General features: G+C 49.7%; 47 protein-coding genes (2 of these 47 running past the window's edge). 11 read left to right on the top strand and 36 right to left on the bottom strand.

Annotated features, from left to right (window positions below; genetic code table 11):
- The 4 genes in view from AAC022_RS05895 to AAC022_RS05880 are tightly spaced (at most 45 nt apart) and all read right to left on the bottom strand, a layout consistent with a single transcriptional unit that may run on beyond the window.
- Positions 1 to 1,758, bottom strand: partial view of a penicillin-binding transpeptidase domain-containing protein gene (locus AAC022_RS05895; protein ID WP_339728922.1) — the 5' portion only. It extends 495 nt beyond the left edge of the window; 1,758 of the gene's 2,253 nt are visible here — the first part of the coding sequence; the start codon lies at positions 1,756 to 1,758; its stop codon lies off the left edge, out of view.
- Between the two features lie 45 nt (positions 1,759 to 1,803).
- Positions 1,804 to 2,343, bottom strand: coding sequence for a hypothetical protein (locus AAC022_RS05890; protein ID WP_339728919.1), 540 nt, complete (start codon positions 2,341 to 2,343; stop codon positions 1,804 to 1,806).
- Between the two features lie 15 nt (positions 2,344 to 2,358).
- Positions 2,359 to 3,324: a rod shape-determining protein MreC gene (gene mreC / locus AAC022_RS05885; protein ID WP_339728917.1), complete on the bottom strand. Its 966-nt coding sequence runs from the start codon at positions 3,322 to 3,324 to the stop codon at positions 2,359 to 2,361.
- A 17-nt stretch (positions 3,325 to 3,341) separates the two neighbouring features.
- Positions 3,342 to 4,391 (bottom strand): rod shape-determining protein, encoded by a 1,050-nt coding sequence (locus tag AAC022_RS05880; protein WP_339728916.1) that lies wholly within the window; start codon positions 4,389 to 4,391, stop codon positions 3,342 to 3,344.
- Between the two features lie 285 nt (positions 4,392 to 4,676).
- Here AAC022_RS05880 and AAC022_RS05875 point away from each other — a divergent pair, with 285 nt between their 5' ends.
- Positions 4,677 to 5,321: a CPBP family intramembrane glutamic endopeptidase gene (locus AAC022_RS05875; protein WP_339728914.1), complete on the top strand. Its 645-nt coding sequence runs from the start codon at positions 4,677 to 4,679 to the stop codon at positions 5,319 to 5,321.
- A 9-nt stretch (positions 5,322 to 5,330) separates the two neighbouring features.
- Here the strand turns inward: AAC022_RS05875 and AAC022_RS05870 are convergent, their stop codons facing one another.
- The 3 genes from AAC022_RS05870 to tyrS all read right to left on the bottom strand — a co-directional run bounded on the left by AAC022_RS05870 (position 5,331) and on the right by tyrS (position 9,259).
- Positions 5,331 to 6,506 (bottom strand): TlpA disulfide reductase family protein, encoded by a 1,176-nt coding sequence (locus AAC022_RS05870; protein WP_339728912.1) that lies wholly within the window; start codon positions 6,504 to 6,506, stop codon positions 5,331 to 5,333.
- A gap of 232 nt (positions 6,507 to 6,738) precedes the next feature.
- Positions 6,739 to 7,824: a Gfo/Idh/MocA family oxidoreductase gene (locus tag AAC022_RS05865; RefSeq protein WP_339728909.1), complete on the bottom strand. Its 1,086-nt coding sequence runs from the start codon at positions 7,822 to 7,824 to the stop codon at positions 6,739 to 6,741.
- A 211-nt stretch (positions 7,825 to 8,035) separates the two neighbouring features.
- Positions 8,036 to 9,259 (bottom strand): tyrosine--tRNA ligase, encoded by a 1,224-nt coding sequence (gene tyrS / locus AAC022_RS05860; RefSeq protein ID WP_339728906.1) that lies wholly within the window; start codon positions 9,257 to 9,259, stop codon positions 8,036 to 8,038.
- Between the two features lie 389 nt (positions 9,260 to 9,648).
- Between tyrS and AAC022_RS05855 the strand changes: the two genes are divergently transcribed.
- On the top strand, positions 9,649 to 10,494 hold the full coding sequence (locus AAC022_RS05855) for a transglutaminase-like domain-containing protein (protein ID WP_339728904.1): 846 nt from the start codon (positions 9,649 to 9,651) through the stop codon (positions 10,492 to 10,494).
- Positions 10,495 to 10,531: 37 nt separating this feature from the next.
- Here AAC022_RS05855 and AAC022_RS05850 read toward each other — a convergent pair whose 3' ends face one another.
- Positions 10,532 to 11,035, bottom strand: a complete 504-nt coding sequence (locus tag AAC022_RS05850) for a hypothetical protein (RefSeq protein ID WP_339728902.1) — start codon at positions 11,033 to 11,035, stop codon at positions 10,532 to 10,534.
- 392 nt (positions 11,036 to 11,427) lie between these two features.
- Positions 11,428 to 13,188: a tetratricopeptide repeat protein gene (locus AAC022_RS05845; RefSeq protein ID WP_339728899.1), complete on the bottom strand. Its 1,761-nt coding sequence runs from the start codon at positions 13,186 to 13,188 to the stop codon at positions 11,428 to 11,430.
- A 149-nt stretch (positions 13,189 to 13,337) separates the two neighbouring features.
- Here AAC022_RS05845 and AAC022_RS05840 point away from each other — a divergent pair, with 149 nt between their 5' ends.
- Positions 13,338 to 14,174, top strand: a complete 837-nt coding sequence (locus AAC022_RS05840; protein ID WP_339728896.1) for a sugar phosphate isomerase/epimerase family protein — start codon at positions 13,338 to 13,340, stop codon at positions 14,172 to 14,174.
- 164 nt (positions 14,175 to 14,338) lie between these two features.
- Here the strand turns inward: AAC022_RS05840 and AAC022_RS05835 are convergent, their stop codons facing one another.
- Complete coding sequence (locus tag AAC022_RS05835; RefSeq protein WP_339728895.1) at positions 14,339 to 19,564, bottom strand: PVC-type heme-binding CxxCH protein; 5,226 nt, start codon at positions 19,562 to 19,564, stop codon at positions 14,339 to 14,341.
- Positions 19,565 to 19,640: 76 nt separating this feature from the next.
- On the bottom strand, positions 19,641 to 20,756 hold the full coding sequence (locus AAC022_RS05830; RefSeq protein ID WP_339728893.1) for a Gfo/Idh/MocA family oxidoreductase: 1,116 nt from the start codon (positions 20,754 to 20,756) through the stop codon (positions 19,641 to 19,643).
- Positions 20,757 to 21,128: 372 nt separating this feature from the next.
- Between AAC022_RS05830 and AAC022_RS05825 the strand changes: the two genes are divergently transcribed.
- From AAC022_RS05825 to AAC022_RS05815, 3 genes are all read left to right on the top strand, one after another.
- Positions 21,129 to 22,289 carry a XylR family transcriptional regulator gene (locus AAC022_RS05825; protein WP_339728890.1) on the top strand — a complete coding sequence of 387 codons (1,161 nt, stop codon included), beginning with the start codon at positions 21,129 to 21,131 and terminating at the stop codon, positions 22,287 to 22,289.
- A 129-nt stretch (positions 22,290 to 22,418) separates the two neighbouring features.
- Positions 22,419 to 22,769, top strand: coding sequence for a hypothetical protein (locus AAC022_RS05820; protein WP_339728888.1), 351 nt, complete (start codon positions 22,419 to 22,421; stop codon positions 22,767 to 22,769).
- 117 nt (positions 22,770 to 22,886) lie between these two features.
- Positions 22,887 to 24,116: a hypothetical protein gene (locus AAC022_RS05815; RefSeq protein ID WP_339728884.1), complete on the top strand. Its 1,230-nt coding sequence runs from the start codon at positions 22,887 to 22,889 to the stop codon at positions 24,114 to 24,116.
- 8 nt (positions 24,117 to 24,124) lie between these two features.
- On the opposite strand, the gene AAC022_RS05810 is transcribed toward AAC022_RS05815, so the two are convergent.
- The 3 genes from AAC022_RS05810 to purM form a co-directional block, all read right to left on the bottom strand.
- Positions 24,125 to 25,369, bottom strand: a complete 1,245-nt coding sequence (locus AAC022_RS05810; protein WP_339728882.1) for a methyl-accepting chemotaxis protein — start codon at positions 25,367 to 25,369, stop codon at positions 24,125 to 24,127.
- A 66-nt stretch (positions 25,370 to 25,435) separates the two neighbouring features.
- A complete protein-coding gene (locus tag AAC022_RS05805) occupies positions 25,436 to 25,954 on the bottom strand; it encodes a PAS domain-containing protein (RefSeq protein WP_339728881.1) in 519 nt (172 codons plus the stop codon).
- 460 nt (positions 25,955 to 26,414) lie between these two features.
- Entirely contained in the window at positions 26,415 to 27,491 is a 1,077-nt protein-coding gene (gene purM / locus AAC022_RS05800) for a phosphoribosylformylglycinamidine cyclo-ligase (protein WP_339728878.1), read from the bottom strand.
- 295 nt (positions 27,492 to 27,786) lie between these two features.
- On the opposite strand from purM, the gene AAC022_RS05795 reads away from it, so the two are divergent.
- The gene (locus tag AAC022_RS05795) at positions 27,787 to 28,659 is read left to right on the top strand and encodes a fumarylacetoacetate hydrolase family protein (RefSeq protein WP_339728876.1); all 873 of its coding nucleotides are present in this window, start codon (positions 27,787 to 27,789) and stop codon (positions 28,657 to 28,659) included.
- 10 nt (positions 28,660 to 28,669) lie between these two features.
- Here AAC022_RS05795 and AAC022_RS05790 read toward each other — a convergent pair whose 3' ends face one another.
- On the bottom strand, positions 28,670 to 28,867 hold the full coding sequence (locus tag AAC022_RS05790) for a cold shock domain-containing protein (protein WP_339728873.1): 198 nt from the start codon (positions 28,865 to 28,867) through the stop codon (positions 28,670 to 28,672).
- 657 nt (positions 28,868 to 29,524) lie between these two features.
- On the opposite strand from AAC022_RS05790, the gene AAC022_RS05785 reads away from it, so the two are divergent.
- From AAC022_RS05785 to bfr, 3 genes are all read left to right on the top strand, one after another.
- Positions 29,525 to 29,743 carry a hypothetical protein gene (locus tag AAC022_RS05785; protein WP_339728870.1) on the top strand — a complete coding sequence of 73 codons (219 nt, stop codon included), beginning with the start codon at positions 29,525 to 29,527 and terminating at the stop codon, positions 29,741 to 29,743.
- A gap of 319 nt (positions 29,744 to 30,062) precedes the next feature.
- Positions 30,063 to 30,863: a DUF1080 domain-containing protein gene (locus AAC022_RS05780; RefSeq protein WP_339728869.1), complete on the top strand. Its 801-nt coding sequence runs from the start codon at positions 30,063 to 30,065 to the stop codon at positions 30,861 to 30,863.
- Between the two features lie 231 nt (positions 30,864 to 31,094).
- Positions 31,095 to 31,565, top strand: a complete 471-nt coding sequence (bfr, locus tag AAC022_RS05775; RefSeq protein WP_339728866.1) for a bacterioferritin — start codon at positions 31,095 to 31,097, stop codon at positions 31,563 to 31,565.
- Positions 31,566 to 31,572: 7 nt separating this feature from the next.
- On the opposite strand, the gene AAC022_RS05770 is transcribed toward bfr, so the two are convergent.
- The 17 genes from AAC022_RS05770 to AAC022_RS05690 form a co-directional block, all read right to left on the bottom strand.
- Entirely contained in the window at positions 31,573 to 31,866 is a 294-nt protein-coding gene (locus AAC022_RS05770; protein ID WP_339728863.1) for a (2Fe-2S)-binding protein, read from the bottom strand.
- Between the two features lie 407 nt (positions 31,867 to 32,273).
- A complete protein-coding gene (locus tag AAC022_RS05765; RefSeq protein ID WP_339728861.1) occupies positions 32,274 to 32,987 on the bottom strand; it encodes a response regulator transcription factor in 714 nt (237 codons plus the stop codon).
- 32 nt (positions 32,988 to 33,019) lie between these two features.
- Positions 33,020 to 33,691, bottom strand: coding sequence for a phosphate signaling complex protein PhoU (gene phoU / locus AAC022_RS05760; protein ID WP_339728859.1), 672 nt, complete (start codon positions 33,689 to 33,691; stop codon positions 33,020 to 33,022).
- Positions 33,692 to 33,695: 4 nt separating this feature from the next.
- Entirely contained in the window at positions 33,696 to 34,586 is an 891-nt protein-coding gene (gene pstB / locus AAC022_RS05755) for a phosphate ABC transporter ATP-binding protein PstB (RefSeq protein WP_339728857.1), read from the bottom strand.
- 93 nt (positions 34,587 to 34,679) lie between these two features.
- Positions 34,680 to 35,561, bottom strand: coding sequence for a phosphate ABC transporter permease PstA (gene pstA / locus AAC022_RS05750; RefSeq protein WP_339728855.1), 882 nt, complete (start codon positions 35,559 to 35,561; stop codon positions 34,680 to 34,682).
- On the bottom strand, positions 35,558 to 36,553 hold the full coding sequence (gene pstC, locus AAC022_RS05745; RefSeq protein WP_339728853.1) for a phosphate ABC transporter permease subunit PstC: 996 nt from the start codon (positions 36,551 to 36,553) through the stop codon (positions 35,558 to 35,560). The genes pstA and pstC overlap by 4 nt, the downstream gene beginning before the upstream one ends.
- The gene (locus tag AAC022_RS05740; protein WP_339728851.1) at positions 36,550 to 37,506 is read right to left on the bottom strand and encodes a PstS family phosphate ABC transporter substrate-binding protein; all 957 of its coding nucleotides are present in this window, start codon (positions 37,504 to 37,506) and stop codon (positions 36,550 to 36,552) included. Before AAC022_RS05740 ends, pstC begins: the two co-directional genes overlap by 4 nt.
- A 254-nt stretch (positions 37,507 to 37,760) precedes the next feature.
- On the bottom strand, positions 37,761 to 39,539 hold the full coding sequence (locus tag AAC022_RS05735) for an ATP-binding protein (protein WP_339728849.1): 1,779 nt from the start codon (positions 39,537 to 39,539) through the stop codon (positions 37,761 to 37,763).
- 645 nt (positions 39,540 to 40,184) lie between these two features.
- Entirely contained in the window at positions 40,185 to 40,376 is a 192-nt protein-coding gene (locus AAC022_RS05730; RefSeq protein ID WP_339728847.1) for a hypothetical protein, read from the bottom strand.
- Positions 40,377 to 40,502: 126 nt separating this feature from the next.
- A complete protein-coding gene (locus AAC022_RS05725; RefSeq protein WP_339728846.1) occupies positions 40,503 to 41,330 on the bottom strand; it encodes an AAA family ATPase in 828 nt (275 codons plus the stop codon).
- Between the two features lie 58 nt (positions 41,331 to 41,388).
- Positions 41,389 to 41,967 (bottom strand): hypothetical protein, encoded by a 579-nt coding sequence (locus tag AAC022_RS05720; RefSeq protein ID WP_339728844.1) that lies wholly within the window; start codon positions 41,965 to 41,967, stop codon positions 41,389 to 41,391.
- A 211-nt stretch (positions 41,968 to 42,178) separates the two neighbouring features.
- A complete protein-coding gene (dapB, locus tag AAC022_RS05715; protein WP_339728843.1) occupies positions 42,179 to 42,982 on the bottom strand; it encodes a 4-hydroxy-tetrahydrodipicolinate reductase in 804 nt (267 codons plus the stop codon).
- A 134-nt stretch (positions 42,983 to 43,116) separates the two neighbouring features.
- Complete coding sequence (gene queG / locus AAC022_RS05710; RefSeq protein ID WP_339728841.1) at positions 43,117 to 44,286, bottom strand: tRNA epoxyqueuosine(34) reductase QueG; 1,170 nt, start codon at positions 44,284 to 44,286, stop codon at positions 43,117 to 43,119.
- A 27-nt stretch (positions 44,287 to 44,313) separates the two neighbouring features.
- Positions 44,314 to 45,111 (bottom strand): phytanoyl-CoA dioxygenase family protein, encoded by a 798-nt coding sequence (locus AAC022_RS05705; RefSeq protein WP_339728839.1) that lies wholly within the window; start codon positions 45,109 to 45,111, stop codon positions 44,314 to 44,316.
- Between the two features lie 558 nt (positions 45,112 to 45,669).
- A complete protein-coding gene (locus AAC022_RS05700; protein ID WP_339728837.1) occupies positions 45,670 to 46,857 on the bottom strand; it encodes a phosphoglycerate kinase in 1,188 nt (395 codons plus the stop codon).
- 152 nt (positions 46,858 to 47,009) lie between these two features.
- Positions 47,010 to 47,570, bottom strand: coding sequence for a ribosome recycling factor (gene frr / locus AAC022_RS05695; RefSeq protein ID WP_339728835.1), 561 nt, complete (start codon positions 47,568 to 47,570; stop codon positions 47,010 to 47,012).
- 288 nt (positions 47,571 to 47,858) lie between these two features.
- Complete coding sequence (locus AAC022_RS05690) at positions 47,859 to 48,338, bottom strand: CBS domain-containing protein (RefSeq protein ID WP_339728833.1); 480 nt, start codon at positions 48,336 to 48,338, stop codon at positions 47,859 to 47,861.
- 456 nt (positions 48,339 to 48,794) lie between these two features.
- Between AAC022_RS05690 and AAC022_RS05685 the strand changes: the two genes are divergently transcribed.
- Positions 48,795 to 49,784, top strand: coding sequence for an AAA family ATPase (locus AAC022_RS05685; RefSeq protein WP_339728831.1), 990 nt, complete (start codon positions 48,795 to 48,797; stop codon positions 49,782 to 49,784).
- A gap of 40 nt (positions 49,785 to 49,824) precedes the next feature.
- On the opposite strand, the gene AAC022_RS05680 is transcribed toward AAC022_RS05685, so the two are convergent.
- The 4 genes from AAC022_RS05680 to AAC022_RS05665 form a co-directional block, all read right to left on the bottom strand.
- On the bottom strand, positions 49,825 to 54,333 hold the full coding sequence (locus tag AAC022_RS05680; protein ID WP_339728829.1) for a PQQ-binding-like beta-propeller repeat protein: 4,509 nt from the start codon (positions 54,331 to 54,333) through the stop codon (positions 49,825 to 49,827).
- Positions 54,334 to 54,523: 190 nt separating this feature from the next.
- On the bottom strand, positions 54,524 to 55,198 hold the full coding sequence (locus AAC022_RS05675; protein ID WP_339728827.1) for a hypothetical protein: 675 nt from the start codon (positions 55,196 to 55,198) through the stop codon (positions 54,524 to 54,526).
- Positions 55,199 to 55,335: 137 nt separating this feature from the next.
- Positions 55,336 to 55,938 carry a peroxiredoxin gene (locus tag AAC022_RS05670; protein ID WP_339728825.1) on the bottom strand — a complete coding sequence of 201 codons (603 nt, stop codon included), beginning with the start codon at positions 55,936 to 55,938 and terminating at the stop codon, positions 55,336 to 55,338.
- A gap of 57 nt (positions 55,939 to 55,995) precedes the next feature.
- Positions 55,996 to 57,671: the 3' portion of a PQQ-binding-like beta-propeller repeat protein gene (locus AAC022_RS05665; protein WP_339728823.1), read on the bottom strand. It continues 493 nt past the right edge of the window; only the last 1,676 of its 2,169 coding nucleotides appear in the window; the start codon falls outside the window, past its right edge; it ends in the stop codon at positions 55,996 to 55,998.

Below are 57,671 nucleotides of genomic sequence, written 5' to 3'. Positions count from 1 at the left end.
ACCAATGGCAATGCCCAGTGTATCGCCAGGATACCAGGGAGAACTCCCTTTTTTCTTTTTGGTTGAAGGATCAGGCAGGTGCCCCCCTCGTTCGCCGGGAATGTCGATGCCCGTTGGTTTGCCAAAGCCCAATTGGCTGGCCCAATGGCAGATCATTTCCGGCCCCATCGTGCGCGCTGCCTGAAAGAAATACACGTTGCAAGACTGGCATAACGCCTGCGACAAATTAATATCGTTGTGCCCAACACCATAATGCCGAAAAATATAATCGCGGTGTCGATCGGGGCGATCCAGATAGCCGCGACAAGCATAATATTCATCTGGATCGATCTTGCCGCTCTCTAACAACGCAATCGAAGTCAGCGTCTTGAACGTTGAACCAGGAGGCAGCATCATCTGAGTCGCCCGCGGAAACAGAGGACGTTTCGGATTATTCAACACTGCCTGCCACTCTTCATGCGAGGGACTCAACAACAAATTCAGGTCGTAACGCGGTGCGGAGGCGGTTGCGACGATCGCACCAGTTCGAACATCCAACACCACCACACAGCCGCCGGATGAAATATCGAGCGAATTCTCCGGTTTCTCATCCGCACTCTGTTCTAAATCCGTCAAAGACTGATCCAGCAGATCCTGCGTCTGCCCTTGCAATTGAGTATTCAAAGTCAAAACGACATCATCGCCCGACTTGGGCTCGCGGATTACTTCCGTGCGAATGATCTCTCCCTGCCGATTTTTGACCACCCGCTTCAACCCACGCAGCCCGCGCAAATAACGGTCGTATGTTCGCTCGACCCCCATCTTGCCGATTCGATCTCCCTCTTGATAATCCAGGGGATCTCCTTCCGGGAATCGCTGTTTGCGAGTGGCCAGATTTTTTTCATCGATGCGGTGACGAATCCCAATTTCATGCGGGGCGATTGTCTTCTGTGGATATTCACGCAAGGTCGCGATTTGGATGTTGATGCCCGGGAACCGCTCCGGATGAGCTGAAATCGCCAATGCAATTTCCCGCGGGATTTCTGATGTAATCGTGTGATAATCGAGTTCCTCGCGAACCACAATTCGATCTCGTTTCGGACGGCGGGGTGGCCGGGTCAGTGTCTCTTTTAGAAGCGCCCAGAACGCAGTCAGGCGATCCGGTTCGTCGGCTGCTTTCGATTCAGCAGCCACATCCACAGACGGAGATTGAGCCTGTTTTTGTAACGCTCTCTGATTCACGCTTTCAATGATCGTCTCTACCCGTTTTTGAATCCCGCGTCGTGACTCTATTAATTCCTCTGGGGTCAAATGCATCACCAGCGCCAACTCATCCCACAGTTGCTGACGGCGGGCCAATACCTTTTCTTTGGCGGCTTCGACCTTGTCCTGTTTACGACGATCCACCGGCTCTAAAAGCATCAATGCCTGCTGCTTTAACCAGCGTTGATTCGGCGGTTCTTCGAGCCAGCGATAATGAGCCTGCAGATCAAAGCGTTCTACATCCAACGCCAACACGCGGCCATCAATTGACACAATCCGCCCGTCACGACTGGGAATCGTTTCAAACGATTCCGTCGTCCGGCCAAACTGAGAATAAAAATGCTCCGCATTCATTAATTGAATGAATAGCAGACGCCCGCTCACTGCCAAGAGCGGCGCAATCAGCAACAATCCCAACAAAAACACCCGCACGCCGGGCAGACGATCCACCTGAAACGACTGCCCCGCAGCATCGCTGTCTGAACTCAGATGATCATTGCCAGGCCGGTTTCGCATACGGATAAAAAATCATTCTTGATAAGATCGTGATCGGAAATTCAATCAGTGGGAATAGCGGCTTTCATACCCGGTTCCCTGATGCAGATGCGGCTCAAAATCAATGGGAACCAGCCGCTGGATAATTTTGACTGAGACCAGAAAAGCAAGTCCCGCAACCGCGGTATAGAGCGCATTCCCGGCTGCCTGCTGCGTCAATAAAAACAGATCGGGGAACGCCTTCACTTCCAGTCGATTCAGAACCTGAAACAGACTGTCAAAGACAAACGTCAGTGACGCCATCAGCACAAATCGACTGAACAGCGAACGGATCTGAAAATGCAACTGGATGCGGTACGCCAGCCAGACCAGACACGTCAGCAATAAAATACCCGTACCCGGAATCGCCGCATCGAAGGTCTCATAAATGAGCCCCGTCATGATCACCCAGAAAAAGACCCGCGCATCTCGGTACCAGAACAAAGCAAAGCACAATACCAGCAGCATCAGGTTAGGACGACTCCCTTCAACGGCACCACTGGGCACAAGGCTGATCTGAATGATCAGCATAAGATAGCCAAAGATCAATAAACTGAAAAATTTCACACTCTGGTTCCTTCCTCAGTTCGCTAACATTCGTCGCGGGTTTATAATCTGCCGGAGTACACTCACCTGTTTTACATCAGAAAGCGTGACCGCCGGCTCAACGAGAACCTTCCAGTAAGGGGCTCCTCGGGGAAGTTCCGCTTCAATCACGCGACCGTAATACATTGGCTGCCCCAACGTCGATTGCATACTCAGCGGAAGTTCACGATCGACTTCTCCCGTATAAACTTCCTGTCCCACCTGAATCGATTCGGTCGGAGGAATCTGCAACAACTGACATTTCCCTTCCCCCATTCCGACGAGAATCCCATCGGTGCCCCATTGCAAACCCTGATCGGTCTTGCGGGCAATCCGCGCTGATCCACGATACTTCACCGATGTGATCGGAATCAGACTGCTCGTCCAACGTCCGACCTTGCTGATTTTTCCAATGACTGCCTTCCCCGCATAGAGTGAATAACCGGCTTTGATCCCCTGCTCGGCTCCCTGATCAATCAACGGCTGATCTGACTGTAACACGAAGGCAGACTCAAGGACCCCCTGCGCATTTCCCTGATTCAGTAATTGCCCTTCTCTTAGCAAGGCGATTGATGACTCACCCAGAACGTTTGCTGCGATTAAATCAGGCACCAGCAAACGCTCGCTAGCCTGCGTTTGATAATCGGGAACCCCTGTTTGTTTCAACCGCTGCACTTCTTCGGACAACTGCAATGCGTGCAACTCAAGCCGCCGGTTTTCCTGCTCTGCGTCTGATAATTTTGATTCGAGTTGTTGAACGAATGACGTTTCCGGTGTTTCTTTATCAGCAGGAAACTCCCAGTCTTTGATCTGCTGAACCAGAACCAGTCCCGGCCTGGCAGCATCACGAACCAGATTGTAGACGCGGCTCGAATAGGCAGACGGCACCGCATACAGACCGATGCCTGTCAGCATCGCCAGCAATACCAGCTTCATCTCCGATGAGCGCGTCTCGCGTTTCATTTACTGCGGCCCGTCCCTTAAAAATCACCTTCGCCATTATCGAAGGCGTGTCGCCATTGACTCAGGTGTTCCAGGCAAATCGCAGTTCCCCGCGCCACAGTCCGCAGCGGGTCTTCATCCACGCGCACCGGAATTCCCAATTGCTCGGTCATGTAATATTCAAGCCCCCGCAGTAAAGCACCGCCCCCCGTGAGCACCATTCCGTTGTCAGCCAGATCTGCCACAAGTTCCGGCTTACATTGTTCGATTGTCAGCTTACAGCAATTCAAAATCGATTCCAAAGGACCATGTAACGCATCGCGGAGCTCTTCACTGGTCACGATGGCTTTCCGTGGAATGCTGCTGATAATATCCAGGCCTTTCACTTCGCCCGTCAATTCCTGCTCTAACGGGTAAGCACTGCCCAGTTCCAGTTTGAGTTCTTCCGCCGTTTGCACACCCACCCGCAATGAAAAATGCTGCTTCATATATTCCACGATGGCTTCATCGAATTTATCGCCGCCAATTCGAACCGAATTGCTGACCACGGTATCGCCCAGACTCATGATGGCGACTTCACTGGTGCCTCCGCCAATGTCACAGACCATGCTCGCCATCGGTTCGGAAATCGGTAAGCCGGCGCCAATTCCGGCTGCCTTCGATTCTTCAATCAGATACACACGCCCCGCGCCAGCCCGTTCCGCACTATTAAACACCGCGCGTTTTTCAACCGGCGTAATACTGCCCGGTACTGCGATCACCACACGAGGTCTCAACCCGCGCGAATGATGGCGGGCCTTGTGAATGAAGTAACGCAGCATCGCTTCGCAGAGCTCAAAATCCGTGATCACGCCATCTTTCAGCGGACGGACGGCGATAATGCTGTCTGGTGTGCGGCCCAGCATCTGCTTGGCCAGTTTTCCAACCGCAGTTCCTTTACCCAGAATCTTGCGGCTTCCCTTATGCAACGCCACCACCGAGGGTTCGTCCAGCGCAATCCCCTCGCCTTGGATGGCTACAATTGTATTAGCCGTTCCCAGATCGATCGCCAAGTCAGGACAGAGCCATTGACGTAAACGGTGCAGCATCCTTGCACTACCGCTTCTTAAGAAAAAGAGAAACTGCGGAAACAGAAACAAGCGGCAATCTCAAACGCCGACCGCTGAGAAGCCTGCTATTCACAAAACATCCTGTTAAGATTGGGAAAATGTATTCGAGATGGTGAGTTTCTGCAAGATGCAGTTTCGAATCAGTCCCCCCGCCGATAAAACAGGAAGACTCGGTAACCTTGGTTAGGCTTGCCCGATTTGGATTCCGCCAATTCGATGCTATAATCAAGAAAAATCCATTGATAGAGAGTGAACCGCCCCCTTATGTTTGATTCGGATGACGAAGAAGAAATTGAAGACACCATCATACAGGAACAACAATTCTTCATCCTGGGCGGCTCTCTGTTCTCAATTGCCTTTATCTTCATTGCCTTTGGTGTGGGCTGGGTGCTGGGCGTCAGTCCGCTGCAAAACCTGAACTGGAGTTGGCCCGACCTCTTCATCGGGGCCGCAGCAGCACTGCCCATGTTTCTGTTTTTTCTGTTCGCCGTCCGCACGCGCATCCAGGCATTTCAAAAGATCAAGCAGTTCTTGATGGATGAACTCGGTCCCCGCATTGAACATGGCTCGATTCTGGAGCTGTTCATTCTCTCAATTTTTATCGGCCTCGGAGAAGAGATGCTGTTTCGCGGCGTCCTGCAATCATGGGCGACTCAATACGGCGTCGTTTTCGCCATCATCTTCACAAACCTGCTATTTGGCATTGTCCACTCCATCACCCGCCTGTACGTCATCGTCGCCACGCTGATGGGCGTTTACTTGAGTCTGCTGCTCGTCTTCTTCTCGCCTCAGAACCTGCTGATTCCGATCACCACGCATACTATCTACGACTTCCTCTGCTTTATCACCATTATGCGACTATACCGGCAGCAGGTCATTGCCGATCATCCTGAAAGCGAGGTCTTTTAAGCCTGTCTGTTATTTTGCTTCCAAAAGTGCTCTCAGTTTATCGCGACCTGCTTTTTCCCTCAGGTCCCATTTCCCAACGACGTTGCCGTTGCGATCGATCACGATCGAACTCGGAAAGCCATCGATGCCATAGTCGACGCTCATTTTCGAATTCGCAACCGGCTCTCCCCCAGGGGAGTAGGGCAATTTTCGAAGGCGAGTGAGGGCAACCGGGAACGCAATCTCTCTCCCCTTCCAGATATTCTTTTGAATATTGATCAATTTCTCATCCATCGCTTTGACCGAAGTCACTTCGTCATCCTCGCCATACGGTGTATGGATGCCGATGATCACCAAGTCCTCACTTGAAAATTCATCTTGGAGCTGGAAGATTGAAGGAATGCCTGTAAGAATACAAGGACCACACCACCAGCCCCAGAATTCTAGAATGACGACTTTACCCCGCAGCTGCGACAGTTTGACAGGCGGTCCATTTTTCCATTCACGAACATCGGTAATTTTTGGTGCGGACTTGCCTTCAAGTAGAATCCATTGCTTGGCGTCGGCGTTGGTCACCCCTGTATCAAATTCTTTTTGCCCCTCTTTGATGATAATCTTTTTTTCTACCGGATTAATATTTTCTCCAGAACTTACCAATGTGAATTCGCCCGGTGGTAGAAAAAAATGAAGTGTTGAGCCAGTATCGTTGCACCATTGGCAGGATATATTCTCGGAAGCACTGAGTCCCCGAATCAGACCGATTTTTTTCCCTATCTGATTAAGCTGCTTGCTCTTGATCTGCCAAGTGACATGACATTCGTGATACATCGTCAGGACCAGTGGCGACTTTTTGTCCTGAATGAGATCCGTGCGTTTGATGGCAACGAGTCCCCGCCCGGCATGGCGCGCAAATACTATACCACGATATTTGTCAGGATCACGAAAATGAATGAGGCCATTGGAATCTGATTTGAGTCCGAAATGCCCAAAACTCCAGTTAGCACCGTTCTCTTCATCGTATCCGTTGATAAGAGCAATCATCCCCGTCTGTGCGCCCACAACAGGTTTGCCCTGTTCGTCGACCAACTGCACCGTCAGAAATGGTTTGGATTCGGATTTCGCCTCTTTGTTCTCATTGTCTGCATACACAACGCCTGCAAAAAGGAACGTGGTTACCAACATGAAATATTTGAATCCGAGTCGCATGTCATTCTCCGAAAAATGTCCCGTAGATATTGAAACTCTCTCTTCAGACAGGCACTCAATCGACTTTTGTCTATCGAACATATTATTTTTACATAACTCGTCTCAACTAAGACATCATCGAATTACGAATTCAAGTGAGAACACGCTCTGATGCCAGATAAAAGGCCCCATAAAAAAACAGGACGAGCATACAATGCCCGTCCTGTTTTTGAATTTGACATCCGTTCCGGTTTTACTTTTTCTTTGATGTCTTGGGGATCCTGGGATCTCGTTTCAAAGGCAGTGAAACCTGCTTGCCGGTCCAGGAAGATTGATAGATCGCCAGAATGATTTCGACACTCTTACGACCATCGTTGCCATCCACAAACGGTTTCTTCCCCGTCTTGATCGACTTGATAAAGTCTTTCAACTGTTCCATATGACCTGCGTAAGAAATCGCAGAGGGGTCGCTGGCGCCGCCGGTATTGCCGCTCTTCTTTGCCAGGTCCGTTCGAATTTTTTCATCGCGGGCATTCTCTTTGGCAAACTCCCAATGCAAGACATCGTCCTGTTCAATAATGACGGTTCCGTGCGTACCGGAGATTTCCGTTTTCTTGAGCAGTCCAGGAAAAACACTCGTACTGGCTTCAATCACGCCGAGAGCGCCATTTTTGAAGCGAATGGTCGCCACGCCCGTGTCTTCGACTTCGATCCGCTTGTGAGCCAAAGTGCCTGTCATGCCGTTGACGTCGGCTACATCGCCCATGAGCCAGAACAAGAGGTCGACATTATGAATCGCCTGATTCATATAGGCCCCGCCCCCATCCATTTGCCAGGTGCCACGCCATCCGCCGCTGTCGTAATATTCCTGTGTCCGCCACCATTTGACATAGGTATCCCCCATTGTCAGTTTACCAAAGCGACCTTTGTCGATCGCTTTTTTTAATTCCTGATTGGCGGTACCAAACCGTGATGGCATGATGGTCGTCAGCTGAACTTTATTTTTCTTGCAGGCGTCGATAATCGCATCACACCGTTTGAGTGTTATTTCCAGCGGTTTCTCAACGACCACATGCTTGCCAGCGTTCGCCGCAGCAACTGCCGGATCCATATGCGCACCGCTGGGCGTGCAGATGGTGACGACATCCACTTCGGGATCTGCCAGCATTTCATCTAAATCATGATAGGCCGTGCAACCATTCGCTTCTGCAAATTTGTCAGCCGATCCTGCAAATCGATCAAAGCAGGCGACCAGCTTGGCGCCCCGAATCTCTTCGAGTGCCTTTGCATGAAAATTCGAAATCATGCCACAGCCGACAATTCCAAAACCTGTTGCCATAACTGTTGCTTCCTGTAGTACGTCAAAAAAAGTAACTGTCTCCGCCAGAGTCAAACACGGGCAGTGTCAAACACCGAAATGGGAGAACAAAAAGTATCTTAACTAAGCGGCTTAACCATCGTTTTACGAAGTATTGTCGGCGATTGCAATCCGCGCGGATTCAATTCCCCTCTTTGCCCACAAAACCAGGCAGACGCAGCTCAAAACGAACTTAATCCACCAGTTCGATCTGGCAGAACCGTTTCTTACCCACCCATAACAGCAATCCTGACTCGACTGGAATCGCCTGATCATGGGTTTCGATTTTTTCTTTCTCTTCCCCCATCTTGGCCCCTCCCTGCTGAATCGAACGCCGGGCATTACTGGTCGAATCACACAACCCTGCCTGTTTCAGCAAGTTCGCCGCGGGCAAAGTCCCATCTTCGCTCAACTCTGACTTCGATAATTTGACAACAGGAATCTCAGAGGGCTTGCCCCCCGAACCAATCTCCTGCTGCCAACGTTCTGCTGATTCGTCTGCAGCGTCGGCATCGTGGTACTCGCTGATAATGGCTTTCGCCAGCTGCACCTTGGCTTCTTTGGGGTGCCCTTGCAGAATGGCCTTCACTTCCTCAAGAGGAAAGTCGGTCAACAGTTCATAAAACATCGGCATACTGTCATCCGAAAGCTGCATGAATTTTTTCATCATCTCATAGGGAGCTTCACTGATGCCGATGTAATTATCCAAGCTCTTACCCATTCGCCTGACACCATCGGTGCCCACCAGAATCGGTGACATTACACTTACCTGTTGTTTCAACCCTTGAGCTTTTTGCAAATCGCGCGCCAGCATAAACGAGTAGAGCTGTTCGGTGCCCCCTAGCTCAATGTCGGCTTTAATTTCGACCGAATCCCAGGCCTGCATAATCGGGTACAGGCACTCGTGCAGATAAATGGCCGCTTCTTCACGATACCGCTTGGAAAAATCATCGCGAGTCAACAATTGGGCAATCGTGACTTTGCTGCAGAGTTCCAGGATGTCGGCAAAATTCATTTTGCTGAACCAGTCGCCGTTCCGGACAACTTCTGCGTTAGTCAGGTCAATGACTTTGCCAACCTGATCGAGATAATCAATGGCATTCGCTTCCACCTGTTCGGCTGTGAGACGCGCCCGGGTTTCATCCCGCCCACTGGGATCTCCAACGAGGGCCGTGTAATTTCCGATAATAATGACAGCCTGATGTCCCAGTTCCTGAAACTGGCGCATCTTCCGCATCGGAACCGTATGGCCCAGGTGGAGGTTAATCCCTGTCGGGTCAATTCCGTATTTTACCCGTAATGGGGTTCCGGTTTCCCGGCTCCATTTTAATTTTTCTGCCAGTTCCTGTTCAGGAACGATCTTCTCGACGCCGCGACGGATGACAGCCAATTGCTCTTCCACAGGCAAAAATTGCATTGAACGTACCAGACTCTTCTCTTAAATAATGGTTCTAAAAAAGGGGTTTCGCCCATTTTGTCGATTCATGCCGCGAGCGTCAATCTATGCAGCGGACTCGAAGTCGGTAATTTGGCAACGATTTGAACAATCGATGCCCGTCCTGAGAAGATCCGCTTTTGAGAGCGGCAAAAAAGGACAAACAAGGCCAAAAGAATGAAACGGCTCAATCTTGTGGTATTTACAAAATGCCGGAATTTTCCCCTGTACACAGAAAGAATGACATTGATACAACTCCCTAAAATCAGTTACAAGAATCGAATCATAAACGCGTCTCTCATTTTTTAATTCCTACACGCATAATTCCTACACGCATCCCCTCAACTACAAAACTAAGCCTGTCTTTTCAAATGGACATTTCACACATTTTACAATTCAAACAGGATCAGGAATTTTCGAAACTCCTGCATCACGACAATTATATCGACCTCACAATAGCCGCTCTGGAACTGGCCCGTGATGACCAGCCCGACTTGCAGTTTGAGCCGATTTTGATCTGGATTCGATCACGGGCCTGTGAACTCTCGGGTCGCGTCGCACTGTCCAATGATGATCGATCGCTGGTGCAATGCTTGGCAGACTGTCTGGCAAAACAGCACGGACTCATGGGCAACACCACCTGCTACCATCAGCCGGAAGGCAGCTACTTAAATCGTGTGGTGGAATCCAAACAAGGATTGCCAATTTCACTCTCGCTCATTTATATGGCGGTCGGAAAAGAATTGGGAATTGATATTCAGGGAGTCGCTGCCCCCATCCAGTTTCTGGTCCGTTATGAATCTCATACAGGCCCGTTATTCATCGATCCTTATGCAAAAGGCGCCATCTATAACGAACAGGAATGTATCGAGCGGCTGGCTGAACTGGGCGATTTCCCCCATAGTCAACTCGTCAGGCTCTTAAAGCCGGCCAGCCATCGGGAAATTATTGTCCGCATGCTAATGAATCTCAAACGGATCCATGAAGAACAGCAGGACTATCAGCGTGCCTGGAATGTGCAATGTCGACTGCTTGCGCTGAGCCCACTTTCGAACTCGCACAAAAAAGATCTGGCAGCACTCAGTTTTGAAACCAAAAAATTGGGTCTTGCTGTGGAACTGCTTGAAAGCTGCTTGAAGAGCTGTCCCGTTTCCGAACAGGACGATATCAAGCTGATGCTGCAGAAAGCGCACGCGGAACTGGCAAACTGGAACTGACAGCGCGTTGACCGTTTGAGCCCAGTCCACAAACTGCTTAAGCGACCTTCTGTTTGGTCTGGTACAGAAATCGGCCCCCACTCTGAAAAGTCTGATTTTCAGAAAAGCGACTCCAGGCCAGACGAACGACCAGAAATTCCTTCACCGATTTTTTCAAATCAAAGGTCACGGCAACTTCACGCGAATAGATTGGCGTCTGATGTGAAAACGAAATTCCCTCGATCGAAAGATTGCGGCCTTCCACAATCTGCAACTCGGATTCCAGTTTATTCGATTTTGGATTGATCATCGCCAGACCAATCGAACGCCCCAGTGGAATCCGATGCCATTTACGACAACTGATGTTAGACGGCTCCAGATACCAACTGGCGACAACAGTATCAGCCAGTTTGTTCAGTTCGGGAATTCGTCGCAGGCAGGGGAACTTTTTCGTTTCGCGTAAAAAAGCTTCGCGTTTATCAAACTTAAACTCTGGTGTCCGCACTTCAACCAGACTGCGCGACATTGCTTCTCTCTCGCATGCACCTAAGAATTGCCCCATTGAATTTGCTCTTTATATACGTATCAAAACTGAAAACGGAACGAAGCTACCAGGAATTCATGAAATGAGATCCCAGTATCTTTGATGAAAATCATTAACTCAAGAAATGCTGCCGGGGAGTTTCAGGGAGAGAGATAACTTAAATTTAGCCCGAAAAGAAATCGTGGTCAAATTTCTCTGAAACAGGATTCTGATATGAGCACGCAAACTTGAGCGATAATCTCCCCAAACGGAATAACCGATTGTCCTTCAGTGCAACTCAGGAATTCGTACATCACGAAACCTCCGGCCAGGCAGGTCCTTAGATGGACACGCGGCGCATTCTGAATCTTAGCAGAGGTTTAGTCCTCCTTTTCAGATTCAGACAGTAACACAGACTCAAAACGGGGGAGTCATTGTTCCAGGGCCGATTTCACTTCCGCAATCACAGGCTCCCAGTCCCCCAGATTTTTCTGTCGAAACAGACGGGCCGAAGGATACCAGGGACTATCTGTTCGATCGAGCAACCACCGCCATTCCGGCAACTCAGAAACCAGAATCCAAACCGGAACACCTAAACAACCAGCCAGATGCGCCACCGCCGTATCACAGGTAATGACAAGATCCAGATTCTGAATCAAAGCAGCGACCTCGGTAAAGTCGCCTGTTTCCGCCTTGTATTCTGCCCCTGGTTGCAACAGATTCCAGGATGCCGTTAAAGCGGCGATTTGATCCAAACCGTTCACCTGTTGCAGGCTGACAAGTTGCACACCCGGAACGTCACCAAACGGCAAAAAATCCTGTAACGGAATCGAGCGAAACTTATCCTTGGGGAAATTAAGATTGCCGCTCCAGTTCAAACCAATCTTTTTGCCCTCATATTCAGACAGGAAGTCAAGCCAATGCTGCTGTCGCTCGACTGACGGAACCAAAAACGGAACATCAACAGGAATCGTTTCCAGACTCGTTTCCAAATAAAGGGGTACACTGAGTAACGCTGATTGATAGTCATATTCGGGAATGGGATCTCCCTCGATCAGAATCTGATCAATCTCGGGAATGGATTGAAGCAGATCAGCCAGTTCGGTCTGACAGAGCAACAGAACTTGCGCTGCCCCCTGCCTTTTCAATTCGATCGCAAAGCGGAGAAACAAGAGCGTGTCCCCAAACCCCTGTTCACACCACAGAAGAATCGTTTTACCGGCTAACGACTCCCCCTGCCAGCGGGGTCCCGAATACGCCGTGCGCGTCGCCGGGCCAATATCAACTCGTCGCTCATAACCTCGCCAGCCCGCTGCCAGATCGCCCGCCAGCATATTGGTTGTCGCCAGATTGAACTCGGCCATCGGAAAATCGGGCCGCAGGCTCAGTGCTTTCATGAAATTATCGCAAGCCCCTGCAATATCATGCTTCAACTTGAGAGCGTTCCCCAGATTATTATAACCTTCGGGTTCAACCGGTGCCGCTTGAATCGCACGTTTCGCAGACTGAATTGCCGCTTCCCCATTTCCCATCGATTCATAGGCATAACTCAAACTCACCAGGATTTGATAATGCTCCGGATGTGTCTCTAACATCGATTCATATAACTGAATCGCGTCGTGATACTGGCGTTGCAAAACCAGTACGTAGGCCAATTTCATCGAGAGATTAAAGTCATCCGGCACTTTGCCCAAAAGTTCCCGATAGATCTTTTCCGCTTCTGGCAAGTCTCCTGCCAGCTTGAGTACGTCGGCTAACTTCTGATACGTTTCCAGGTTCTCTTTATTCAACTCATACGATTTTCGGTAGCATTCGGCTGCATCCGTGAATAAACCACGGCTTTCCGTTAATGAACCCAGATTGAAATAAGCACGCTCATAGTGAGGATTAATCCGCAGCGCCTGCTCATACGACTGGCCAGACTCCTGCCACTTGCCGGCCGCATGGTAGGCAACTCCTAAATTATTGTGCACGTCAGGCAATTCGGGCTGCAACTGAGTCACTTTGAGAAAATTGGTAATGCTCTGATCCAGATCCCCTCGCTGCAATTGCAGCGTACCCAGATAATACAAAGCTTCCCAATTCCGACCATTGGATTCCAGCACACGTTGGTAGATCGTTTCCGCCTGATCCAGATCCCCCGATTGATGGTGCGATAGTGCCGTTTTCAGTTGTTCCTGTATCTCAACCATGAGAAAACCTCTTCCATGTGACTCCTGAGACAGCTCAGATTAAAAGTCTTTAGCCCAGTGGCTTTGTATTTATTGCTGGCTCAAAGTAACATTCTAGTAGCAGTACTGCAATAACTGTTTAAAGATCCTTGATACAGAAAGTAAAACGTATGGCCGCTCTTGTCTCTTGCCTGACAAATTCATATGGACGCTTTGGTCCTGTCGCTGCCATGGAACACATCCGCGATGCCGGGCTGGAATACCTGGAATTGAATATCAAAAACCATGGTGTTCCTTCGTTCTTTAAAGAAACGCCCCTCCTCACGAATGCCTCTACCGCGGCTGACATTGACCGAGTTAAAGGCCTCCTGAAACAGCATCGCGTCAAACTTTCCAGCTGCAATATCACCAGTGGAAACCCACTCGATCCTGAGATTGTCTCGATCACAAAACAAAAACTCGACCTGGCACATCAATTGGGTGTGAAACTGGTTGTGGGAGGGGCTGGCGAAATTGAACAGGAATCACAAAGAGACGATCTCTACAAAAACTTGCGCGAGATCGGAGATTATGCCGCCACGAAAAAAATCACCTATTGCTTCGAAACACACCCGGGAATTTGTGTGGATGCAGCCGGCATGTTACGCACAATGCAAGACCTTGATCATCCCCACCTGAGACTCAACTTTGATACCGGCAACATCAATTTTTACAACAAGCATGCCAATGTTCTGGAGTCCCTGCATGAAGTCGTCACTTATGTAAAGCACGTGCATCTGAAAGATTCGTACTGCAAATACAAAGACTGGAATTTCACGACTCTCGGCGAAGCGGGATGCGTCGATTTTCTCAAAGTCCGTTTCATTCTGGAAGACCATGATTTTGAAGGCCCCTACAGTCTGGAAATCGAAGGCATTGAAGGGGAACCCGAACTCACATTAGAAGAACATCACAATCGCGTAAAACAGAGCGTGCTGTATTTAAGGGAGTGTGGCTTCTTTGAGTGAGAATGAATGCGGTGATTGAATATGTCAGACAGATCCTGTCCGCACAATTCGAAGATATCGGAGCACTCAGTGCTAATCTGCGACGTCGGAACATCAATCTAAAATGGGGACACACAGGCTGGCCCCCCAAATGAGAACCAGCCTGCAATAGACACAGGCAGTTCCTAGTCAGCGATGGGCCCCAGTTGTAATTCCAGATCTTTAAACCGCACCTCCATCGGGCCGCCGGAATGAATCTGGAACGCAATGACTCCCGATTTTGCCCCTGGCGGATCATTCAGGTCAGTGCAGAGATTTCCATTGATATAAGTTCGAATCCGGGGCCCGACGGCGACAATTCGATACTCGTTCCATTCGCCTTCTTTCACGTGTTCCTCGCCTGATTTCTCAAACAACAGGCCGCGACCATGTTCTTCGTACAGCTTGCCCCACCAGCCTTTACCGGCGTCCGCCTGATACCCTTTGACGTACCCGCCTGATTCCAGACTGCTGCGGAACTGAATTCCACTGTTGCCCGCGTTGGGAGTAAGTTTGACTTTGGCTTTCAACTCAAAATCACCCACACGCAGATCACTCACCAGAAACTCGTTCCGTTTGATGCCCGGTGAACGGCCCACGATCTCGCCATTCTCAACCGACCATAGTTGGCTATTTCCCGTCCAGCCCGTCAGGTTCTGACCGTTAAAAAAGAGTTTCAGATTATCTTTGGTCGCCTGCATTGGCACCTGTTTGGAACTGGCCAGATAAGCGACCAGAGATCGAACCTCATCTCGATTCAACTGCTTCCACAAATTGTCGGGCATCATTGATTTATCACTCAGACTCATCTCATCGATTTCATCACGGGGAATAATGACGGTTTCATTCGCCGTCGCGACCGTCACCGCGTTCTTGTCTTCTTTCTTGATGATCCCGGTCACGATTCGCCCAGACTCCGTCACAATCACCACCGGCTGATAATCCTTTGCCATCACGGCACTGGGATCAATCACGTTGGATAACAGATAGTCCATGTTGGCCCGGTTGGAACCGGTCAGTTCCGGACCAATCGATTCGCCGGTTCCAAACAGCTTATGACACTGCTGGCACGTCTTCGCGAACACAGCCCGTCCCAAATGCAGATCAGGTGTTGGCCGAGGACGGGCAAGCATGTCTTTATAGCTGGCGATCAGTTTCTTCTTATCCGCCGCGGATTCACGCACGATCCCCCAGACCTTACCAATTTTTTCGTTCAGACTTTTATCTTTCAAGTTGCCTAACTGACGAATAATCTCAGCCGACAGATCTTTCGAAGCAACCTCTTTCGTTTCCACAGCCGCTATGAGCTGATGCGCATAATCGGATCGACTGGCAAGCGTGTTCAGCGCATCCCGTTTTTCATTCAAATCGAACTGGGAATAGCGTTTCAAAATCGCCGGAGCCGTTCCCGCATCCGCATAACCGGCCAATCCCCGCAGTCCTTCGCGGCGTAAATTCTTTTCATCCAATAGCGTAATCAGAATTGGCACCAATTGAGAATCTTGCGCCCCCAGTAAGGAAGCCAATGCCGACTTCCGACTTGCCAAATCACTTTTTTGGTCCACAACAACTTCACGCAGTCGCTGCATGGCTGCCGGATCACCAAATGTCACTGCCAATGATAATGACTGCGATCGCACAACAGGGTCTTTACTACTGATCAGTTTTTTCCCGACAGTAGTCCACGGTTCAGGCATTGGGAATTTGCGACGTCCACGCAGGGCACTATTGATCGAATCCAGAAAGACTTTCTGGCGGGCCGCGGTGTCTGCCTCTCCCAGTTGTTGAACTAAAAAGGCAACCGCGTCTTCCGTCCCGATGTCGGCAATCCGCCGCAATGTGTAAGACTCAATCAACGGAATCCGTGAACTCTTTGCCAGTTCGAACGACCGCTGCATATTATGTGGTGCAAGAGGTTCAATCGCATACCAGTAAAGCAGTGGCAGATTATGATCGCTCTGATCTTCCGCATGGCTGACCAGCCCCGACAGAATGTCCCACCGCTGATCCAGAGGCAATCGATTCGCAGCAGACCCCAGATACAAGCGAACAACAGGAGAAGGATCTTTCACCGCGAGTTTTGCCAACTGCGACAGTATCGTACTGGAGGGAGTTCCGGTTTCCAGTGCCAGCTGAATCGCCCAACCTCGCATAAATTCACTAGGATCTTTCAGCGCCTGCAGAACTTTCTGCTCTGAGAGTCCTCCCGTCACATGCAACGTCCACAACGCACGCAAGCGGCGGGTTACATCGTCATGCTGAAACGCAATCTCGGCCAGTTGTGCATGCACTTCCGGATCGGCGCCACGTTCCTGCAGAATCCTGCGGGACTGTCTGACATACCAGTCATTCTTGTGTAACTGCAACTTGACCAGTTCCTCACTGGGCAGTTTCTGCAGATCCACTTTAACCGGTTTCGCATTTTTGTAAGCCACCCGAAAGATCCGGCCGTTCGAACGGTCATGTTTTTGAAATTCCCGATGATGGCACTGGTTCGTATCGTACCAGTCAATAAAATAAACTTGCCCGTCCGGACCAGTTCGCAGGTACAGAATCTGTGACGAACGGTCATTCGCAAGCAGAAAATCCGGAGCAAAATTTCCTTCATACCCCGATCCCTTCCGTGCCAGCACATCCTGATTGAGTCGGGCGCCGTGAATGTTATTCATAAATAACTGGTTGCGATATTTTTCCGGCCAGCTCCCGCCAAGATAAATCATCGCCCCTGCATGCGCATGCCCGCCCCCCACCAGATCGGAAGCGGCGCGGTCAGCCTTGTGCCATTGACCGCCGGTCCAGTGTCGGTGCTTGGCGATCGTCTTGATATCGTCGTAGGTATAAGGGTTGAAATGCTGCCCCGCCTGTCTACGGTAACGGGCATCTTGCACGACATGAAACAGGTGCGGAATCACACAGCAGGTCAGGAAACATTGTCCCTGATCATTAAAGTCGACGCCCCAGGGATTACTGGTTCCGTGTGCAAAAACCTCGAACTCGTGACGTGTGGGATGATATCGCCAGATGCCCGCATTGATCGGTTGCCGCTGATCATCGGGCGTTCCTGGTTTGCCAACCCGGGAATGGGTAAACACACCGTGACATCCATAGAGCCAGCCATCAGGGCCCCAGATAAACGAATTTAACGTTTCGTGCGTATCTTCGTAATGCCAGCCATCCAGTAATACCTGTGGCTCGGCATCCGGCTTGTCGTCACCGTTTTTATCGGGAATAAATAACAGGTACGGCGCCTGACCGACCCAGACACCACCAAAGCCGACTTCCAGACCACTGACCAGATTCAGTTTGTCCTTGAAGATTTTCCGTGTTTCAAATTTTCCATCCGCGTCTTTGTCTTCAAAAATCAGGATTCGGTCTTTTCCTTTTCCCTCCGGCTGCCTGCTGGGATAGGCATAAGATTCAGCCACCCACAAGCGCCCACGATCATCAATGGTCATCGCGATCGGCTGCTGCACATCGGGCTCGGCCGCAATCAGGTTTACAGAAAACCCTTCCGGCACCGTCATCACTTCGGCCGCTTTCGGTCCGAGCAGGCCATCGTATTTCTGAGTATATAATTTGGGTGGCGTGCCACTATTGGCGACGGCTAATCGCGCTGGTTTCTGCTTATGAAATCGAAAATGGTCGAAGTTAATATGCCCCCAAGCACCTCGATGTTGATCGACCAGACGAATAAAAATCTCTTTCCCCTGATACTTGGAAAGATCGACCAGCACCTGATGCATCTGCTCATTGTTGCGGCCGCTGGCTTTGGCAATTACTTTATTCGTCGCCTGATCCACAATTTCGACTCGCGTGGAATCATCTGAACCGCCACCAACATAAAAAGAAGCAAATGGGTAATTCACTTTAATCGAAGCCGACGTCAATGTTCCTACAGGCTTGTCTTCCAGGAATTCATATGTCCCGACCCAGAACTGCCCCTGGTGATTACTTCGCATATCATTGCGACGGGCATGCACCGTATCCCCCCTGGCTGGCTGCTTTTGAAAAGCCACGCCATCAGAAATCCAGTCGTTGAGGTTGCCCAGTTCGAAGTCCACGTTCACACGTTTGCCTTTGGCATTCGTGGCATAAAACTCACCCGGCTTCAATTCGTTTTTCACTGAAACCTTCGGAGGCACATACTTTTTAGGCTGCGCTTTCTTCCAGGCTTTTTCGTCAACCTTCACCTTTTTATGAACCAATAAGTAAGTACCAGACTTGTTACCCACGACCAGATCGGGCAGTTTGTCTCCCGTCACATCACCGGCGACAACCTGCGTTCCCACTCCCGACTGATCGTTGATTTGAAAGGGTAGAAAATCGACACCGTCTTTGGTTCGGACAATTTTAAACCAGTAATTGACGGACGCGTCTTTCGCACCGGGATCATGTCCCTGATGCGCCCAAAAACGTTTTCCGGTTACGATATCCTTAATGCCATCGCCGTCCATATCGACCAGATCAACCGCGTGTAACTGAGAGAATACCACGCCATATTTATTTTCTTCAGGTCGACTCCCCATGATGACATGTTCCACAAACGTGATCTCATCATCCTGCTTCTGATTTTCAAACCAGGAGAGTCCGAACGCGTGGGCGGCTTTACTGGTGATCACATCTTGATCCCCGTCTCCGTCTACATCGTAGGCGTACATCTGGGCGCCGCCTGCTCCGGCGAATTTGAAAGGATGACGCGTCCAGAAGCCCGGCTTACTGAGATCCGCCGGTTGTTCCCACCAGCCATTTTTTTCAAGGATGTCAGCCTTTCCATCGCCGTTCACATCACCCACACCAAAACCGTGCGTGAAGCGACCGTATTTCAGGTTGGGCGAAATAGGATGAAACTGCCAGGGCTTGGTCGGATCTTTCCCCGGTCCTGCATAGCCAAGCTGGCCTGCCGTGTGAAATACCAGCTCTGGCTCGCCATCCCCTGTCAGATCGGTATAAGTCGGCGATTCATTATCTACTAATGGATGCGCCAGATGCTTCTTCCAGTGCCCCGGCTTGCCCTGTGGATTCGCGTACCAGAATGCTTCCTTCCCGGGAAAACCGATAATCACGATATCCTGCCAGTTGTCCTTATTGATATCGTGCACGTAAGCGAAAAAGTTATCGGAATAGCCATTCACATTCCATTCTTTGACCGGATAGTATTCGTGCTTCGTTTTGAAATCGGGCCCCTCGTGCCAATACGGCCCCGAGATCACATCCTGATGACCATCTCCGTTCAAATCACCGAAGGTCGCCCCCTCGGAATAGAACTTGGTCCCCAGTTGCATCCGATCAAACTGATGGACCGTAAAATCCTCAGCAGCCAAAAGTGGAGCTGTATATGCCAGCAGCATCAATAACAGGGAGTAACGAGCCATAACCATTCCCCTCAGAAATATGTTTGAATTGGGTCGATTGTATTAAATGACAGAACTTCGAATTTCAAGACGCCGCTTATTCCAGCGTAAAGGCGGGCAGTTTTTTAAGTTCGCCCCCGGCCACCGCTGATTCGTGAGCCAGAATGCCCACGCTGGTCCAGTTTGCAGAGAGCGAGGCGTTCGGCCAGGGATCGCTGTCCTCTACCAGTGACTTCAAAAACGCATTCACCAGATGCGGATGTGAACCGCCGTGCCCTGCCCCTTGCAAGAAAGAAAGGTGGTCGGCGTCATGAATCGCACGGGTAAATTTCTGAATTTCCGGCGGCAACAGATGGGCATAGTCGGGCACATCCACGCGCTCCGCGATTTCCGGTTCCGGCTTCTTTGCCGTATGCAAAATCGGTTTATCCCCTTCAATTAAAGGCCACTCAAATGATTTTTTCGTGCCATACACGTCGACCGATTCGCGGTACTGCCGCGCCGTATCAAACAGAAACCGCCAAATGTGAGCCGCGATGTCAGAATCTTTGATTTTGATATGACAGGTTTCCACGGCAAACTTGTTACCTGACTTCTCGGCGATCTCATCGTTCACCGTCCCGGAACCGAAACAGCTCACATACTCGGCACGACCATTGACCATCCCTAATACAGGACTCACCACATGGGTCGCGTAATGCATGGGTATCATGCGCTCCCAGTATTCAGGCCAGCCTTCCATGTCTTGGGGGTGACTGGCTTGCATGTATTGAATTTTGCCGAGTTCCCCTTTGTCGTACATCTCTTTGATGAATAAAAACTCGCGACTGTAAACCACCGTCTCCATCATCATATATTTCAAGCCGGTCTCTTTGACCGTGTTCACAATCTGCTCACATTCTTCCACCGTCGTCGCCATCGGCACGGTACACGCGACATGCTTACCCGCTTTCAACGCTTTGATTGACTGTGGCGCGTGATCAGGAATCGGTGTATTAATATGGACGGCATCCACATCCGGATCGGCTAGCAATTCATCATATGACGTATAACGTTTCTCAATTCCAAAGGTGTCACCAATATGATTCAAATGTTCTTCTGACCGCTGACAAATCGCGTACATATTGGCGTTAGGGTGTGCCTGGTAAATGGGAATAAATTCTGCCCCGAAACCGAGCCCGACAAGCGCGACATTCATCTTTTTCTCACTCATGGCATTCCTTCTACGCTGCAAATATCTCTGTTGTTTGTTGTGATCCCTGATTAACTAGTGGAGTGTCATTTTTTAATTTTGGGTTGATGGATATCACGAGAGTGCGACAACGGAGCACGTAAACAACACCTCTAACCCTCAATTCCTAGCTTGACAAAGCACTAGTGGATCAAAGTTTATTTATTGTAAAACGTCTCAAATCAAGTACCATGTAAACTTGCGCATAATAAATTGAGGTATTTCACCGAACCCAAAATGACTCTTCTCTGTAAAGACAGGCAGAAATGATGTCTCCGTCTGAACCTGCCACGTAACCCCCTTAATAATATTACATTTACGTCAACTAAACTCTGTTCCTCCTGCAGACAGATCATGAAACAACGTCCCTCCATCGCCCTGCTCATTGAATCGTCGAATTCCTACGCGCGAGGATTGCTGCGTGGCGTGATGTCCTATATCCATGAGCATCGCTCCTGGTCGATCTACCTGCCCGAGCACGGCAGAGGTTCCGTGCCCGTCAACTGGCTCAACAGCTGGCACGGCGATGGGATTATCGCCCGCATTGAAAATGAAAAAATCGCAGAAGCCGTCGTCAACAGTGGCGTGCCCGCCGTGGATGTGAGTGCCGCCCGCCTCGCCCCTTCACTCCCCTGGGTCGAAACCGATGACCGCGCAATTGCCACACTGGCCGCACAACACTTAATAGAGCGTGGTTTCCAGCATTATGCCTTTTGTGGCGACGATCGTTTCAACTGGTCCCGCTGGCGGGAAGACCATTTTCAATCATGTATTGAAAACGCAGGCTACGTCTGCCATAGATATCCACAAGCAAAGGGTCGCAAAAAAACGATTCCCTGGGAACAGGAACAGCAGCGACTCTCAGAATGGATTCGCCAACTCCCCAAACCAGTAGGCGTGATGGCCTGCTATGATATCAAAGCGCAACAACTGCTCGACGTCTGCCGTACAAGCTCTGTTTCTGTCCCTGAAGAAGTCGCCATCATCGGCGTCGATAATGACGAAATTCTCTGCAATCTTTCCGAGCCACCTCTCTCCAGTGTCATTCCCAATACGCGGCTCACCGGTTACGAAGCAGCCGCCCTCTTGGATCGAATGATCGCCGGCCAGACGGTTTCTTCGGAAGCGCATCTCATCAAGCCACTGGGAATCGCCACGCGCCAATCCACCGATATTCAAGCCATCGATGATAAATTCATTTCGGACGCAGTCTGCTTCATCCGGCAGCATGCCTGCGATGGCATCAATGTGCAGACTGTGCTCAAATCGGTTCCCCTTTCCCGCCGCGTACTCGAAAGCCGCTTCCAAAAATTCATCGGCCGCTCACCTCATGAAGAAATCATGCGGATTCGTCTCGACCGTGTGAAACAGCTACTCGAAGAGACCGACCTCTCTCTAACCGCAATCGCAGAACGCACCGGATTTCGGCATCCCGAATATCTAAACGTCGCGTTTAAAAAACAGACCGGAACCACCCCCGGTACATTTCGCCGCGAGCAGAAGCGATCCCGCTGAGAACGATTTCCGGAAATCATTGAAACCGCCCGTGATCTTTTCTCGATTCTTACGCCTCACAATAGAAGACAGCTGCATGGCTGTCTTCTGCTCGTATCAGTTCGATTATTCCACTGAGAGGCAAAACTCATGAACCAAGCCCAGGATCCTCGTTTTAAACGCTATCTGCAACTGGCATATGGAATCTTCTGGGGAGGCGTATTCTCGACCATGCTCATTCTCTATCTCACAGAGCTGGTCTTCAAAATCAATTCCGATCCAATCAATATCGCTATGGCAGGCTCTTTTTACTTTTTCCTGCTTGCAGGGTCACTATTATTATTTATCTCTCACTGTCACCTGAAACTTTGTGAAAACAAAGTACTCAATCTGATTTTGGGCTCGATCAGTTTCATCATTCAGGCAGGAATCAACGCTGCACTGCTTGGCTTTATCTGGCTTTTCTTTCTGTTCTCCGTTATGAAAATCGGTTTCTGCTGACGGATGAGCGAATTTAAACCTACCGTGTTCCAATTTGCATCGCAAACCGTATATTAGTAGAGATTAATACCAGCGCCCTTCGCTTTTTCCTTAATTTCTGCGAATCGACGGAACAACATGACCGACACCGCTTCCCCTGCACCAGTTGAGAAGGCTAAGAAACGTATCGTCTCCCTGGACCAGTTTCGTGGCTACACGGTAGCTGGTATGTTTCTCGTCAACTACATGGGTTTCTTTGTCGTCTGCCCGGTCGTGCTGAAGCACCACAATACCTACTGCAGCTATGCCGACACGATCATGCCGCACTTTATGTTCGCGGTCGGCTTTGCCTTTCGGCTGACCTTCGGGCGGAGGGTCCAATCGGCAGGCGCCGTCTCGGCTTACATGCGGGTTGTGCAACGATTACTGGGACTGGTGCTGGTTTCCTTAATCATCTACCGCATTTCCCCGGTCGCCAAAACATGGAGTGAACTCCAGTCGATCGGCGTGTGGGATACCATCGCGGGGCCACTCAAACGAAACTGGTTCCAAACGTTGATGCACATCGCGGTCACTTCACTTTGGATCACGCCGGTCATCCGAGCGCGGGCGAGTATCCGGATCGCGTATCTGATTTTTTCAGCAGCCGCACATCTGGTTCTGTCTTATTACTTTTACTTCACGTGGGTCAATTCTCCGCCCAACGGCATTGATGGCGGACCACTTGGTTTTCTGACCTGGAGTATTCCCGCCATCATCGGCACACTCGCGTGCGACTGGATCGTGGAAGCAGAAGGCTTGCCGCGAATTAGACCATTCCTATTCTGGTCGGTTGTGTTGATGCTGCTAGGCTGGGGCATCTCGTGTGGCACACGCTTTTATGATGTCCCCGTCGTAGACCAGACAAACCCGGCGATACAAAAGCAAAAGCTCGCCCTCCACCCTGTGATTCCCGATGAAACACAACTCCAAGCCAAACAGGGGGAACCATTTACTGCGTATCTGGCGGAACCTCCGTTCGTCAAACCTCCCGAACAGAAGCAACGACAATGGAATTACTGGATGATGAGCCAGCGGGCGGGCACTTTATCTTACCTGGTCTTCTCCGCAGGCCTGTCGCTGTTTGTCTATTTGCTGTTCCATCTGGCCTGCGATCGAGGCAACTGGCATCTGCCCCTGTTTCGTACGCTGGGTACGAACGCGCTGGTCGCTTACATCCTGCACGATCTCGTGATGGAATCTGTCAAACCCTTTGCCACAAAAGACTCCCCTGCCTGGTACGCCTGGGGGAGCTTCATTCTCTTCTTCTGGATTACCTGGCTCCTGGTTCGCCATCTGGAAAAGAACAAGATTCACTTGAAGCTCTAAGCCAACTCTTAGTTCGAACGAATCGTCATCAGAAACTGATTGACTGCACTGTTCAAGCCTTCGGATTGCTGTGAAATATCATTCGCAGCGCCCAACAAATCTCGTGTAGAGTGACTCGTCTCTTCAGCAGTGGCGGCAACTCTCTGGATACTTTCAGTCGTTTGCACTGTCTTTTCTGCTGCGTCTTCGACGTTCTGGTGAATCGTCGCAATCGACTCGCTCTGTTCTGAAATGGATATGGAAATCGATTCGCTGATTTCATCCACTTTGCGAATGGTATTACTCACGGCCGAAATATTCGAAACGGCGTCATTCACCACACCTTGAATCAAACGAATCTGATCGGTAATATGATTGGTCGCATTCGCAGTATCTTGCGCCAGATTTTTCACCTCTGAGGCAACCACTGCAAAACCAGCCCCCGCGTCACCCGCACGGGCTGCTTCAATCGTGGCGTTCAAAGCCAGCAGGTTCGTCTGCCTGGCAATGTCAGCGATCATTTTCGCTACCGAACCAATGTCATTGGTCGCTTCTACCAAACCAGACATAAATTCCTTAGCATGCTCGCTTTCATTGACAGCCTGCTGAACGACTTCAGTCGACTCTTTGACCCGGGAATCAACTTGCTGAATCGATAGATTCAATTGAACCGTCGATTCCGCCACAATTTTTACGTTCTGACTCGTCTGATTCACAAACTCGACAGAATCAGAGGTTTCCTGGCTGGCTCTTTCCGTAACTGCCGTCAGCGATTGCACCGTGGCATGCAGTTGCGTGGCTGCTGCAGAAACAATCGTGGAAATCCCCTGAACTTCTTTCTCAAAGCCATCAGCCATTTCCAGACGCTTGCTCTCGGCTTCCTCGATCTCCTGTGCCTGGTGCTTCATTTTCTCACCAGCAGAATTAATCACCTCGGAAGCCTGTTTGAAACTCCCCCGCATACCTTTCAACAGAACCTTGCGATAAAACTTTCCATTGGCAGCAGCCGTCAGAGATGCTTTCGACTCTCTCACAAACGCATCGGTGTAATCCAAGAGGCCATTTACAGAACGAATGGCCCGCTCCAGATCACCATCGATATCGACGTGCAATAAGCGTGCTTCCAAATTTCCATACGAAGCAGCCTCACAGACATCAGCTAAATTTTTAATCCAGTGCCGGTAACGTTCCAACTCATTGCGTTCCGCTGCAGAGATTGATTCTTCCATCTGGTTCTCTGAGGCATTCGGTTTCACTGTTTCCAAGTCTAACATCTGTCACCTTTGTTAATTCAAGCTGAATTTTCGGTTTGATAAATCGATCAATGCTTTCAAAGTCGTTTAAAGTGCAAAGACATATTCGTCATATTGAACACCAGCTTCTTCCAACTGTGAAACCAATGCACCCGTTGCGTTCTGCATTCCAATCCGCCAGTCGGAGCTGGAATCTTCAATGCGTTTGAGTGATCGATAGAGCGTTTCGACTTTTGCAAGAGCCGTCCGGTCGGGAACACGACGGCTAGAATGATAACCAATCATTTTCCCGGAATAATCAAAGCTGGGTGTCACATGCGCGAGAACCCAGTAATGATCGCCGTTTTTACAAAGGTTAACGACATACGCAAATATTTCATTTCCTGATTCGATGGTGTCCCAGAGTAACTTGAACACACAATGCGGCATATCAGGGTGCCGAATCAGATTATGAGGCTTGCCCAGCACCTCTTCTTCGGTGTAACCAGCCACCCGAAGAAATGTATGATTGGCATAGGTAATCCGGCCCTTCAAATCCGTTTTACTAACGATGATATCGTCATCGTCAAAAGTTCTCTCAAAACCGGTCGGAGAGGGGCGTTCCATTTGATTCTTTCCCTGCATTTCAAGAATAGCATTCGATGAGCCAAATCGGGGGATCAACAGCTCAATAGACACACAAGTACATATAATTAGACATCTATATCACTTAATAGTTTTCGAACCAAACCATGCCCTGTGATCACAAAAGAAAATGCCCTGAGTCATTTGGGCTCAAAAAATCTTACAATTGTCGATTCAGTCGGATTTGAGTGACCGAAAACCAGCCAGACAAGGATACATCCGTGAACCCACTCCCCCAATAAACGGTATTTCCCTCTAAACCAGACCACACCTGGAATTTCAGAATTTCCGGCACGCAGCAGGGATATGACAGCGCAATGAAAGACCTCACTGACTTAAGAAAGTCGAGAGACAACCCCAAAGACGGGCATACAGACAGAGACCCCGGTCTTAAGAAAAAGTGGCAGAATCAGCGATTCAGAACGAAAAAACAGACCGACTCTCAGACGAGAGTCACATCTTTTTCGCCCTCTGCGACTTTGCCCAAGACGTGCGCCGGGCACTGAATAGACTGCAGTTTCTCCTGGACTTCCTTAGCTTGTTCAGCTCGCACGATGGCAACCATGCCGATACCCATGTTAAAGACGCGGAACATTTCTTCCTCGTCAATATTGCCCAGGGCCTGCAACCACTTAAAGAGGTCAGGTACTTTCCAGGATGACTTTTTCATCTCGATACGTCGATTCGAAGGCAGAATGCGTTCCACATTCTCAACCAGTCCCCCACCGGTGATATGCGCTAATCCGCTGAATACGATTTGATCAGGATAGTTTTGGGAAATTGTTTCGATCGCACCAGCATAAATTCGGGTTGGCTCTAACAACAGACTACCAACGGTCCGCTGATTCAGTTCTTCAACGGGATCATTAATTCCCAGGCCCGCCATTTCAAACACAACCTTACGAATCAGGCTGTAGCCATTGGAATGGAACCCGCTTGACTCCAGGCCAAGTACTACATCACCGGCCTGAATTGCCTGGCCATCCAGGATCTGATTTCGCTCTACCACACCAACACAAAACCCGGCCATATCAAAATCACCATCGCCATACAAGTCGGGCATGATGGCAGTCTCTCCGCCCAGCAAGGCAGCTTTGGAAAGCACACATCCTTTAGTGACTCCCTCCATCAATTCGACCAGTCGTTCCGGATCATCTTTACCCAGCGCGATATAATCTAAAAAGAACAGCGGCTCCGCCCCCAGACAGAGGCAATCATTCACGCACATCGCGACCAGATCGATGCCGATTGTATTATAAGTTCCCGCTTCAATCGCCACCTTGATCTTGGTTCCAACACCATCGGTTCCAGAAACCATGACCGGGTCTTCATAATTACGGGCACTGGCACCCGATCCCGGATTATTCAAACGAAACAATCCAGCAAAACCTCCCGGCAAATCCATCACACGTGATTTCTGAGCAGCATGAGTTTTCGCTATTAAGGGATGAATAGAAGACATCGCTTTCTGATAGAGATCCAGATCTACGCCGGCATCTTTATAAGTCGCTTTGGTCATGAGGTCATCCGAATATGTAAGAATTGAACCAGGAATTGTTCTATCACTCGCCTCACTTCAGCAAAGGCGGCTAACTTTTCACAGCATAACATTCCCCGGTGAAGAAGAAAATCAAACGTCTTGGTTATTTGAGTGCCCGATTAGGAAAACCTTGACAAAACGGTTTCTTCCTAAAACTCGAAGATATGATCCTGACGTTCACTACATCCATAGCGGACAGCAGCATAAGATTCCTGAAATTCAATCGATGCTTGTTTATGCTTCACATTCATTCTGCACCGAGGAGAAACCCTGCATGAAGTTAGCAACATTGCAAACAGAACAAGGCACCACAGTTGTCTCAGTTGTTGATCAAGAAAACGAACTGACATTTTTTGATCTACGTGCCTTTGACGAGAGCCTGCCACGATCGCTCAAAGGAATTCTCAGTCTGGAAAATGGACTGGAACGAGCCAGACAAGCTGCCGCGCAGGCGCAAGAGGCAGACCAGCAGATTACAGGTACTCTACTGGCACCGATTCCCCAACCTGGAAAAGTGCTCTGCATAGGCTTAAACTATCGGGATCACGCAGAAGAGACCGGAATGCCTTTTCCAGATGAACCCGTCTGTTTCAGCAAGTTCTCCAGTGCAGTCACCGGACCAGAACATCCGATCCGCATCCCGGCTATTGCCAAAGAAGTTGATTATGAAGCAGAGCTGGTGGCCGTCATCGGTAAGACCTGCCGCAACGTCAGCCAGGCAGACGCTCCCCAATACATCGCAGGCTACATGAACGGCCACGATGTTTCGGCACGCGACTGGCAAATCGGCCGACCGGGCGGACAGTGGCTGTTAGGAAAAACAGCGGACACATTCGCTCCGACTGGCCCTTACCTGGTAACGGCAGATGAAATTGATGACGCCAACAACCTACCCATCAAATTGACTTTGAACGGAGAGGTATTGCAGAATTCCAATACCGATAATTTTATCTTTACCATAGAAGAGGTAATCCAGTTCGTGTCTCAATTTATGACACTCGAACCAGGCGATATCATCTTTACCGGCACACCTCCCGGAGTTGGAATGGCCCGCAAACCGCCTATATATCTTAAGCCTGGAGACCAAGCCATCGTTGAGATACAGGGGCTGGGAGTATTACAAAATTCCGTTGAGATGTGGAATTGAAATGTGTTGTCTACTCGGAAGTAGTAACCCGAACTGCACGCAGGCCTCGATCACTCTTCTCGGTTTCAAACTCGACAGTTTGACCTTCAATCAGTTGATCGAATGTAATGCCATCAAGAGATGAGAGATGAAAAAAGATATCCTGTTGACCATCGTTGATGAAGCCAAACCCTTTTTCAGTAATTTTTTTAATTGTTCCAGTGGCCATATAGCCCATCCTCTAGCTTAAAAGTCGCTCGACAATAAAACGGAGTCTATTGTCACTCTGTAACTGATCACCACGATAAGCAAATCGTCTTAAAATGATGACACTCTAAAAAAATACGCAGAGCGTATTAAAACACAAAAATAATAAATAATGACAGGTAAAAGTTAAATCGACAGTTACCTCAATCAGGTTTTTCAGTCAACTTGACTCGCTCAACCTGAAATAAGTGTGACAAACAATTATTGAATTAGCAAACTGTTATATCAAAGTTTCTCATAAAATTTTTGAGAATTCTAAAAACCTCATTTCTGCATATTCTCCCACAAATCCCGCCTTTTTCTAACTTTTATCTTGACCTTTACAACATTTTTTGGCACCTCACCAGAACCTCATTTTCACTCCGAACAAACGACTCACCCTCATTTACCTCAGTCCACCTGACCGACACACCCGCAATCAGAAATGCAGTATTATCACTCTCCCAAAACAGGAAACCTCTTCAGTTCTACTGATTTCAATCTGAATTATGACTTTAAAACCTGCATGACGCTTGAAATCTGCTCTGCCGCATTTTTTAATGCTCTTAGACTCCTGTCTTTGAAGAACAGGAACCAAGTGACTCATTTTTTATAACAACGATTCGGAAGGGACAACACAATGTCTTTCACAAAATTGAGCCGGTTTAGCGCCGTGCTTCTAACAGCAAGTCTTTCAATCTGGTCCGTAGGTTGCGGCAGCCCCGCTTCAAACGCTCCAGCAAAACCTGCTGCAGAGACTCCTGCTGCAGACACAGACGCTGAAGCAGGATCCTCAACCGGCGATGCCGGCGCAGAAGTACCAGAAGGTGGCGAAGAACCAGCCAAAAAAGCTGAGTAAGCTTCCTGGTATAAACTGATTTAAAAACGCCCGTTCTTAATAACGGGCGTTTTTTTATTGATGCAAACAAAACCTGAATTCAACCACCGTATACCGGAAATACCGCCTTGCTCACTACCATTCAGGTGTCACATTCCCATTCGATAAAGATCGCTTATTAAAACCGTGCTATTTCCTGCACGACGAATTATAATGGACTCACTTTGATTTGAGAGGATCCAAATTCCTTTCTTCTTTTGTACAATCACCTTCCCCTGCAAAGAATCATCGTGGGTCCTTGCCCCCTGATTCATACTTCAATATTAAAAGGAACACTTTTGTGAAATCAGCATCTGCTCTGGTACTTTGTTTGTGTCTGTTTCTGAACCTCTGCCTGCCGGATGCAATGTCCGCAGAAAAAACCGAACCACAAGGCAAATGGATTCCCTTGTTCAATGGAAAAAATCTGGATGGCTGGACCGTGAAAATTCGCGGCTACGATGTGAATGAAAACTTCGGCAACACGTTTCGTGTTGAAGATGGCCTCCTGAAAGTCGGCTACGATCAGTACGATGAGTTCGCCGAAAAGTTTGGGCACCTGTTTTATAAAGATCCCTTTTCACACTATATCATCCGTGTTGAATATCGTTTCACCGGAGAACAATCAAAAGGCGGCCCTGGCTGGGCATTTCGCAACAGCGGAATCATGGTCCACGGACAAACTCCCGAAAGCATGACCAAAGACCAGAAGTTCCCCGTTTCCATTGAAGTTCAATTACTGGGAGGCAAAGGAACCGGAAAACGCGCCACAGCCAATCTGTGTACCCCGGGTACGCATGTCGTCATGGACGGAAAACTGTTTAAACCCCACTGCATCAACTCCAGCTCAAAAACTTATCATGGCGATCAGTGGGTCACCGCCGAAGTCGAAGTGCGTGGAAACAAAATCATCAAACACATTATCGACGGAGAAACCGTGCTCTCTTATTCCAAACCACAACTGGATGAACAGGATGCGGATGCCCAGAAACTCATCGAAAAAGGAGCTCCCATCATGTTGGACAAAGGGACCATTTCCCTCCAGTCCGAAAGCCATCCGATTGAATTTCGCAAAGTTGAGATCATGAAGCTGACACCGTAGCAGAAGCGCCTGCTGCTATTGAGAATCGGTTTCAAAGAACGGACGCCTATCTTCAGGAACGGGAGAGATCTTGTTTCAATACTGGATAATAGGCAATTTTGATCAGTTTCAGTCTGGAACAAATCCCTTGATTTACGAATACTACCTGTAGTATCTCAGACTGAAATTGATCTTGTCCGGCTCTATCAACCGTCGGCGACACAAAGCAACTACAAAAGAAAGCAATACCAAATGAAGGGTAGCCAGAAAATCATCGATGCCTTAAACGATGGGCTCACTATCGAACTGACGGCAATCAACCTGTATTTCATCTCATCAAAGATGTGTAAAGACTGGGGCTTCGACAAGCTGGCCAAGCACTTCTATGCTGAATCCATTGAAGAAATGAAACACGCCGAACAAGTCATCGACCGGATTCTCTATTTGGATGGAGTCCCGGAAATTGCCCGTTATGATGTGATTCAAGTCGGGAAAACCGCAGAAGAACAAATCCGGAACAGTCTCACATTAGAGACCAAAGGGGTCGCCACCTACAACGGAGCCATCGAACTCTGCCATCAGGAAAAAGATGCTGGCAGCCGGGAATTGATGGATCAGATGGTGGTGGAATCTGAAGAGAGCATCGACTGGTGCGAATCACAGCTCGAACTGATCACTCAGGTCGGCATCCAGAACTACCTTGCTGAGCAAATCCGGGAATAAGTTCCACTTAACCAAGTGAAACGGCAGCGGCACACAGACAACGCCGCTTGGATTGACCGCAATCATCGCACAATCCAGCCAGCAGGTCTTTAATGCGACAGTGGCAAGCGGTGCAACCTTTTCCTGCACCGCAGCCACGCGTTACTTCATGAACTGACTCTGCACTGGTATCGGTAATACACTGTTGCACGTCTTCTGGTGTCACTTTCAAACAGTGACAGAGAAAACGGCGGCGCGAAGCAACTTCAGTTGTCTGAACTGCGGCAGCGTGCTCTAACTTGCTCTTAGTAACAGTTGACATATCTCGTTATACCCAAGCGTCTGTCGCATCCAATGTGGCAGACGCTTTTTTATTCAGAGTGTATCGCGTGGTAATTACAACAGGGTTATACAGGCAGGAAACGCTTAACCCCGGCTTCAGGTTTGACCTCACGGCTAGTAGAGTATGAGACTCAGTCTCAACTAGTACTAGTATATCGGTATTCGCAGAACTGTCAACTACTCTGAAAAAAGATTTTTCACCTCATCAGGGTTAACCTGACCAAAACAGCGCACACACATACACACCCCTCATAAAAACCACGCTGCCTGAGAGGGAAACATCTTCAGCACCACCACGGATTATCAGCTCCCCCTCGAACCCACATACAAAAACAGACCTGCTGTGAAGCAGGCCTGTAATAGTCGTCTGGCACATTTGAGCCACTCTTACGTGGTTTGCTTCTTAAATGCCGTATCTGGATCGCGGAACCGATACCCGACGCCACGTACGGTTTCAATCAGCTCGGAATGCTTATCCAGCTTTTGACGCAATGCCCGAATATGCACATCAATCGTACGCTCCAAGACCAGAGCATCATCGCCCAAAGCAGCATCAATCAACTCGGCTCTTGAAAATACGCGCCCTGGCTGCCTGACCAACGCTTCGAGTAATTCGAACTCACTCCGCGTCAGTGAAATCGGCACATCGTCAATCATCACACGATGCCGTCTGCGGTCGATCATGACTCCCTGACTGACAATGGTATCGGTTGACTCTCCATTACTCTCACGGCGTCTGAGCAAGGCTTTGATTCGCTCCAGCAGAATTTTCACGCTGAAGGGCTTCGTCACATAGTCATCCGCGCCCAGCGTGAACCCGACGACCTGATCCGTCTCTTCCGATTTTGCAGTCAGCATCAAAATCAGCACGTTGCTGGTAACGGGATCAGACCGTAGTCTGCGACAAACTTCCAGGCCATCCATTTGCGGAAGCATCAAATCCAGAATAATCAAATCTGGAGTTTTGAGTTGTGCCTGCCGCAGCCCATCCATTCCATCCAGGGCAACAACAGCATCGTATTTCTCCTGTCGCAAATTATATGCGAGAACTTCAGAGAGAGAACGATCATCTTCAATCACAAGAATGCGTTTCTTAGACATATCTTTTTCTTACATCACCTAAATAAAACAAGTTAGGTAGAAAATGTTTCTTTATGACGATGACGAACAATTTCGCCCTCCGTCAGATAAATCACATCTTCTGCAATATTAGTCGTATGGTCGGCAATACGCTCGATGTGACGCGCTGACGAGAAAAAATGTAGTGCCGGCTTAATCAGATCTGGATCAGTCTGCATCAACAGATAAATCTCATTGATAATTTCACGATTATATCCGTCGACAATATCATCCCGCTTACAGACATCACGTGCTTTTTCAGTATCAAAATCGACAAAAGCATCGATCGCATCGCGTAGCATGGAAACCGTGACTTTAGTCATCGGCTCCAGTGAGGAAGGGATTCGAAAATTAGGATAATGGGACAAACCGATTGTCCGTTCTGCAATATTCACTGCCAGGTCAGCAATCCGCTCCAGATCGTTGTTGATCTTCAGCACTGTCGCCGTTTCACGCAAATCGACAGCCACTGGCTGGTGAAGCGCCAGAATTTTCAGGCAGTCTTCTTCAATTTTGACTTCGCTCTCATTGATCGCGTGCTCTTTTTCAATAACTTCGTTCGCCAGATCAACCTTCACTTCATAGAGTGCGCGGCTGGCTTTAGAAATCATCTCTTCCACCAGCGAAGACTGAGTGATGATTTCTCTTTCAAGCGATTCCATATCACGTTGTAAGTGTTTTGTCATTGGCTCAACCAAACCTGCCAGTAATATAGTCTTCGGTCTGCTGTTTCTTGGGATTCGTGAAGAGCTCTTCCGTTGCCCCTGACTCCACCAGCAAACCTTGATAGAAAAATGCAGCCTGATCAGAAACCCGTGCGGCCTGCTGCATATTATGTGTCACGATTACAATGGTATACTGTTCTTTGAGTTCAAAAATCAAATCTTCAATTCGGGCTGTGGAGGCAGGGTCCAATGCAGACGCCGGCTCATCCATCAGCAAGATATCAGGATCATTGGCCAACGCACGAGCAATACACAACCGCTGCTGCTGACCTCCGGATAAATTCAACGCCGACTCACTCAAACGATCCTTCACTTCATCCCACAGAGCCGATCGCTGCAGTGACTGTTCGACAATCTCGTACAATGCTTTTTTCTTACGGATACCGGCAATTTTCGGACCAAAGGCCACGTTATCAAAAATCGATTTGGGAAACGGCGTTGACTTCTGGAACACCATCCCAATCCGCTTTCGCAAGGTGACAATATCCGTCCGGGAAGAGTAAATGTCCTGGCCTTCCAGCAAGATATCACCTTCAACCCGTGTCCCTTCAATCATATCGTTCATCCGGTTCAGACAACGCAAAAACGTCGACTTACCACAACCAGATGGACCAATGAAAGCAGTCACACAACATTCCGGTATCGACAGCGAAATGTCGGTTAAGGCACGATTTTCCGAATAATAAAATGACAAATCTCGCACGCTGATTTTTTCAGTCGCCTGCGCTAATTCGTCCGCTGTCCGCATGCTCTTTCCTTCGGGAATCGAAGGTCGAACCAGAGGAGCTTTTGAATAATCGGAAGTCGCCTTATCGGGTGGTTGCATAATCTTTTTAACCGAGGGTGTAGAAGCCATGGATTGAAAATCCTTGCTGAGTCCAATTATAGATACTTTTTATCAAATATGTGTCTGTTTTTCGTTTTTCTTGGGCCAATCAAAACCCGAACGTTACCAGCGGATCTTTTTCCCATATTTGTGTCGCACAAACACGGCAATCGCATTCATACTGACTAATAAGATTAACAGTACCAGAATCCCGGCAGCCGCCAGATGGTGAAAATCTTCCTGAGGACGCGAGGTCCAGTTGAAAATCTGAATCGGCAGCGCCGTAAATTCATCGGAAAGTTTTTCGGGCACAAACGGCACATAAGCCATTGCACCTACTGCAATTAAAGGCGCCGCTTCTCCCAGTGCTCGCGACAGAGATAAAATCACCCCTGTCATAATTCCCGGTAGAGAAGCCGGCAAAACCTGATACCAGACCGTCTGCCAGCGCGTGGCACCTAAAGCATATGCTGAACGGCGAATCGAATCGGGCACCGACCTCAAAGCTTCCTGTGAAGCCAGAATGATTATCGGCAGCACAACCAGCGTCAGCGTTAACGCCCCGGAAAGGACACTCCGATCAAAGCCCAAAGCTCGGACAAACAAGCCCAGACCCAAAATCCCATAAACAATCGAAGGCACACCTGCCAGGTTCGAAATATTCAATTGAATCAATTTACGCCAACGACTTTTCGGAGCATATTCTTCAAGATAGACGGCTGCACCCACTCCCAGAGGAACGGAAAACAATGCCGTCAGACTGATCAGCCAGATACTTCCAAATAGAGCAGACTTAATTCCCGCCTTATGCGGAAAACGGGAAGGCAGCCGCTCGATAAAGTCCCAGCTCAACCAGCCTTTTCCCTGCAGAATGATATTCCAGATCAGAACCAGCAACATCAGGACGCAGGTCATCGTCGCTAGAAAACAGAGGGCTGTAAACAGAAAGTTAGAAATTCGGCCACGCGGCTTCGTCGTGTAAAGGTCCAGTTTATTGTTGTTCATTCGTATTTTTCTCCTACACGGGAGAGAATATATTGTGCGAGAATATTCATGCACATCGTGGTAATGAACAGTGTTAAACCGACTGCAAAAATAGTTCGATATTCCACGGTGCCCGTAGGTGTATCTCCCTGACTGACCTGCACAATATAAGCGGTCATCGTTTGAATGCTCTCCAAAGGATTCAGTGTCAGCTTCGGAGTCGCACCGGCGGCTAATGTCACTGCCATCGTCTCACCAATCGCTCGCGAAATGGCTAACAGAAAACTGGCAATAATTCCCGATAACGCAGCCGGCACAACCACTCGCACCGTCACTTCAAATTTATTCGCCCCTAACGCAAACGCGGCCCCTCTGAGCGACAGTGGGACAGACTGTAGAATATCTTCACTTAAGGAAATGATCATCGGCAGAATCATGATCCCCACCACAATACAGGCACTGGCGGCATTAAATACTCCCGCACTGGGAAACACATACCGAATGATGGGCGATACAAATACGACTGCTAAATACCCATACACAACCGAAGGAATGCCTGCCAGAATTTCCAGCATCGGCTTGACAATATCACGAAAACGGGGAGACGCATATTCGCTGAGATAAATGGCGGTCCCCAAACCAATCGGAACGGCCACAATCGCAGCACCGCCGGCAACCAGCATCGTGCCACACATCAAAGGGAGAATCCCAAAATGCTGTGGTTTCAGCAAAGGCGTCCATCTCGTGCCCGTCAAAAAATCCACAATCGACACATCAAAGAAGAACTGAACCGACTCGTATAACAGCACAAACACAATACCCACTGTCACCAGGACAGAGATACTGGCACACAAAAACAGGCTGAAATGAATGAGACCTTCATAGACAGGACGCAGTCGGACCCACAGGCCATCTGCCCTTTCTAAAGAGGTAGAGCGAGGCAGCTTGATTGCTGCTGCCTCGCCGAGTTTCACCTCAATCGATTGTTCTTCTTTAGAACGTTCGTCTGTCACTTCGACAATGCTCCCTTAAGGGCTTCCTCGTTCGCTTTGGCGACTTCATCAGAAACAGGCACATAACCGACGTCTTTCGCAAGTTGTGCTGCGTTCTTAAGATAAAACTTCACAAAAGCTTCAACCTCAGGTCGCTCTAATGCTGATTTTCGCACATAGATAAACAGAGGACGGGATAGTGGTGCGTATGAGTTGTCACGTACTGTTTCCAGTGAAGGCGTTGTGCAACCTTTGCCACCATCGACGCCCAGTAACTTCAACTTATCTTTATTTTCTTCGTAGTAGGCATATCCAAAATAACCAATCGCATACTCATCCGATTGAATACCGGTTACCAGAACATTGTCGTCTTCACTGGCGGTGTAATCTGAACGGCTTGCTTTTTCTTCTCCGACAATGGCTTCGGTGAAGTAATCAAACGTTCCGGAATCAGTACCAGGTCCATACAATTTGATGTCTTTGGCGGGCCATTTGGGATTCAGGTCTTTCCACTGTTTGACGCCACTTTCAGGTCGCCACAATTCCTTGAGCTGACCAACAGTCAAACAATCGCACCAGGTATTCTTGGGGTTGGCAATCACAGCCAGACCATCAAAGGCAACCGACAACTCGATAAACTCAATCCCTTTTTCTTTGCAGGCATTGGCTTCTTTTTCTTTCATTCCTCGTGAGGCATCGCAGATATCAATTTCGCCCGCGATGAATTTTTTCATACCACCGCCAGTACCGGAAATCCCCACAATGGGGTGCACATCTTTGTGGACAGCACCAAATTCTTCTGCAACCGCTTCACTGATGGGATAAACCGTACTCGACCCATCAATTTGCACTTTTCCAGAAAGCTCGGATCCATTCCCGTTTTCACTGCTTCCATTACATCCAACGCCAATCAGGGAAACCCCAACAGCCAGACACACCAGCCCGAATACTTTCCCTATGTTTGTCGTGATCATTTCGTGCGATTCTCCCAATGCGATATGGTGGTAAACAAGATAGTTGTTATGTACATCAAGGTGTCAGAAACAGGCCAGTCAAAACCAACTAGCACATGGCAGACCCGCTTCAGACGTGCGTTACCATACCCGTGAATTGTTAAGACAGTATTAAGATACCGTGAAGTACTTAATCTTTCTTGAACATGGGGCGCATAGAGAAAATCCGCCTAAGCCATTTACCAAAAACAACTTATGGACTTCACACTTAAGAATTAGCCGCGGGGAAGCCGCACAGAAAAGGTACTTCCCTCACCGACTTTGCTGGTCACGCCGATAGTCCCTTGAAATGACTGGACCAGATGCTTTACGATCGAAAGCCCCAGCCCGGTTCCCCCCAGCTCACGCGAACGGGCTTTGTCGACACGGAAAAATCGTTCGAACAGACGGGCCTGATATTTTTCCTCGATCCCGATCCCCGTATCCTCTACCTGAAGCAGCACCATACCGGACTCTTCCAATTCCCAGCGAATCGTAATTCGCCCTTGCTCGGGAGTATATTTGATCGCATTATTAATCAAATTCCCCAGAATCTGATGCAGCCCCTCTTCGTCGGCTCCCACTTTGATCCCGGGCGATTTTTCTTCAACTAATAATTCAATCTGTTTGGACTCAGCAACTTTCTGCTGGTCGATCAGGCACGATTCCACGAACGGCCTCAACTCAATCGTAATGATATCAAAAACCTGATTCCCAGATTCAATACTCGCCAGACTGATCAGATCCAGAATGAGCTGATGCAACCGGTCGGCCTGTTCTTCGATCCGCATCAAAAACGTCTTGCTGATTTCCGGGTCGTCCATCGCCCCCCGAATCAGTGTTTCTGTATACGCCTTGATCGAACTTAAAGGGGTTTTCAATTCGTGCGATACATTCGCCACAAACTCCTGCCTGAGCGACTCCAGCCGGCGCAGTTCGGTCATATCAAACAGTACAATCACCAAGCCGGGACAGGGAGTTCCCGGTAACGGCGTCGTCGTGACCCCTAAAATTCGATCGCTGGTACTCTCCAGTTCGACTTCCATCCGCTGCGGTTCCAAAGTGTTCAAGACCTCTGTCACCGATTTTTGCAGCTGATGATTGCGAACCGATTCAAACAGCGGCTTCCCCTCCGCTTCTTCTGGCGAGAAAAAGAGCAATCGTCCTGCTGATTCGTTGGCAAACAGCACATGCTGCCGCTCATTCGTCGCGATCACTCCTTCGACCATCCCTTCCAGAACCGTACTCAATCGGTCCCCACTGGCCTGCAACTGCCTGACGCGTTCGGCCATTTCCTTGCTCATATGGTTGAATGACTGTGCCAGGATTCCCAGTTCATCGTGCTGGGGAAAATAGAGTTTTTGATCGTAATCCCCGCCGGCAATCGCCTCCGCGGCATTGGTTAGAATCGTCAGGGGACGAATCATCCGCGCCACAACCCAGTAGGTCAGCAGCAGCACCGTAAAACTAACCAGTAAGGCAATACTCCAGATCAACTTCTCAATCGAAGAAATTTCCTGCTGGATTTTTGCCATGGTAATGGCAACCCGCACAACGCCTGCAGGCTTTCCGTCTTCTTTGAACAGCAGGGCGTAATACAACATTGGTTCGCTCAGCGTCGGACTGATTCGTTCCGATCTCCCCTCCCCGGTCGACATCGCCTGGATGACTTCGACCCGATTTTCATGATTCTCCATCTCCCGGACCAGTTCCAGAGAATCCTGATCTGAGTCGGCAATCACCAACCCGTCCAGATCAATCAAAGTCAATCGCGTCCCGGTCTGCTTCCCCAGCTTTTTGACTTTTTCCTGCAGCCGCTCAGTGAGTCCCTGTTCGAAAATACCGTCCAGACTGCTCTGCATAATCACAGCCGAATCATGCAAGCGCTGCTGAACCTGTTCCACAACCTGTTCCTGCTGGCGTCCCGAAACAATCAAAACGAAGACAATCGCAGACGCAATATTTAAACCGGCATAGACCAGAAACAGCTTCCAGAACAGTCGCGAAGACCACATCGTTACATCCACCTTGATGACTAACAGAGCATTCAACGAAACCGGAACAACCAATCAACGAACATTAAATAAATCGAACGAGCTCTGAAAATGCTATATGAAACCCGAATGCGGGCTGAAGAGAATTCGCCTATTGTGAGCCTGATGCCTGTCTGTTCGCAAGGGCTGAACAACAATTTCATCAAGAGTTCGTTGGAACCAGTCTAAAAACGCGTTCGTGAATCAACTTCACCTGCATCATATGAGAAATGCTTTTAGGCGACACGAGCAGATGCGCACCTCATCAATCCCATGTCGCAATTCTCTTTCATAAATATTTCGCTGAACTTATCCCCAACTCAAACAACAGAAATTTCAGCCCGGAAAAACAGGTGTTTTTTTTACGATTGACTCACAGCCGCCTCTCCCTAACATGCGTTGCAAGCATCGCGCGCACGAGCAAACATGATTTTCATCTCGGAACTAAGTTCAGTCCAGCATTAATTCCGATCATTTAACTCCTGCTATAACTGATGTTAGGAACGCTCTATTTTCTTACGCCTCTTAAAGAGACCGCTCATTCCCATCGCTTCAAGTCCACTTCAATGGACTTCGCTCTGACTTCATCTAACCACCATTCAACTTCAAAGGCGGTTCAAATACTGTTCACAGCTTGACACGCTCATGCACTTCGACATCATGCAGTAACTCAAACCGACCGCGTCGAAATGTCCGCCAGCCGTCATCCTGATTCAGCGCACCCCGCCCTCGCACGTTTTGCGGCGCGCAGCAAGGCACAACCGAAATTCTACCCGATAGCCAGCAACTTCCGTTAACTGAAAATCCGGCAGCAGTCATCAAACAAGAATGCTCGACTGCAATTCAGGATCAATGTCGGGAATAGAAGAATCGCGCAAGCTGCATCCTGCCCGGGACCGCGCAGCGGCGACCGATTCATCGAGAACGAAAGACATTAAAACGACGCTAGTCGGGAATCGACGATACCAACTCTTCCGCGACGGCTTCCAGTACATCGGACGTGACCACAGACAATTCGTCTGCATACCCGACCAATAGCCCCAGATCACACAGTCGGTTGATCTTGCGGGGATTTCCCTGCGTCAACTCGAACAGAGTTTCAAACGCGTCGTCATCAAACACCGGCTCATTGCGTCCGGCTACTTCCAACCGATGCTCCACATAGTTGCGAGTATCTTCGGGCGAAAACGGTTTCAGCAGACAACGCACGGCAATCCGGTCGTCCAGTTGCGCCGACCGCTGCAGATGACTCAACAGCAACTGATCGCCGACTAACAACAGTGTGAAATCGATCTCGGACGTCTGTTGAAAATTCAACAGCTGATGCAGCGTTTCAAAAATCCGCTGATCCACAATTAAATGCGCCTCGTCAATGACGATCACAGGCTTGTGACCCTGCTCGCACAGCAACAACAGCTGCCTGTGTAATGCCCGCACGATCCGATCTTTTCCCGGAGCCACAGGCTCAATGCTCGCTTCCTCTGCGCCTAACTCGACGGCAAGATACGAAATCAGTTCGATCGGCGATAATTGGGGAAACACCAGATGTACGAATGGCTGATGCAACTCAGCGAGCTGGCTTTTCAGTACATGACACAGATATGACTTCCCCATTCCCGAACCACCAACGAGTAAACCGGCCCCTTTGCTGTTTTCGATAAGATATTGCAGCTTCAGCAACCCTGCCTGATGCGGATGGCTTTCATAAAAAAAAGTGGCGTCCATTTTTTCTTCAAAAGGACCACTCTGCAAATTCCAGTAACTCTGATACATAAACTCTGATTCCCGGGAATGGTTTAGCGTAGAACATCCATACTGAGACGTTGACTGATTAATTTCTCAAACGACGAAACGAGCCATTCACTGGCAAGTTGTCAATTTCTTCGATTTCTCCCGTCAGCCAGGCGGCTCCTTCTTCTTCTGGTTGGGACTGGCTGCCTGGTTGCTGCTCTTTGGAAAGATAAACGGGGTATTCGCCTGCCACCTGGATCACGCGCCCCGCTCTATTCTGCTGGCCTACCGCATGAAACACGCTTCCGTCATTCTGGGATGTCCCTACAGCCTGTTCGACAGAAACGGTCCGGATCACAGAGGTCGGATTGTCGAAGTCAGAACTGCCCGGCTCATGCAGCGGCAGAGCTGCATCCAGACCAAATTCCATTGAAAGCTCGTCGCTGACGCCCAATTCCGGGGAAATCAGTTCCGGTTCAGATAACGCCGTTGGCCCTTCCAATGACCCGAAAAACGAAAGCAGTGCCAGCATCGAAAAAACGCTTGCCAACAGACCGGCAATCGTTTTCGTCGTCTGATTCCACTTGAAGACAAAGGGGCATCTTCGCGCAATCGGAGCAAATACGGAATGAAGAAGATTCAGAACGTGTTTGAAAAATAGAGACTTAAGCCAACTCATCTCTCGTTCCTTCGAGGGGTGAATATCTGATTGACAGCAAATACGAGCTCAATCCCTGAGTTCTTTTCAGACGGAAAAACACCGCCGATCACTGAAGAGAAACCCGCTCTGCCGGAGGGCAGCAAGCGCTCTTCTTATATCGGTTAATGAGTATACTACTCTTGACTGTTTCACGGACTTGGTAAAACAGGAAGAACAGTAAAACAGGGGCCTAATTCAGGTCTAACACGTCGGCCATCGTATACAGGCCCGCCCGTTGCGTTGCCAGATATTTGGCAGCAGCCAGAGCACCATAAACATAACTGTCCCGGGTATGGCCGCGAACGGTCAAATCGATCGTCTCGCCCATCATCCCGAACACAATGGTGTGCTCACCCACATTGTCGCCCGTTCTTAACGCATGATAACCAATTTCGTACTCAGGCCGAGGCCCCGGGCGACCATGTCGTCCATGGACATGTTCGGTCTGCCCCATTTCATCCGCGATGATTTCACCAAAATGCAAGGCCGTCCCACTCGGCGCATCTTCTTTAAACCGGTGATGACGTTCGATCACTTCGACATCCACTCCACCGGGAGAATTTTTGAGTGAATGAGCGGCTTCGCGAACCAGCTTCATCATCAAGTTGACGGCCAGACTCATATTCGGTGCCAGAATCAGTGGTGCCGTCTGCGAAGCGGTCAGCACTTCATTTCGCTGTTCCGGAGTCAATCCCGTCGTCGCCGCTACCAGAGGAATCTGTCGTTCCGCACAAATCCCGGCCACTTTCAGCAGGCCCGCTGGCAATGAAAAATCAATGATCACATCAACCCGGTCCGTCAGCTCTGATTGAATCTCAACCCCAATCGGACCAATGCCCGCCACTTCGCCGACATCTTTACCCAGCAGGGGAGAATTGTCAGATTCCAAAGCCGCCCCGAGTTTTAAGTCCTGATCCTGAGAAACCAGCACGGCCACGCGCTGCCCCATCCGACCACCGGCCCCATTCACTCCGACGAGAAGTTGATCACCCATTTCTCACTCCCACTTACTGAAACGATTCTATGCACTCAAATGTATTATCTGGAACGGATCTCTGTTGAAGATCGTAATACAAGCCCCCCCACTTTTCCATGAGATCCCCGGTCATTCTAGCTGCATTTTTGACTTTATTCACCCCGGTTTCGGATTTCCGCGATGGCACACTCTAATTCGTGCACCACCTCTGCCTCTGACTCAACAGCCAGCCGCTGTTCCAGCGAAGCAACAACCTCAGCCCCTCCCAGTTGTCCCAACGCCCAGGCGGCCGCCCCTCGAATCAAAGGCTCAGAATCCGTCAATACTGCCTGCAGTCCCGGCACTGCCGCCGCATTTCCCCGGTTGCCCAGCACAATCGCCGCATTCCGCAATAACCCGGCTCGCCGCGCGCGCGACATCGGCGTACTCTGAAAACGTGCCTGAAAGGCCCCTTCATCGAGCGTCAACAATTCGCAGGCATCCACGGGGGAAAACGACTCCACAGGCTGAAACGAAGGCTCACCACTGACGGGCGCTTTCCGGTTCCAAGGGCAGACATCCTGACAGACATCACAGCCAAACATCCAATCCTGCATTCCCGGTCGCAACTCTGCGGGGATCGGCTGATCTCGCAACTCAATCGTCAGATACGAAATACATTTCCGCGCGTCTAGCGTCCCCGCTTCCACAAATGCATCGGTCGGACAGGCATCCAGACAACGCGTGCAGGTTCCACAGTGCGACGTTTCCTGCGGCGCGTCATATTCCAGCTCATCACTCAACAGCAGTCCTGCCAGGAAAAACCAACTCCCTTCGGTCTTATTCAACAGCAGCGTATTTTTTCCAATCCAGCCCAGCCCCGCCAGTTGCGCGAAATCCCGCTCCAGCAGCGGCGCCGTATCTACCACGCCGCGGGTTTCACAATCAGGAAACTGCTCATGAATTCGGCGGGAAAGCTGCTTCAGCTTTTTGCGAATCACCTTATGATAATCGGTCGTCCCCCAGGCATAACGGGAGACCCGCGCCTCGGTTCCCGAAAGAGACGGCGGTTCCTCTGTCCGATAATTGAGTGTCAGCATCAGCACACTGCGGACGGAACTCATCACGTACCGCGGATGCTCATAGGCGTCTTTCCGACGTTCCAGATAGTCCATCTCGCCAGCGTAACCCTGATTCAGCCAGTCCAGAAAACCATGATAACCGGCCGGTGTGACCGCCGGCGCGAGCCCCGTCAGATCGAAGCCGACTTCCTGCGCCATCTGCTTGATCAGCGTGCTTTGTTGACTCCGATCACTGGCTGATCGTTCTGATGCTTCGGCCATAGTTTTCTCGAACGCAGACGTTTTGATTCAGACCGAAGGATGCGACTGCAGCTGTTCCCATTGCACGCGACCAACCGTTACCACTTCGGCATCATCACATTTTGCCAACGGGGTATACCGCGGATGCTTCGATTCTTTATAAGGATCATTGTGCTTCGTATTGTAGCAGCAGATAAATCCCCACCGCGGATGCGCGCTCTTGTTCTGATCAGAACGATGTAACAGATTCGAATGAAAAAAGATGGCAGAGCCTGGCTCCAATGTGCAGTAAACCAGCTCAAATCGCTCGCAGGCTGCATCAACCCGTTCGGGGTCGGCCCCTGTCTGATCTCCCACCGGGCCATGATCGATCCGCCCCATCAGGTGACTTCCCTTAAGCACCTGCAGGCAACCATTTTCTACGGTCGCCTGATCCACGGCGATCATACAACTCCCCATATCCGGAGACAGACAGCCATTGTTGTACCAGTAGCCATAATCCTGATGCCAGGCCCACGCGCCGCCGACTTTGGCCTCTTTTTGAATCATCTTGTGATGGTAATGATAGACCTCATCACCCAGTAAGGCTTCCATCCGATCTACAACACGATGACTGCGAGCGATCGCGCCATAAATATCATCGTGCAGTTCATTATCGACACTCAGCTTGACCGCGCCCCCTTCACCGTCCGCGCGGCTGAACGTCGCCTGCTGCATCGCCAGATCCGCACGACCAATCTGCCCCAGCAGAGTCACCTCTTCCTGATTGAAGAGCCCCTCCACAATCAGAAAACCATCCTGCTGAAACTGTGCCAGCTGTTCTGTAGTAAACAACGCCGCGGCCATCTCACTTCTCCCATCTCTCAATAAAAGGGCGCTCTTCATGAGTTTAGGAAGCTGACTGCACTTTATGAGTAGTAGCCCGATCGACAGATGGGTGCCACTATCAACGAGTATCACTATCAAGGGGTGGCACTGTTGGCTTGCTCAACAGTGTATTCTCAGTTCCAGCAACAAATAGTATTTACTCAGCTCCAGCAACCAACTCAATTGGAGAGCATCAAGCTCCCACAAACCACATTGTCAGTAACGTGTGCCACTGTTGGCTTGCCCAACAGTGCCTACTCAGTTTCAGGAACCAACAGCGTGATACAACTCCAATAAAGAACACAAACGATCTTGATAGCCCACCACGGAGTTCTTACTGTCGGACAAGCCGACAGTGCCACCCCATTTTCAGTAGGCTAATATAGAGGGCTCCCATCAGAAGGGAAACCTCTCGTCCAGTTTACTCTTTTTCCTCACAGGTTTCGAGCATCTCTCATCTCCAAAACAAAAACACAGCCCGTTTCTCAACAGGCTGTGTTTTAAGTTATGTTCATAAAACAGATTCAGAGAACCGTATTATGCTTCATCTAACAGGTTGACCGCTGCGAATTCCTGACCTTCCAGCATCGCCAGACTCGCACCACCGCCGGTACTCACATGAGAGACCTGATCGGCAAATCCGAGTTGTTGAATCGCAGCCGCACTGTCTCCGCCGCCGATAATGCTTGTCGAATCACTGTCGGCAATCGCCTGGGCGACGGCTTTGGTGCCGGCATCAAACGGAGGCATTTCGAACACACCCATCGGTCCGTTCCAGACAACGGTTTTTGCCGACTTGACGACGTCCGCAAAAATCCTGGCTGTTTCGGGGCCGATATCCAGGCCTTCAAAACCATCGGGAATCTCGCCCGCTTTGACAACAACTTTATTACAGTTGGCGTTGAAATCATCACCACAGTGCGTATCGACGGGCAGCATCAGTTTGTCGCCCCCTTTGGCGATCAATTCTTTAGCCAGCTCGACTTTGTCTTTTTCGACGAGGCTGTCACCAACCTGCCCCCCTTGGGCGAGTGAAAAGGTATACGCCATTGCCCCGCCGATGAGCACCTTGTCACAGATCCCCAGCAGGTTATCGATGACTTTAATTTTGTCAGAGACTTTGGCACCACCCAGAATCGCCACAAACGGACGTTCGGGGTTGGCGATCACGTCGGTCAGATACTGAATTTCTTTCGCAACCAGAAACCCAACCACTTTCGGTCTCTTTTTCATCGCTGCCGGCACTGCCACCATCGACGCATCGGTACGGTGACAGGTTCCAAACGCATCGTTGCAGTAAATATCACCGAAGGCAGCCAGTTTGCTCGCAAATTCAGCGTCCCCTGTTTTCTCGCCTTCGTTGAACCGCAGGTTTTCCAGAATCAACACCTCACCGTCTGGGAGGTCGGCCGATTTAGTTTTTGCATCCGGTCCCACTGTATCTGTCGCAAAGCCGACTTCCCGCCCCAACAATCCACCCAGACAGGCGGCCGTCGGCTTCAGGCTATACTTTGCATCGTCGCCATCCCCTTTGGGACGACCGAGATGACTCATTAAAACAACGCGTCCGCCGCGATCAATGACCGATTTGATCGAAGGCAGCGCCATTCGGACGCGGCGATCATCGGTGATGTTGAGATTATCATCCAGAGGAACGTTGAAATCCACACGCATCAATACGGCTTTGTCTTTAACGTCTACGTCTTCAATTGTCTTCTTTGCCATGGAAACTTGAACCAGTCTCTATTAATACAGAGTTTGAGATAGAATGTTATTGTGATGAATACTTCTGATATCAGAAGTATTCCTGATGATACTTTTTTGTATACGCAACTTAAAACACGTTTCGTGATCGCTGACCCAAAGAGACTGAAGGACTATTCGTCCATCACCTCTTTTTCTTTCGTATCAGCCATGCTGTTCACTTTGCCCTCGAATTTCTTGGTCAAGTCCTGGACGTCGGTCTTGGTATTGTCGCGTTCGTCTTCGCCCATTACTTTGTCTTTTTCGGCTTGATCAGCGTGTTTGTTGGCATCACGACGAATATTTCTGATCGAAACACGGGCCTCTTCCGACAGTTCTTTCACGCGCGAAACCAGTTGACGGCGACGCTCTGTCGAAAGTGGGGGAATATTCAACCGCACCACACGACCATCGGTATTCGGAGCCAGACCCATATCGCTGGCCTGAATGGCTTTGGCGATCTCGCCTACCATTTGGGCATCGAACGGACGGATCAGAATCTGCTGCGGTTCCGGAACACTGACATTCGCCATCTGCTTCAACGGGGTCGGCGAACCATAATAATCGACGCGAATCGAATCTACGAGGCCTGGAGTAGCCCGACCAGTTCGAATGCCCTGCAGTTGTCCCTGCAACACATGAACGGCTTTGTCCATTCTCTCTTCCGCGTCGAGTAAAATTTCTTCCTGGTCCATATCACAAGTCCTTTGAGTAGATGGCTTTATCTGAATTGAATCTTCAAGTAATGATGATCAAACCGGTGTTTTCAGAGTCTGTACTCCTCCCTCTCGCACCGATAAACAGGCCTTGAGACAGGATCAGACAGATCTGGTTCCCTCGAACGGGAACAGAAACTGGCACGATTTTAGTTGACCGGCTGGAAAAATCAAACCGTCAGGTATGAGAAAAACCAGCTGAAACGGGTCCAGCTGGTTTTTCTGAGTCATTCTTACTTAAAACACTCACCCATCACAAACGACGGATCAGGCAATCGGCGATTCGTCCCGCGTCATTAAACCACTTAAATAAAGCAGATTTCTCTCAGTTGGGATGTTCGTCCGGAACTGCAGACTCTTATTTCCTGCCTGCAGCAGATCGCGGCGGCTGATCTGCCCTACCAGATAGCAGTCATCACGTACCACGGGCAAGCGGCGTGTTGGCGTACTGAGAAAAATCTGGGCAATCGTCAGTAAATCCGTCTCCTCGGTAATCCGCCGTGCTTCTGTGTCTATAAAAGGGAAAATCTGAGATGAAGGGAGTTGCTCATAGCTGGACTTGATTAACACATCCATACAACATCGTTCAGAAAACACACCTAACATCCGATTTTCCTGATCAATCACAGGAGCCCCTGAGATGCGATGATTCAACAGCATTCCAATTGCTTCCAGTACATCCATGTCCGGAGTTAAGGTAATTAACTTCGTTACCATAATGTCCTTTGCGAGAACTGGTTTATTCATCGCGACCTCCCCCTGTAAAAAACGACTCAGAATAGAATTTGAGAAGCACAACAAAAGAAATGAAGTCAAAACAGTTGAAGTTATGTACTCTCAATTCGGAAATGAATAACGTGCAAGACGCTATTGAAAAATCGAATGTGGGAAACCCGTGCATTCTAACAAGATTTTTTGGCCATCACAAAAAGATTTCTGCTGATCAGTTAGTGTTCTGCTGATACTGAAATCCATTATCTTCTTCTGAAATAAGCACTTAATGAATTCCTAAAAAAACACATCCCCCCGCTTTTTTTCGGAATTTTGCTTGATACCAGAAGAGTTGGAAGACCAGACTTATCAGAAGTAACGTGAGACGCCTATAATCAGGACTGCTGTAAAAGAACACCTAAAGAACATCTTCTGAAGGCCTGTACCAGTCTCGCTAAGTCAGTGAACTGTCCAACAATAGAAAAAAACCAAATGTCAAATCGAGTGGAAATTGACGGAGTTGGCCTGCACCTGGGTCGCGCCGACCAGACATCCGGAGAATGGATCGGGCAACATGAAGCATTAAAACAGCTTCTAGCCTGCTGGCTTGTGATTGACGAAAAAGATATGCCGCTCACACCACGGCTGGTGGGAACGCCGGGTATCGGTAAAACGTCACTCGCCATTGCAGGTGCTCGCACGCGCGATCAAGAACTCTATATTTATCAATGTACGGCCGACACACGACCGGAAGATTTACTCGTCACGCCCGTTCTGGCCGAGAGTGGCAAGATCGTCTACCACACCTCTCCCCTGGTGACCGCGATGATTCGTGGCGGAATTTGTGTGCTCGATGAAGGCAACCGCATGAATGAAAAATCATGGGCCAGCCTTGCCCCCCTGCTCGATCATCGCCGCTATATTGAATCGATCGTCGCCGGAGTCACGATCCCGGCACACCCGGAATTCCGTTGCGCCGTCACCATGAATGAAGATGAATCCACGTTTGAAATCCCCGACTATATTCTCAGTCGCCTGCAGCCCAGCATTTCGCTCGAACATCCCAATCGGGCAGATGAAAAAATGATCCTGCATTATCACATCCCCTTTGCCGACGAGCATATGCTCGACTTAACCGTCGACTTCCTGCAACAGTCGCATAGTCTGAAGCTGGATTTCTCCACCCGCGATGGCATTAACGTCTTGCGTCTGGCATTGAAACGCGCCGCTCAGGATAAAGACCATCCGCTCAGCAAAGATGTCCTCTGGCTGGAATCGCTCAAAAACTGTCTCGGCGACGATGCCCTTGACCTCGAATCTCTGTCGGAAAAACGAAAACAAAGCCTGGGCGGAAACATGATGCCTATGGGACTGGGAGACTTCTTTTTCTCACCGGACAACCCCCTGCATCCCGATCGAGACGACGACGATGACGATGACCTGGATTATGATGACGACCCTGATGACAAGGAAAGCTATTAGGTTTCGCTAACATCACAGGCGACTTTGGACATCGTCTCCGCTAGGGTTTCTGGGCCGCCACCGGTGGTTCTTCAAAGCTAAGTCGGATCTGAAATGGTTCAATCAGAATACTTTTCCGCTCGACATCAGGGACAACCCAAGTCCGCAACCGATTGCTGCGCGTGGTTTCTTTCAGGACGATCTCTCCGCTTCGCAGATCAACCACCTGCAGGTCAACCAGTGTACCATCGCTGGAAGGCGGCCCTTGAATACGACGGATTCCGAATGTAATCACAGGCAGATCCAGAAATTGCGAAAAGTCAATCCCCTGTGCATTCAGAGGCAGCGACCACATCAATTTCCCTGTCTTTCGATCAACAGAATACACCATTCCGTTGAACAGAAATGAGGTCATGCTGAGTGAACGAAACGTGGCTCGCTTTTCTCCCACAGCTCGCTTTTCCCCCACATAAGGCAGACTCACGAAAACGAGGGATTGCTGCGGGTTCTCCAACACCAGCAAATTAAGGACACTCGGCGCCGGTTTCCCTTTGACTTCATATTTCGTCTCACCTGTCCGCAAATCCAGAAATGAAATCGTCCCATCCGGCTTGATCATCACCAGGTCATGACTCTGCCCCAGCGTATAGGTCGAGGATTTACTTAGTAACTGGCTCCAGATTTCCTGATCAGTCGTGAGATCTTTCAATTCCAGACGGCGTACGTTATCCGCTTGCTTGGTAATCGTCAGCAAGTAACGCTCAAACGCAAAAATGGGAGATTCGTCTCGATCCAGTTTGAATGCGTTGACGACCTCTCCGCTCTGACCACTCAAGACGACATACCGTGTCTCCGCACGCTCGGACGATGTCATCACGATCACGTGTTCTGCGTCACCATAGTGCCTGCTGCTGGTGACCACTCCCTGTCGCTTCCATAATATTTTGCCAGTTAACAACTCGGCAGCGATCAATTCAGTACCCAGTTGATAGCAGAGAAATTCCTGATTAATCGTACCAATCCGCCCCAGCAGCTCGCGGTCGGCATTACGTGTGACATACTCGCGCAATACGGGAGCCACGCCGGTGCGCTCGATCGAAATATAATCACGCAGACTCGGTGGACCGGCAATCAACCGCTGCTTCCACAATAATGTCGGCTGATTGTCTGCATCCCGGTTCAGCGTATCCAGGACACAAAATTGAGAACCGAAGTTAACCACAAGATAATGCTGATACACGCGGGCAGAGAAATAGGGCTGAGCCGGAACCTCAATTTCTGCTTCAACTAGTGAAAACGCCCACTGCTGTTTCCCCTGACCATCGTAGGCCACCAGGAACTCTTTCGCCGGCCCCACCTCCAGCCGATAATTATTGAACAACAGGTTCGAGAGACCAATGATTTCTACGGGTAGCGACGTATTCTGCCCCTTCGACTGTTCTCCATGATAGACCTGCGCCGGATAATCAGGCCACTCAGGCTCCGCACGCTGTTGTTTCTGGAAGCTTGCCTCAGAACGCCATTCTGTCGTTAACTGCAGTGATGTTTTTCCATCCAGACAAACCACATTTGGCCAGCGTGCAACCAACTCGTCCATCAATGCTGCCGCCTGCGAAGTGCGATACATCCCCAGATAAGTTTGTGCCAGCTTTGCCGTCGCAAACGCTGCCATCACAGATTGCTTTGAATTTCTGAGATCTTCCAGATGCTGTATCAACATGCGACGCAAGGCAGCCCGTTCATTTTCTTCATTACTAGTATTGATCGCCTGCTCTAAGCGTTCAATCAAAACCACACGTGCCTGCTCTGTTTCAGGTAAATTTCCGCAACACAGCAGAAAACGTTCCAGCTCATTCCGTTCGGCACTAACCAGTTTGTCTCTGTAATACCGGGAAAAGAACTCATTAATTTCAGCCCGTTCCTGCTCTGAAGCGCGGGCCAGCAGGAGATCCAGCTGGGAACGAATCCAACGATCCGTACGGACAAATGAGCCCCCTTTGACCGTTTCCGAATCCAGCAGCCCCTTCAACTCTGACAGACGCAGATAATTTTGCAGTGCCGCGTTCAGATTTCCCTGTTGCTGATAATTAAGGGCCAGAATCTGATAAAACCGCTTGCGTTGATCAGCATCAACCAGCAATGTTTCCATCTTGGCAATCTGGTTTTGATTCTGACTAAAATCATGATCCAGACTTTCCAGTAACATGTCTGCGTACAACCGTCTGGCCCGCAAAGTAGGTTTGATTTGGATCGATTGATCAATTTTCTGCATCGCCAGATCGACGTCGCCGGCAAACAGATTCAGTTCGCCTCGCAGAAGTTGCGCCAATGCCAGATCCGCAGGCTGCTTCGATTGATCGGCGAGACGAATCTGCTGCCGAATCGATTCTACCGATTTGAAACCGACCACTTCAGTCTCATTTTGAGTCACCAGCATTCCACCGGCGGCAGCAAGATTACCCACAAGTGAGTCCATCTCAACGCGAGTTCTTGCCAGGACCAAGCCATCGTCCAGCCGGATACTGAGAATTTCCCCCGTGTCCACCGGTTGATAATATGTATTTTTCACCACAATTCCACGACCACTGGGAGCAGCAATCGGCTGTGATTTCGGCCAGGCAGGAGCACCATCACTCAGCTTGATCGCCTCAATCTGATCGTTGCTCACCAGCAGAATTTTGCCATCATGAACGGCGGCAATGAACAGGTTGTTCCGCCGCGACTGCGACCATAACAATCGACCATCGAACAAATCCAGGCATTGAAGATTCTGTAGTTTGCGCGAGTAAACCAGTACTCGATCTCCCACAATCAGCGGAGTAAACTCGGCCCAGCCTTCGACATTTTTAAAGGAATCACGGGCAAATGCAGCGTAGAGGGTAATCTCTTCGCCGCCCACATCTACCTTGCGCCACAGCAGTCTGCGATTCATGATATCAATGCCCACCGTACATCCTTCGCCGGTTTCACAGACCATCACACCATGTGCAAAAGAGGGGCTTAACCCCATACGACGGCGAATATGATCCATCGGGCGACGGCGATCCGATGAGAAGTCACGGGCAATCGGGTATTCACTACGATACAAGGACTGTGTCCAGAGCGTTTTCCCTGTCTGCGCATCCAATACCAGCAAGCGAAACTCTCGCCCCTCTTCCGCCAGACAGTAGAGTTTTCCGTCCAGAGGCAACGGAGACCCCAGAAAATAATGCCCGGAATAGCTCATCGGTTTTTGCAGTCGCGGGCCTCCCGCCTCCCAGACAAACTTTCCTGAAGCAGCTTCAAATGCCATCAGACGGTTATACGAATTGGGCACCAGAATATTATCGCGATCAAGTCGACTGAAATGATAAAAACCGGCAATGAACCCGACATTTTCTACACAGTAGACCAGCTTTCCGTCCGTACTCAAATGACCGAAGGTATAATCCTGCCAGGCACGTTGGGCCAAATATTTTTCCAGAGGAGTCTGAGGCATTCCTAAAGACTCTTCGTCTGTATTCTGCGGATCTTTTAACAGCTCCTGATATAGTGCATCCGACAGTGTGGTTTGCCAGCTCAACTTTCCCGTCGATAAGGAAACCGCCTTCAGATTGCGGTGTGTTCTGAAGACGACTTGATCCTGAACGATTAATGGGCTGGCAGCCGGTAACACTCCCGCAACATGTTTGCGACGATAGTCGCCCAGCTTCTTCAGCATTTCTTCAAGCTGAGGCGCGTCTTCCTGATTGCTTAAAGCAGGATCGTGAATCGTCGAGAAATGCCAGACCGGTTTTGCAGACGGCACTGCAAACAGAGCCGAAGCCAGACGAGAAGGACTGCCACGATACATGGTCCAGTTCTTTTGTTCCTCCGCAGCCCTCATGTCAGGAGTGCCTACCAGAGCAGCTAACCATTCAACCGGGTTTTCATTGGCGAAAGAGAGTGTGACCTTGGTTCCATTCGGAAATTCGAAAGTCTTACCGGAAGTCAAACGGACCAGTTTCTTCAATGCCTGACGACATTTCCCCTGATTTCCCAGGTAATACCAGGCGACCGACAGTTTGAACGTCAGGTGGGGCTCCTTCGATTTACCCAGATCGTGTTGCTCACTCAACGCCTCCCACTGTCGCGTCGCCGCCCAGAAATCTCCCCGCTCAAAGTAATACGCGCCCAGAGTATAAGCGGCCTCTGCTCCCGCTTTCGTAAAGAAATAGCGACGAACCACTTCCTGCAACAGATTGAGGTCATCCTGCTCCACAGCACGATTCAAGAGCTGCTCGGCTGTGGGGCCATATTGCAGCGAATAAAAACGTTTCCCTTCTTCCGGCAGATCCGCGATGACCTGCTGCACCATGCGTTTCAGGCTGGAAAATTCTAACCCTTGTTCGAGAGACACATAGTCTTCCGGTGCTTCCAGAATCGCCTGTAACTCGGGAATTGCGATCGAATACTTTTTCTCCCCAATCAGCTGTATCGCATCCCGATAATTTTTGGAGTGCAGACGACTGGTGGGAAACAGAGCATGACGATCCTCACCTGGCTCCATCGTGCGCAACGGCTGCGCGAAGACAGGGATAGAAGAATTCACGAGAAGAACCAGTACCATCACCGCCAAAGTTAAGCGATGGGGACGAAATCTGGTCAATCTGTCTGGCTGAGTATTAAAAAACATAGGCAAATGAAGAAATTCCACTTCCTGCAAAAAATGTTTTATTTAAAACAGACTTCAAGCGTGCCTCGAAACCCATCTTTCTGATAGAACGCGTTGGGAGTCAGAATTATTGAACGATCAATCTGGTATCGGCAATCACTTCCTGAATCCCCTCATCGTTAAGCTGGCCTTTCTGGTAAGCTCGGTTTGCTTTCACCTCGCCTTCCCAGATCATCACATTCACCGCCGCCTCATTCGTCACATTATAACCTGCCGGGCCGGCAGCTCCCTCAAAAACCGTTAAGGGAACGTGTTTGATCTTCGTGTCTTGAGCCACCTGTTCCAGGTCCGGTTTCGCGGAAGCAGGATCATCGGTTAAAACCACCACAAACGCTGCCAGCTTTTCATCCTGATGCGAAGCCACTTCCTGATCAATTTTCTGAATCAGCGTTTTTGTATTTTGATCCAGATCGCGAACAAAGATCCCCACCACGGGTCGCTCACCATACAGGCAACGGTAACAGAGATGTTTTCCCTGATGGGGGCCCGTTACATCTTCGACATCAAACGGCAACGGTATCGCACCGATTTCCATGCCCGACTGAATAGACACTTCTTCGGTTAGGCTCTCGTCCGATGGGCTGCCGGGAATTGCTGTCGCTTCCCCCTGCTGACGCGCGGGCGCTTCTGCTTCTGAATTCGCAGCTTGCTCCGGGTTCCCACAGCCTGCAAGCATGACCGCCGCCCATAAAAGACAGACAATGAACCCTGAACAGACTTTGTTCAAACGGATACGACACATCTCTCTGCTCCGATTTGATTTACTACAAATAAAATCTCACCTGCAGCATCAATTGTATGCCGTCAGTACATGGACTGTCGAGTACGAATGACGAATTTTGCAGGTGAGTTCCAAGTCGGTTCAGTCACCGAAAACCGCTATTTCAAGCTGTTAACAAGCTTCAAAATGGCTTTGCTGTCATCGGCTGCTTTGACCTTGGTATTTTTCATGACGACTTTCCCGTTTTTATCAACCACAAAAGTCCAGCGTGCCGCTGTCACACCGCGGGTCAAAGTTTCTTCTTTGCCATCAATTGTCCGCTTGATAGATCCACCTTTTTTCAAAGGCACACCGAATTTCTTGGCCACACCGCCATCTTCATCAGCCAGCAACGTGAAATTCAGATCGTACTCTTTTTTAAACAGCTGATGACTTCGGGCCGAATCACCACTCACCCCAATGATTTCCACATCTTTCCCTTGCAGCGTTTTCATATCATCCCGAAACCCACAAGCCTGCTTGGTACAGCCGCCGGTCATATCTGCGGGGTAAAAATAAACCACCAGGATTTTTTTGCCAACATAGTCGGTCGACTTCCAGCCTTTCCCTTGATCGTCCTTAGCCGTAAAAGCAGGTGCCCGATCGCCGACGTTCACTTTTCCCGGAGGTCCTGAGATCTGTCCGGAAACAGTGGCAGAGAAACCGCATAAACATAACAGACTCAACACGGAAATCGAGAGCTTACGATACAAAACCTTCATGTCTTTCACCTTGTGTTTAAAGTTACAGATTAATTGATCAACAAAACACTTTGAAAACTATTTGGCTAACAACGCAGAAACTTTCTGCTCATCGTCAGCTTCAGACGGCACTTGGCCGTACTCCCCGAATGCCGTCACTTTTTGAGGCTGGGCGACCAGCAATTGCTGGCCCGCAATGATTAAATTACCACCCGTCTCCCCATGCAGGGCTCGCAACGCAATTCGTTGTTTTAAAGATCCCCGTTCAGAATCGACCACCAGAATTTCTTCCCGCAAAGGCCAGTAAACAAAATCCCCCGCCAGAACCCCTCGCCCATAACCGAAACCCTCCGGGTCATGAGAACCGACCTTCCATTTGACATCGCCGGTCGCTCGGTCAATTCCGAACAACTGGTCGCCACTGGCGATCAGCGTTGATTCATTGACCCCCAACAGGTTCCGCATCTGATGCGGCAATTCTCGTCGCCAGAGCAACAAACCGGTATCGGCATCAAAGGCCATCAATTCTCTGGAGTCTTGCGGCGCAGCAAACAGAATTCCACGATCATAAACACAGGGCACCAGCCCCCTTTGCATATGATCGCTGAGGACGCGCTTGGTAACGCGTTCTTGCGTAGCATAGGCTACCAGCCAGTTGAGCTTGCCGTCACGGGAATCCAATGACGCGATGGCCCCCATATCCGTTGAGAGATAAAGCTGACCTTCTGCAAAGGTCAGTAACAAATGTGTGATATAGTTAGTTCCCTCTTCGATATTCCGCAACGCCAGGCAGACTTTCTGATTCCAGATTAATTCTCCGGTCTCTGTCGAGAAGCACGCGACATTGGTCTGCACTTCAGGAAAACCACGATGCAGAACCACAAACAGTCTGTCGCCGAAAATGACCGGAGCCCCTTCGAATGACCAGATAAAATTCTGCTCGCGCATCTGCGCAGAAGAAATTTTCCAAAGCAGTTTTCCCTGCCCCTGATCCAGGTCGAGACAAACCAGATCCGAAAACAAACCTAAACGTTCATCTTTGGCAACCGAAGTCACCGGTGTTCCCATGCGGGCATAAAGACGGCCATCGGCAATCGTCATTGTAAACCGCGGCACTCCCACCACAGGGCGAAAGGGAAGCCGGGGGACACCGCCTGGCACAGACGGATACATGATCGGGCTGGCCTGTTCTTCCCCGGACCACGCAGGCAGTCCGCTCTTCCAGTTCAACGCATAAATCCGTTCGTCATCATTGAAAAATACATGTTCCCCGTGCACGACCGGAAACAGCCCGGGGGGAACCCGATGTTCGAATGCCGGTTTGCGGGGAAACTCCTGGCTCCAGTTGAGCGGAATCGAAAAAGACCATGCGATCGCACCGACATCCAGTTTTTTTTCTGCCCTGAAATTCCGCGTCTGATCTCCGGCAAACGTCTGCATTTCCCGTCGTGCCGCGGGTAGCGAAACCTGAGAGTGATTCTCCAGAATGGAAGATAAGATCGCAGCCAGATTTCCCTCTTGTCCTGCCAGCATGCCGGTCGCTGCTGGGTATCTCTTACGGAATACGTCTCGTTCCATCGTGGCCCGTTCAAAATCCCCTTCGAAAAAGCTGACCAGAACTAAGCGAGCCAGGATGGTTGGCACTGGTAAATCGGTGTCGGGATAAAGAAACACCCCCGGATCATGCTGGCCTTGCTGTGTGGCATCAGCGCGAGGAATTAGTTTCCGCCAGTACGCACGGGCTGCAGACAAAT

Origin of the sequence: uncultured Gimesia sp. (assembly GCF_963976445.1) — a bacterium.
In the GTDB taxonomy this organism is placed as follows: Bacteria; Planctomycetota; Planctomycetia; order Planctomycetales; family Planctomycetaceae; genus Gimesia.
This window is presented reverse-complemented; position numbering and strand designations above follow the sequence as displayed.

What these genes read in the sequence shown, in the direction of transcription:
- mreC (WP_339728917.1), bottom strand. Translation starts at nt 3,324, where the DNA reads ATGAAACGCGAGACGCGCTCATCGGAGATGAAGCTGGTATTGCTGGCG.
- AAC022_RS05880 (WP_339728916.1), bottom strand. Translation starts at nt 4,391, where the DNA reads ATGCTGCACCGTTTACGTCAATGGCTCTGTCCTGACTTGGCGATCGAT.
- AAC022_RS05875 (WP_339728914.1), top strand. Translation starts at nt 4,677, where the DNA reads ATGTTTGATTCGGATGACGAAGAAGAAATTGAAGACACCATCATACAG.
- AAC022_RS05870 (WP_339728912.1), bottom strand. Translation starts at nt 6,506, where the DNA reads ATGCGACTCGGATTCAAATATTTCATGTTGGTAACCACGTTCCTTTTT.
- AAC022_RS05865 (WP_339728909.1), bottom strand. Translation starts at nt 7,824, where the DNA reads ATGGCAACAGGTTTTGGAATTGTCGGCTGTGGCATGATTTCGAATTTT.
- tyrS (WP_339728906.1), bottom strand. Translation starts at nt 9,259, where the DNA reads ATGCAATTTTTGCCTGTGGAAGAGCAATTGGCTGTCATCCGTCGCGGC.
- AAC022_RS05855 (WP_339728904.1), top strand. Translation starts at nt 9,649, where the DNA reads ATGGACATTTCACACATTTTACAATTCAAACAGGATCAGGAATTTTCG.
- AAC022_RS05850 (WP_339728902.1), bottom strand. Translation starts at nt 11,035, where the DNA reads ATGGGGCAATTCTTAGGTGCATGCGAGAGAGAAGCAATGTCGCGCAGT.
- AAC022_RS05845 (WP_339728899.1), bottom strand. Translation starts at nt 13,188, where the DNA reads ATGGTTGAGATACAGGAACAACTGAAAACGGCACTATCGCACCATCAA.
- AAC022_RS05840 (WP_339728896.1), top strand. Translation starts at nt 13,338, where the DNA reads ATGGCCGCTCTTGTCTCTTGCCTGACAAATTCATATGGACGCTTTGGT.
- AAC022_RS05835 (WP_339728895.1), bottom strand. Translation starts at nt 19,564, where the DNA reads ATGGCTCGTTACTCCCTGTTATTGATGCTGCTGGCATATACAGCTCCA.
- AAC022_RS05830 (WP_339728893.1), bottom strand. Translation starts at nt 20,756, where the DNA reads ATGAGTGAGAAAAAGATGAATGTCGCGCTTGTCGGGCTCGGTTTCGGG.
- AAC022_RS05825 (WP_339728890.1), top strand. Translation starts at nt 21,129, where the DNA reads ATGAAACAACGTCCCTCCATCGCCCTGCTCATTGAATCGTCGAATTCC.
- AAC022_RS05820 (WP_339728888.1), top strand. Translation starts at nt 22,419, where the DNA reads ATGAACCAAGCCCAGGATCCTCGTTTTAAACGCTATCTGCAACTGGCA.
- AAC022_RS05815 (WP_339728884.1), top strand. Translation starts at nt 22,887, where the DNA reads ATGACCGACACCGCTTCCCCTGCACCAGTTGAGAAGGCTAAGAAACGT.
- AAC022_RS05810 (WP_339728882.1), bottom strand. Translation starts at nt 25,369, where the DNA reads ATGTTAGACTTGGAAACAGTGAAACCGAATGCCTCAGAGAACCAGATG.
- AAC022_RS05805 (WP_339728881.1), bottom strand. Translation starts at nt 25,954, where the DNA reads ATGGAACGCCCCTCTCCGACCGGTTTTGAGAGAACTTTTGACGATGAC.
- purM (WP_339728878.1), bottom strand. Translation starts at nt 27,491, where the DNA reads ATGACCAAAGCGACTTATAAAGATGCCGGCGTAGATCTGGATCTCTAT.
- AAC022_RS05795 (WP_339728876.1), top strand. Translation starts at nt 27,787, where the DNA reads ATGAAGTTAGCAACATTGCAAACAGAACAAGGCACCACAGTTGTCTCA.
- AAC022_RS05790 (WP_339728873.1), bottom strand. Translation starts at nt 28,867, where the DNA reads ATGGCCACTGGAACAATTAAAAAAATTACTGAAAAAGGGTTTGGCTTC.
- AAC022_RS05785 (WP_339728870.1), top strand. Translation starts at nt 29,525, where the DNA reads ATGTCTTTCACAAAATTGAGCCGGTTTAGCGCCGTGCTTCTAACAGCA.
- bfr (WP_339728866.1), top strand. Translation starts at nt 31,095, where the DNA reads ATGAAGGGTAGCCAGAAAATCATCGATGCCTTAAACGATGGGCTCACT.
- AAC022_RS05770 (WP_339728863.1), bottom strand. Translation starts at nt 31,866, where the DNA reads ATGTCAACTGTTACTAAGAGCAAGTTAGAGCACGCTGCCGCAGTTCAG.
- AAC022_RS05765 (WP_339728861.1), bottom strand. Translation starts at nt 32,987, where the DNA reads ATGTCTAAGAAACGCATTCTTGTGATTGAAGATGATCGTTCTCTCTCT.
- phoU (WP_339728859.1), bottom strand. Translation starts at nt 33,691, where the DNA reads ATGACAAAACACTTACAACGTGATATGGAATCGCTTGAAAGAGAAATC.
- pstB (WP_339728857.1), bottom strand. Translation starts at nt 34,586, where the DNA reads ATGGCTTCTACACCCTCGGTTAAAAAGATTATGCAACCACCCGATAAG.
- pstA (WP_339728855.1), bottom strand. Translation starts at nt 35,561, where the DNA reads ATGAACAACAATAAACTGGACCTTTACACGACGAAGCCGCGTGGCCGA.
- AAC022_RS05740 (WP_339728851.1), bottom strand. Translation starts at nt 37,506, where the DNA reads ATGATCACGACAAACATAGGGAAAGTATTCGGGCTGGTGTGTCTGGCT.
- AAC022_RS05735 (WP_339728849.1), bottom strand. Translation starts at nt 39,539, where the DNA reads ATGTGGTCTTCGCGACTGTTCTGGAAGCTGTTTCTGGTCTATGCCGGT.
- AAC022_RS05730 (WP_339728847.1), bottom strand. Translation starts at nt 40,376, where the DNA reads ATGACTGCTGCCGGATTTTCAGTTAACGGAAGTTGCTGGCTATCGGGT.
- AAC022_RS05725 (WP_339728846.1), bottom strand. Translation starts at nt 41,330, where the DNA reads ATGTATCAGAGTTACTGGAATTTGCAGAGTGGTCCTTTTGAAGAAAAA.
- AAC022_RS05720 (WP_339728844.1), bottom strand. Translation starts at nt 41,967, where the DNA reads ATGAGTTGGCTTAAGTCTCTATTTTTCAAACACGTTCTGAATCTTCTT.
- dapB (WP_339728843.1), bottom strand. Translation starts at nt 42,982, where the DNA reads ATGGGTGATCAACTTCTCGTCGGAGTGAATGGGGCCGGTGGTCGGATG.
- queG (WP_339728841.1), bottom strand. Translation starts at nt 44,286, where the DNA reads ATGGCCGAAGCATCAGAACGATCAGCCAGTGATCGGAGTCAACAAAGC.
- AAC022_RS05705 (WP_339728839.1), bottom strand. Translation starts at nt 45,111, where the DNA reads ATGGCCGCGGCGTTGTTTACTACAGAACAGCTGGCACAGTTTCAGCAG.
- AAC022_RS05700 (WP_339728837.1), bottom strand. Translation starts at nt 46,857, where the DNA reads ATGGCAAAGAAGACAATTGAAGACGTAGACGTTAAAGACAAAGCCGTA.
- frr (WP_339728835.1), bottom strand. Translation starts at nt 47,570, where the DNA reads ATGGACCAGGAAGAAATTTTACTCGACGCGGAAGAGAGAATGGACAAA.
- AAC022_RS05690 (WP_339728833.1), bottom strand. Translation starts at nt 48,338, where the DNA reads ATGAATAAACCAGTTCTCGCAAAGGACATTATGGTAACGAAGTTAATT.
- AAC022_RS05685 (WP_339728831.1), top strand. Translation starts at nt 48,795, where the DNA reads ATGTCAAATCGAGTGGAAATTGACGGAGTTGGCCTGCACCTGGGTCGC.
- AAC022_RS05675 (WP_339728827.1), bottom strand. Translation starts at nt 55,198, where the DNA reads ATGTGTCGTATCCGTTTGAACAAAGTCTGTTCAGGGTTCATTGTCTGT.
- AAC022_RS05670 (WP_339728825.1), bottom strand. Translation starts at nt 55,938, where the DNA reads ATGAAGGTTTTGTATCGTAAGCTCTCGATTTCCGTGTTGAGTCTGTTA.